This window comes from Bradyrhizobium sp. 35 (genome assembly GCF_023073215.1).
Taxonomy (GTDB): Bacteria; Pseudomonadota; Alphaproteobacteria; order Rhizobiales; family Xanthobacteraceae; genus Bradyrhizobium; species Bradyrhizobium canariense_D.
This window is the reverse complement of sequence record NZ_JADPJC010000067.1, coordinates 1-49,667: the sequence shown is the minus strand read 5'-3', so window position 1 is coordinate 49,667 and position 49,667 is coordinate 1. Positions and strand designations below refer to the sequence as shown.

Here is a 49,667-nt window from a genome sequence, read left to right as displayed (position 1 = left end):
TTTTGCTGTCCAATCCCATCCGAAACCTCCGTCCAAGCCGGAGGCTTCTTTCGCACGTTCATTCGAATTCTGAAGCAAGGGTATCGGCTTCGCGCTTACAGAAATCGGCGCCGGGCAGCTTCATCAACGTTTCGGAGCACCGGCTTGTGATTGCCGACGATCATCAACTTGAACTGCGGAGTAAACTCAAAAAAGTCCTGCCGCATAAACCGGGCGCTGATCCGGTCGCCTCCGGTCATCTGCTTGATCCGGCTTTCAGCCCAGGACCGCCCATCCTCTGTTTCGGATGCCGTAACCAGGCGAGCGCCACGAAGCATTGCCAGATCGGTAGGATGTTTGTCCGAATGACTGGCCGTGAAAGTGTCCATGGCGGCTGTAGCGCCATATTCCTGAAGGATGCCGGTCACGATGTTCAGGAAGACCGACTTGCCGTTGCCTCCAGGGCCATAAACAAAGACTAGGGCGTGCTCACGAGTGCTTCCCGTCAGGGCGTAGCCGCACCATTGCTGGAGAAATCGGATCAACTCTCCGTCACCGCCTGTCGTCTCAACTAGGAAACGAAGCCAACGCGGGCAACCCGCGGTACTAGGCGCCACCGCGGTGCACTTGGTAATGCCGTCGTCTTGGCGCGCCTCACGCAACTGCCCAGTCGTTAGATCGACTGTACCGCCCGGCGTGCCGAGCAGCCAAGGATCGGCATCCCAATACTCTATCGTTCTCGCAACGCGCGGATCAGACTTGGCGAACCGTTCGACGCCCGAAGCGAAGGATGTCTTGTTTGTAATGAAGCGTTTCCGCTCATCCAGATCCTCCGAAAGCTCCCGGGCAAGCTCCCGCGCCCATTGGAAGGCAACACCCGTCTGATCTTTCTTCCAGAAGACCCCGTTCCACCGAAACCACGCGCCGGTTGAGTGGCAGTACCGGAGGGACTCGCAATGACGCTCGACAAAGGCCGACGCGGCGTTGTCCTCGGTGACGATGTCGTTGGGCAGATAACGTTCAGAAGAAACGATTTCGGTTGGAATCATGTTCATTGATGCATCGCCTTCCAGGCGTCATTGAAGTCACTGCCGACATGCGAGCGGATCAGGTTCACCGGCCTGCCGGCGCCGAGATAGCGCTTCAGACAGGTCCGCACGTCACGGCGGCTCGTCGGATCGTTTTCCTCAAGGAGTGAAAGCTCCTTAACTGGCTTGATGATCGGGAAAGTCGCCACAGCCCCGCTCGAGCCGAGCGCCCAGATGGGCGAATGCCCAGCTGCGCGTGCTGACAGAGCTGTCTCGACACCCTCGCCAAGCGTCAACACGGTTCCGGACATTCGGTCGAGCTTGATCGCTGCCCCCCTCGCGATGCCGTACATTTTGCGATCGATCTTTTGGCCCGTGTTGCGATCCAGAAAGGTCCGATGGATGCCGCAGGGCTCGTCTGTCTCGATGTTGCGCATGAGGCACACCATGCCCGGATGCCGCGTGAATTCATCGAAATAGAGGGAGCCGTGGAAACGGATCACCCCACCGGCAACCTCGGTCGGCAATTCCAATCGGCGATATTCGCGCAGGTAGTGTTCAACAATGGTGCCGACCGGAGAGACGGACTGCCCCCATATGCGGAGGGCGTGCAGCTTCTTGCGCTCCCGATCGTGCTCGGGCCCTATGTGTGTAACCACCAGCGGCGTTCTGTTGTTCTTTCCGGGTAGCCACGCCGCGAGCCCCAGCTTGCCGCGAATGTAATCGCGACATTCGATTGCGTTGTCGCCCGCAAAGGAGTGAACGACGAAGCCGCCAGGTGCGCGTGCATTCAGCTTAATCGAAAGCGATCTGTCAGTCCTGCTGTGGCCGGGACCGGGAACGTTGCAGCTGTCGCGGCCGGTCACATCGCCGCCGAGAGCCGCCACTAGTTGGCGCGGTGAGAGGTTCATCGCATCACCTCCAGAAAAACCAGAGGTGCGATTGCTTCAGCCATAGCCGCGTTGACGGCGTAAAGCCGCATGAGGCGCGAGGCTTGCAGTTGAATCTTCAGAGCTGTATATTCCGCGGTGTCCGCCAAGACACAATTCGGAATCGGCCCGCAGCTCTGGCGGGCCTTTTCTTTTCCGGCCATGCGTTACGCAGCCACCGCAGCGGTTTTCTGCCGGCGCTCAAACGCCTCGATTTCATCGAGGTCAAAACGATTGCGGTTGTTGATCTTGAGCGGCTGCGGAAAGCCCATCTCCGGATTGTTCATCCAGCGCCAGATGGTTTGGTAGCTGCAGCCATACCGGGCCTTGATCTGCGGGCCGGTGAGATAGGTCTTAGTTGGGCGGTCCATTGGAAGTCCCTAACGCGGTTGTTAATGGGACTTCACGACTAAGCAGATGCCGGTCGTAAAAAAATATGGCTTTTACGATTTCGCCTTCATTTTAGTTCTGACGGCGTCCAGCGATATGTTGGCGAGCTCGGCTGGGGACAGTTTGGAGGCCCGCGCTTCCCGCACCATGAATGAATAAAAATCCAGGGCGCCTTTAGGGGTGTTCTTGCTCATCATGTTATTTCTGAAATTCTTAAGCTTCGTTGCTCCGATCTGGCCCCCGGCTTCCGATACTTTCAAAAGCGCGGCGTCTAGCGGCACCCCCATTTGCAGCTGGTCAGTAACGGCAACGGATGCGATGACCATGTCGAGAACTTCTTTGGGGAGCTTCTTGCCGCCGTTCTTGCCAACAACAATCTGCAGGGCTTCCAATAACGGGGTTCTTAGCTCATCAGGGGCTTCAATCTGCCTTAGAAAGGCGATCACAGCAGCAAGGCTCCGTTGGGCGCTTTCGCGCTTGTCGGTCTGATACAAGAGAGCGGCCTGGGTAAGCTGTAAAAGAAGCTCATCGATTGCGATATTCATTCTATCCCCGCAGCGCCACAACGTTGTTCGTCTGCGGGCTCAGGATAACAGCCAGCAAGCCCGCCAAAGCCTCGAATGCCGCCCTCTTCTCTTCCAAGTATTCGTACCGGTCATAGGTCTCCCGCACGCCGCCAATCACGTGGCCTAAGGCACGCTCAGCATGATCGGTCGCAACCTTGGCGCGGCTCATCAGGCTGCGGGCGGTGCGGCGGATGTCGTGCAGCCGCCACGAAGGCATGGGGTCCCGTCCTTCCCGCTTCCTGATCTCGGCAATGGCGGCCTCAAGGTCCCGCTTGGCCTTTGAGAACCCGCTAAACGGCTTCTCGCCGCCCGTGGTTGAGAAAACGAACCAACTGTTTGCCTTGATGCCCTCCGGCTTCTCGCCGATCAGCGCCTTCGCTGCCGCCGTAAGCGGGATGACGTGATCGAGCTTGGTCTTGTAGCGGTCACCGGGGATAGTCCAGATGTCACCGTCAATTTCCGATGAATGCAAGCGCGAGGATTCGTTGCGGCGCGTCGCGGTGAGGAGAAGCGATTTCACATAGGGCGCATAGCAGGACGGCTCCGCGACCCGCTCAAGGCCGGCCCACACGTCCCGGATTTCATCGTCAGCAAGCACCCGCTTCCCTGCCCGGTCCTTAGTCTTGGTTCGTGCCATGCCTTTAACGATGGGCGAGTTGAACTCGTCGTCGCGGGAGGCGTACCAGTTGAACGCTTTGCGGACATAGGCCAGCGTCCGATCCGCCATCACGGGGCCGCTCTCGTCGTCAATGTCGTCCAGCATGTTGACGATGTGAGAGCGCCTGACCTCATAGATGCTGTAGTCCCCGATATCCGGCTTCACCAGACGATCGAAGGTGCTTTCGTACTGATCAGCGCTGCGAAGATTGGGCTTGGCGTAGCGCTCGATGAACTGGTCCAGGATGTGGCTGACCGTCTTCTTGACCTTGGCTTCCTTGCGCTTCCGTTCCGTGCCGGGGTCGATACCGCGCTGCATCTTGACGGCGGCTGCGCTTGCACGCTGGCGGGCCTCCGTCACGTTGAGGGCGGGTAGATCACCCTCGGCCTCGGTCTCCGGCTTTGCGCCCTGCTCAAGCAAGGTGCCCAGCGTCAGCTTTCGGCTCTTGCCATCCGCCCGGTAGCGGTAGGCCCAGCTCTTTGCCCCGGTGGGCTGGATGACGAGGTACAGACCATTGCCATCGTGGATCTCTATCCGCTTGTCAGGATCGGCCTTTCGCTTGTGAGCAGCGGCGTCTGTCAGCTTGGGCATGAAGCACTCCGGGTAGCTCGTGGGGTAGCTGCGCCGGGGTGTTACGTTGTGTTACCCCGTAGGAGTAACAATGCTCTACTTTTGGCCGGGTAACAAGGGATTACAGCGGAAAATCCCCTGACCACGTGATGATTTGGAATGCTGTGGAGATATATAGATTTTGACTTTTAATCACGGGGTCCTGGGTTCGAGCCCCAGCGCGCTCACCAACACAATGAAGCAGTAATCCCAAACGCAACTTCGACAGAAAGCTCCATGTCGGCACTGTGTCGGCAGCTGGAATTCCGCTGCCGACGCGTCCTGCCGCCGCAAATGAGCGGCGCTTTGATGTCGGCGCTTGCCGACGAGACTCTTCCGGAAAACTGGTGTGCCCAAAGCCATTCCGCCCCAAATAGGCCGCCTCAGTTGCCGCTCTCTCAGACGGTGCCGACGTCCCGCACGCCGGGCTCCGCCTCGTCACCGGAGCCAGAGAACAAGTAAAGTAAAGCGGCGCCGGTCGTCCCCGCCTTAAGCGCGCAACCTTGATTTGCGCTCTCTCCCCGGCGACAGGCCAATCCTATATGATAACCAAAGGACCATCGGCAGGAGCCACTCCATGCTTGCCTCAATCATGTTTGGCTTGGTCATTGTCACCCTGATGATGTGGTGTGGGCGCGTGACCGCCAATTTCGCGGCACAGAGAGGCCGGTCTAGGCGCATTTGGTTCATCTGGGGAGCGCTGCTGTTTCCACTGTTTCCGGCTCAATGGTTCGTCTTGGGACTTCTGCCAAAGAAGTAAGGCCGCTTCTCAAACGTCCGCCTCTTTCATTTGCCTATCGGCCTGAGTTCCGGGCGGAACGAACGGACAGTCGAACGATTGCTCCTCTTGAGTAGGAGTTGCGTCATGCGTCATGCGCCGTCGATTGTGCCGCTGGATCGGCTCGACCGGGAGATTTACCTGGTGCTGGAAGACTTCGGCGCGCGCGCCGGCTGCTCCTGGCGCGAGACCGACGAGCAGGATACCGACATCGAGACCATCATCCGCGACCTACTCTCCGGGCAGTACGCGTATCCCGTCCGTATCGTCGCCTTCAACGCCATCGAGGGCTGGGCTCGCGATGCCACCAGCGAGATCGCAGATGAGCTTGCCGAGCGTGTCACGAGGAGCGAGATCACGCCGGCTTTGCAGGCCTTCGTCCAAGCAAATGCTTCCCGACCTTTTGCTGTACAACTGGCGCTTCCTCTACGGGGGCCGCCTGAGTTCAATCTGTGATCGTGATGTTGCGTGGGGATTGCGGTGCCAGTGCACTAAACAGGCACAGCCGTCGGAAGTTCGCGCTTCCCTTCGGCATGATTTTTTGGTACCAAATAAAATGAAACCAGCAAAAAAGATTCGTGCCAAAAAGCATCGCGGCCGCCCCGCTACTGGTCAAGGCGTCCAGATCGGCACGCGCTGGCCGGAGGCGACTGTCGCTCAGATCGACGCATGGGCGTCGGGGCAGGAAGACACTCCGGCTCGCTCTGAATCCATCCGTCGGCTGGTTGATATTGGCTTGGGCAAACCCGCCCCCGCCCTCGCGGTTACGTCTACCGCCAAGGCCTCGTCCGAGCGGGCTCGGGAAATGGCGGGTAATGCGATCGACAAGCTCAAAGACAACAAAGCGAGCCCGGATGACCAGGCCAGCCGCAAGCGGCGGCTCGTCAAGGGACCCGAGGAATTCCAGAATGTTCGACGCGACCGGCCAAATCGAAAATGAATTGACCGGCGCCCGCCTGGTCAATCTCGCCTGAAGGCAAAAAGCAGATGATCAAACCCAAACGGTCGGCCGCGCAACAAGTCGCGGACGAAGCCGATCGAAGGACCCTCAATCCGATAGGATCGAGACAGACAATAGCGGACAGCCAAGCCACTCCGGAGTTTCAGGAAAACCTCAAACGCCTGAAGTCCGAGCGGCTGGAGCGTGAGGCTAGACTGAATCCGAAGCGCAAGGTCTGATTTGAGCTTATCGACCCTTCGCCTCGCCTGGCTGGGCCGGTCAGGCGAACGGGCTGCTCGGATGGAGGGTGCAGAAGGTCATGGGAATGTTGAACCGACGGTGGATGATCTTCCTGCTGGTTTCCGTGGTGATTGTTTGCTCGATCTTCGCAGGCGCCCGGTACTATCTGAGCAAATGCCATGGCATGGATGCGTGCGCGGCCGCCGAAGCCGAGAGCCATGAGCGAGACAAGCCAACCGAGCCACAATAGTTTTCGGGTGAAAAGCCGGCTGCGGAGGCGGATGAAGCCACCGGCGAGTTCGCGAACGAATGGCAGTCGACCGCGATGACCGCCTACACCACGCCGCCGAAGTCGATGCCTTCCTTGGCGAGCGCCTCGGCTTCCTCGGCGGACGCTGTCGGCTTCGTATCGAGGTAGGGACGCTCAGTCGCCGGCATTATCGTGCGGATGTTTTGGCCGTCTGTCCGCGTGATGCGAGCAACCCAGCGCTTGGGGCCGTGCTCGACTTGCTGGATATGGTACTGCTTATAGGTAATCATGACTCACGGACGCAACTGACGCTAACGGCGGCTCCCTTTATACCCAACGGCACGCCGCCGAACAACGATTTCCTAAAGTGAGGTTAAGATCGCCGGCGTGAACCCGTTCAGCGATCATTCAGCCGCTCAGGCGTAGGCATAGTGCGATTGGGAGAAGTCCGATGATCGGTGCAGTTGTCGCAACCTTGCTGGCTCTACAGCTCGGTGAGGTTCATCAGGTTCAATACCGTGTCCCTGTGCACCCACCGCCGTGCGGCCACGGCTGGGACGTCAGCGCCCGCGACGGCATGTGCTACCCCAACGGCTACTTGCCGCCGCAAGAACAGGCCGCACGGCAGTACTATGGTGGCGGTAGAGGCTATGGCCATTATCCCGTTCCTTGCGGAAACGGTGCCGATATCGATACCCGCGACGGCCAGTGTTACCCGACCGGAACGGTTCCGCCGCAGTTTCAACAGGGCCGGCAAGGCTATTACGGCGATGATTATTACGAGCGCCGTCCGAGGCGCCGCTACTATTGAAAGACCCTCAGGGCAAACCGGCGGGCCCCTGATCATCGCTTCTTAGGATTCGCGGTGACAGTGCCGGAGAGCACTGTCACCAGCATTCCGTAGTTCCAAGTCGGGTAAAAAGCCGCGCTCACGTGAGCCCGCCAAGTGAGCGCGGACAAAGTCTCAGATCACCTGCCTGACCCTATCTTCAGCTCTCCGGGCCCGAAACTGTGGCAGGCACGCTCAACGGCGCTCCTCCAACTGAAACGGGACCTGCAGATTTCGACTGCCGAACCATCCGCTTGCGCATCGCTGCGGACAGTCCATAGCGCGCATGCGCTCTTCGAACCGAGGACGTGACGTCCGACATCATGGCATTTTGCAGCGAGTCGATCTTCGCAATCAGCGTGGACAGCTGCGAAGATACCTTCTTCACATCCACCCGTTCGTCCGTGATGCTCTGCCGCAGCGAAAGCAGCACCATCGAATCCGCCTGCAGCACAGCCGCGTTTTGTTGCAAGGCCTGATTGCTCTCCTGCAGCGAAGCCGTGTGTTGCTGCTGGGTCGACTGAATATCCTTCAAGGCCGCGACAACCGGATCCGGCTTTGGCGCTGAAGCCTCTTGGCGCGGGAGCAGATCAGCCAGGCTGCTCAGATTCAGCGATGGCAGGCCGGACGGCCATGTGTAGATCGCCGCGGCGCCGTTGATGGCCAGGGCACACACCGACAGCGCCATGACGGACGTCCGGCTGGATCGCTTGATCGGTTCCGGAGCGTCCAAACTTGCGGGTTCGCCGGCGGCGATGGCCGCAGCCAGTGCTGCAGGGTCGAGCTGTTCGACAAGGCCTTGCGTTTCGAAAGTCGCGGTCATGGCATTGACCCCAAATGAGCGAGCAACAGGAAGCCGTCGCCGGAACGTCCTCGCGACAGCTCCCTTACGCAGCACCCATCTACAACTGTCTAAAATTGTGGGCTTTTCAGCTTAATTCCACGTTAGCGGCCGCGGCCTGCTGCAGACCCCGCCACCCCCGGCCGACTACGGGGTCGTGCGAGGGTCATGACAGGCAGGCCGGTGCGCGAGCTCCTCCCGATCCCGGGAAGCCGCCCTGGTCCGAAGCGGATTTTCCGAAGTTGGCAGACGACCCCTGTTTTGCCCGACGCGTCAACCCGGCGTCTCCGCCGGATGCAGGACCGCCATGTGCCAAAAAGAAAGCGTTGCGCCAGCGGGACTTAGCTACTGTGCATGGGGTTGTTTTCGCGATTTTGGCCATCGCCTGCTCGTGCGCCGGGCCCCTGTCCCAAAAGCCGCGAGACAACCCGCTCAAAAAGTGTAGGATTCGACAAAACCGGGAGGAGCGGCATGTTTGAAATCAGCGGTTTCGACACGGCAGGAATCGTCAGCCTCAAGCGGCTGTCACTCGCCGCCGCCCTCAAGAAGGCCAAGGAGCTCATCGCCGACGGGTGCTGGGGCGTTCAGGTGATCGGTCCAGGTGGCCAGGTCTACACCTCGTTCGAGGAGCAAGCCGCGTAGTCGCCCGCCTTCGGCACCAGCCTTCGGCATCATTCGAAAAGCACCCGACCGATCGCGCGCCGCGCGCTCTGGCCGTGGCGGTGATCGACGTGAAAACCCCAGCGCCTGGTGGAGCGCTGGGGCGTTTTCAAAATATCAATCGGTCAAGCAATGAGGCCTTCGTAGCAGCGATCTCGACCATCGCTTGTGAACTGCTTCACACGGCCTTCGATCTTTCCACATCTTGACGAGGCTCAACTGCCGCGCGCCGTGCCGTTGCCAATCAACTCGTTTGGGAGCACGCTCTCTCCAGGCGCGCAGACGCCGCTCAGGGAGAAAGCCATGAAGGACACGGGCCTGGATCATCGCCACCGCGACAAGGATGGCGCGATCAGCAAGAAGCACGGCAACACGCTGGTCGGTACGTTGCGCAAGATCTACGGCAAGGGTTTTGCTGCCGGTTATCCGGATACGACTGAACTCAGCGAGGTCTTGCATCAGTTGAACGAGACATCGCTGAGCCAGTTGCGGCGCGATCACGACACCGGGCATCTCGGCCACAAGATCGACCACGTCCCGAAGTGACGGACGTCACGAGTCCCAACTTCAGGTAGTTGAATCAACTGGGCTGCCGGGCGTCTCGGCGAACTTGCCGTTTGAGCCCTCGCCGCCCGAGCGCTAGGATGAGCCTTTTACGGAGGCTCATTTGAAACAGTTCATGATCATCACCGCCATTGCACTCGCCGTGACGGCTCCCGCCCGCTCGCAGGCTCTCGTCGATCCCAACAAGGTTGCTCCCGAATATCGCGAGGCGGCCGAGAAGCGGCGGGCCGAGCAGATGCGGCAGCGCGAATGCGCGCTGAAGGCGGATCTCGAGAAGGTGCTGCCCAGGGATCGCACCGTCTATCTCAACCATTGCCTGGACACGATGGCGGCCAAGCAATAGCGCCTGATCGAGCGGCTTGGTGTCGCCGACGCGTTCAAGCTTTCTTCAGACATTTGGGATCACCTGACGATCCATTTTCATCAGTCATTGTCGATCGACCGCGCATGAGTTTCGTCCAGATTCAGTGCACGCGCTGCAAGACCGTATTCCGCGACCGCGCGGGACGGTTGCAGGACGGCTATTCCAGGCAATGTCCGAGCTGCGAGGTGGTGCTGTTCTTCGCGGAGGATTCACCGAACCCTCAGGTCAAGCAGGCCATGAAGCGCGCGCGCAAGGCTCGCAAGGAGCAGCGCGAAGCCGAAATGGCCAGAATGTCCGCGCCGCAACCGCGCGCCAATTTTTCGCGGGCCCACACCGGACGGATACAGCTCTCGTCGGAGGACGACGAGGAGGCCTAGCTCACCCGCGCTTCCGCGGAAACAGGCGGTCGCGGATATAGCGCGAGGTCGGCGTTAGGCGGATGCCGCGCGGCTTCTGCCAGACGGCGCGGTCGATCTCGTGCTTGTCGCCGATCGCGAGCCTGCCCTTGGCGCCCTTGGCGATGAAGATCGCGTCGCTCATCTTGCGGCCGGAACGCTTGTTCCTGGCCGTCACTTCCTTCCAGAGGCTGATCCGGCCGAGCTTCAGCTTGGGCAGCTCTTCCTTGATCTCCCGCCGCAGGCAGTCCTTGTCGGACTCGCGCGCGCGCTTGCGGCCGCCCGGAAACATCCACAGGCCGTCCGACCGGCGTCTGACCAACAATACCTTGCCGCGCTTGGCGGCAACCAGTTTGGAAGACTTCGCCATGTCCGCCGTAATCGAAAATAGAATCGAGCCCATGGTAACTTGTCTAGTCGGATAGACAAGTTCCGGATGGATCTTGATCACCCGGGCCAAGGCCGTCAGATCTGATTAAACCCGGCAGGCCGATCCCGCCGTTCGAGGCGCCAGATCAGCCCTCGCCCGCCGCTGTGCCCGCCCTTGCCCCCGCCTCTGCCCGGTCCTCCGTCCTGATCCAGGCCATCATCATCTCCCAGGCCACCGACAGGATGATCGGGCCGATGAACAGGCCGACGATGCCGTGGGCGAGCGTGCCACCGATCACGCCGACGAAGATGACGATGGTCGGCGTGGTCAGGCCGCGCCCCATCACCAGCGGCTTCAACATGGTGTCGAGGAAACCGACGAGGACGAGAAACACGGTGAGCAGCAGCGCGGTGGTGACGTCCTTGGCGGTCCAGATCCAGATGATCACCGGCAGCAGCACCAGGAAGGCGCCGATCTGCACGATCGAGAGCAGCAGCACAATGAAGGCGAGCAGGCCGGCGCTCGGCACCGCGGCAAGCTTGAAGCCGATGCCGGCGAGCAATGCCTGCACGATCGCGACGCCGATCACGCCTTGCGCCACGGCGCGGATGGTCGCGCCCGCGAGCCCCAGGAAATGCTCGCTCTGTTCGGGCACGATGCGAAACAGGAAACCGCGGCCGGCCGCAACCAGCCGCGGCCCGTGCGGAAACAGGAAGCCGGCCACGAACACCGAGACCAGGAACTGGAGCGTGCCGACGCCGGCATCGCCCGCGAGCGACAAGAGCGGTCCCGCCAGCGGCTGGAGATACGGCGCCACCTCGCGGAGCACTGCGCGGATGTTGTTGTAGGCCTGCTCCCAGAGGTCGAATAACCAGGGGCCAACGACCGGCCACGACTTGAGCTGCTCCGGCGCCGATTGAAGCGCGAGGTCGCCGGTGCCGAGCTGGTGCGCCAGCTCGCGCACTCCGTCCACTGCGCTGATACCGAGCCAGGTCGCAGGACCGATGACGATGCCGAGCGTGATCAGGGTCAGGATCGCCGCTGCGGTCTTGGGCCGGCCGCCGAGGATCTTGGCGACCCAGCTGAAGGCCGGGTAGAACGCGACCGCGAGCACGCCGCTCCAGGCAAGGATCGGCACGAAGGGGCGGATGATCAGCAAGGTCCAGATGATCAGCAGGCCGAGCAGGCCGACGCGGATCACGAGCTGGATGATGTCCTCGCCCGTCAGGAGCTGACGCAGACTTTTCACGGGCACGGCTTTCCTTGCGGCATTGACGCGGGTTCCGGCACTTGCGCGGCCCCGCGTTATTGCCAGCCGCGCACCCGGCGTCAAGACGCCGGGCCGGCACGAGCCGGCGATTAGGAACGCATCGGGCCATTCTGCATTCCGAGACGATGGCACGCCGCCCCAGAGAGCCCGTCGCACACGCGGGAATTCACCGCGGCATCCGCTTTTCGCTGAAGCCAAACGGCGCACCGGGCTATTGGCGCTACGCCTATGCCGTCGGCGACAGGGCCCGCACCGGGCGCGTGCAAGGCAGGCTGCCGTTGCTCGCCATCAGGCGCGTGCAGATGTGCATCGACCGGGACATGCGAAGCATCCGGACCGGCGATTGATCTTGCGGCGGCGCCGTGGGCGAGCGCCGGCAAGGTGCGCGACGTGATGCCGGCTTGGCTAACGGTGATTAACCGGATTTCGGCCGACCGGTTTACGTCGATGCAAAGGCGTGCACCTACGCTTCCATCGAGGTCCCTCAAACCACTTCGGTGCAATGGCCAATACCATCTGGACGATCGAAGAATTCACCTGCGCGGGTTGCAGCATGAACTACACGGCGACAAGGGAGGAGCACGCCGAAGCGCATTCCGGCACCTTCAAGTGCAGCATCTGCAGCGGCGTGGTGCACACATGGTCCGGCAAACATCATTTCTTCGGCTGGGAAGCGGTGAAAACCAAGCCACCCGTGTTCGGAAGGCGTTGGGCCGGAGCCGGCGGGTAGACTGCTTCCACCGGACCCAGACCAGCTACTCCCGTCAACGCCCCCTGCCCGAACTGCGGCTTCTGCTACTCTGCGGCAACGGTTAAACTCTCCGCCCCGCAACTGAAGCCGACACGCAATGACCTCACCCTTCGTTCCCCAGATCGCCCTTTACCGCACCTGGCTCGCCGAGAAGCGCGGCCTCAACTTCGACAGCTACGAGGAGATGCGGCAATGGTCGGTGCGCGATCTCGACGGGTTCTGGCACGCCATCTGGGACTATTACGATCTGCAATCGCCGACGCCGTTTGCCGCCGTGATCACCGAGCGCAAGATGCCCGGCGCGGTCTGGTTTCCCGGCGCGCAGGTCAACTATGCCCGGCAGGTGTTCCGCCACGTGGACGCGGCTGACGCCGCCGGCCTGCCCGCAATCGTCAGCTGTGGCGAGGACGGCAGGCTTTGCGAGACGAGCTGGCCGGAGCTGCGGCGCAAGGCGGCTGCGCTCGCGCTGCATCTGAAAGAAAAAGGCATCAAGCCCGGCGACCGCGTCGCCGCCTATCTGCCCAACATCCCCGAGACCATCATCGCATTCCTGGCGAGCGCCAGCATCGGCGCGATCTGGAGCCTGTGCGCGCCCGACATGGCCGCGCCCGCCGTGATCGACCGCTTCAAGCAGATCGAACCGAAAGTACTGATTGCCTGCGACGCCGTCACCTATGCCGGCCGCCAGCACGATCGCAAAGACGTCCTCGCCGAGCTGCGGCGGTCGCTGCCGACGGTCGAGCACGTCATCCTGCACAGCGAGGCCGCCGCGCCCGCAGCGGCCGACGCCCTGCTCTCCGAAATTATCGCAACAACCGGCGCGGAGATCGACGCGTTCGAGCCGGCCTGGCTGCCGTTCGATCATCCGCTCTGGATCGTCTATTCCAGCGGTACCACCGGCCTGCCGAAGCCAATCGTGCACGGCCATGGCGGTATCATCATCGTGGTGCTGGCGCTGCTCGGCCTGCACAACGATCTTGGCTGCTCCTACCACGAGAACTCGTTCGGCGAGCGCTATCACTGGTACTCTTCGACGGGCTGGATCATGTGGAACAGCCAGGTCGGCGGCCTGCTCAGCGGCACCACCTGCTGCATCTTCGACGGCAGCCCCGGCGGCGCCAGGGACAAGCCAGACTGGACCACGCTGTGGCGCTTCGTCGCGCAGTCGAAAGCGACCTTCTTCGGCGCGGGCGCCGCGTTCTTCGCCAACTGCGCCAAGGCCGAGGTCGACCTCGTCGCCGCCGGTGATCTCTCACAGCTTCGATGTCTCGGCTCGACCGGCTCTCCGCTGAGCGCCGACACCCAAGCCTGGTTCAACAACCGCTTCGCTGGCCTGTCGAAGACCAACGGCAGCAAGGCGCAGGCCGATATCTGGTGGGCCAACATCTCCGGCGGCACCGATTTCGCCGGCGCGTTCATTGGCGGCAATCGCGAACTGCCGCAGACGCCGGGCGCGATGCAGTGCCGTCTGCTGGGTGCTGCCGTGGAAGCCTTTGACGAACAGGGCCGCGCCGTCATCGGCGAGGTCGGCGAGCTCGTCTGCACCGAGCCGATGCCGTCGATGCCGCTCTATTTCTGGAACGACAAGGGCGGTGCGCGCTATCGCGCGAGCTATTTCGAGACCTATCCGGACAATTTCGACGGCACCGGCCGTGGGCCGGTGTGGCGGCATGGCGACTGGCTCAAGGTCGACCCGGACGGCTCCTGCATCATCTATGGCCGCAGCGATGCCACCATCAACCGGCATGGCCTGCGCATGGGCACGAGCGAACTCTATTCCGCGATCGAGGCCTTGCCGGAGGTGCTGGATTCCCTCGTCGTCGATCTCGAATATCTCGGCCGTGACAGCTACATGCCCCTGTTCGTGGTGCTGCGCGAAGGCGTCGCCTTCGACGGCGCGATGCAGGCGAAGATCAACAAGGCGATCGAGGCCGGCCTCTCGCGCCGATTCCTGCCCAACGAGATTTTTGCGGTCGCCGAAATTCCCCGCACGCTCTCGGGCAAGAAGCAGGAGCTGCCGATCAAGAAGCTGCTGCTCGGCCAGCCCGTCGAGAAGGTCATCAACCGGGAGGCGATGGCCAATCCCGCCTGCCTCGACTGGTATCTCGCCTTCGCACGCGACTATCTGGCGCGGAGCGAGACTTGAGGGAGATCGCCGCAATTGCGCCGATGCCGTTTGGACTCCGTTCACCGATCGCCGCTAGAGCAGGATGCATCTTCCGCAACGAACGCGCGCCATGGCCGACCTCAACGCCGTCCTCTCCAGGCTGAACGACCGTCTGCTCCGCCTCGAGGGCGAGCTGTTCGTGCTGCGCTCGCTGGCCCGCGCGACGCTGACGGCGGGCGATGACCACGCGGCGCGAATGCGCAAGCTGGTCGAGGCCGCCAAGGTCGCGCTCGACGACGAGGCCACGCGTCCCCTCGACAAGCCGACGCGCAAATATGTCGATGCGGCGGCCGCGCTGGTGGAGGAATTGCTGGTCGAGCCGACCCAGGCGCGGCCGTTGTTCACCGTCATCGACGGTGGCCGGCGCGACTGAACGTCAAACTGGCCGTCCGTCGTCCGTCGCGGCGATATCGCCCGACTTGAGCCGGCTGAGGCCGGCTTCGATGATCGCGATCTCCTCGTCGATCTGGCCGATCGGCAGGCTGAAGTCGTAGCCGGACCTGCTCTTCAGATCGACTGCAAGCCGTTGCCTGTGCATCATCAGCTCGTCGAGGCCGCGCCGGTTCTTCAGCCGGACATAGACGTCGACGATCTGCTCAATCGCGCTCGGCATGAAATAGGTCCCGGCGAAAAAGCCCGCACGGCGCACCCGCGCCGGCGCGACAATCTCGGTGTCGCGGTACGCAATACAAATCCGCGACGGATTCGTCGATACGCCAAGCTGGTTGAGATCACGTTACCGTCAGATGATTTCGTGATGGCCGAGCATGAAAAAGCCGCTGGCGATCACGCCAGCGGCCAAATCCGGGTTCGAAAACGGATGCGGGTTGAAATGTCGCCAGCCCCGGTCGGTCCACGTTCTAACGGCAAATCCTGGGTCTCTCTGTTAAAAACGAAACACAGGAACCGGCCGTCGGCACTCGCCGCACCACCGTGGCGGCGTGGCAACGCTAGTCTGTGACGCAGAAATATTTGCGCGGCAGCCTGCGGTAGGCGCTGTAGCGGTAATGCGGCCGGTACGCGTAGCCGCGATAGAGCGCCGGCGGCTCCTGGCCGTAATAGGCGCCGTGATAAAAATTGGTGACCGGCCCTTCCGCGCAGCGATAGGTGTCCCAGGTCGGGCCGATGAAGGGCGCCACCCCGACCTCGGGCGGAACCACGGGATAGGGCGGTCCGCCAGCGCGCGCCGAAGTGGTTGCAACCAAGGTCGCGAGAAGGACAAACCACGCGCTCCGCATGCGTTCCTCCGAGCCGATGCCATGCGCATGGAAGCACCGGACCGGCCGACACCGCAATCGCGGAATTCATCGCGCAGCCTCGCCCGGCGCGTTGTTGATAACCGGCGCAAACCCAGCGCGGGTGGTGACAGGACGTCCGGACGTGTTATCGGGAGATGACGCAGTTGCGAGACGGATCGGACACCCATGCGCATTACTCTTGTCGGCTCCCGCCATTTCGGCGTGACCACCCTGAACATGCTCCGGGAGCATGGTGTCTCGATCGTGCGCGTCGTGGTGGCCGACGCCGAGGATCGTCTCGCCGCAACAGCCAAGGCGGCGGGCATCGACGTCGTGGTCCAGGCCAATCCCAAACTGGTGGTGGCCTCCGAGATCGCCCCCGACACCGATCTGATCGTCACCGCGCACAGCCACGCCCGGATCGGCAAGGACGCGCTTGAGGCAGCGAAGCTGGGCGGGATCGGCTATCATCCCTCGCTGCTGCCGCGTCACCGCGGCAAGGCGGCCGTGGAATGGACCATCAAGGAAGGCGATCCGATCGCCGGCGGCACGATCTATCACCTCGCCGACCGCATGGACGCTGGCGCCATTGCGGCCCAGGAGTGGTGCTTCGTCAAGAAGGGCGAGACGGCGCGGGAACTGTGGGAGCGCGCGCTCGCCCCGCTCGGGCTCAAATTGCTGGCCGACGTGATCGACTATGCCAAGGTCCACAAGGCGCTGCCGTCCAAGACTCAAGACGAGCAGTTCGCGACTTCAGCGCCAAGTCTTTCCTGAGGCCCTTTATCCTGAGTCGATCTCCTGACGTTTACTCTTAACGTGACGGGGCATTGATTTTGCTTCAAGAATCCCAGCTTGAAACCCAAATAAACCATTGTTCCCACAGGAACAATTTTCGATTTGGCACTGCACCAAATTTCCGTCACATTTGGCCCGAATAAGGGTCAGCATATCAGACAAATTCAAGGACGGATTTTATGCGTTTTGCTCGCATTGCGGCGTTCTGTGCCGCCTCAGTTACCACCCTCGCCGCGCCCGCCTTTGCCCAGACCCCCTATGACGGCAACTGGCACGTCACCATCGTCACCAAGAGCGGCACCTGCGAGCCGACCGCGAGCTCCTTGCTGACGGTTGCCGACGGCAAGATCACCGCGCCCGGCGCTAACGTTTCCGGCACCATCGGCAGCGGGGGACTTGTGAAAGTTTCGATCAATGGTGCATATGCCAACGGTCAACTCAGCGGCAACGCCGGATCGGGGAAGTGGAATGGAGCATCTGCAGGCATACCGTGCAGCGGGCGGTGGGAAGCATCGCGCCAATAGAAAAATCGTGACGAGCGGTGTGGGCCGGCGGCTGCTGATCGCGGCCGCCGTTATGTTTGCCGCCGGAATTGCAAACTCCGAGAGCAAGGCCCAGTCCGGCCCGTTCGCCCCGCTGGCCGGCAGCTGGAGCGGCTCTGGCACGGTCACCCTGGATGACGGCTCGACCGAACGGATCCGCTGCCGGGCGAAATACGCTCCGATCGGACCGACCATGGAGTTGTCTCTGACCTGCGCCAGCGACGCCTACAAGTTCAACCTCGGCGCCAACGTCAAGGCTGAAGGCAGCGCCATCGCGGGCAGCTGGTCCGAGGCCAGCCGCAATATCAGCGGCTCCCTTTCGGGTCGCGGCGCCGGCGGAAACTATGAGCTGCTCGCCTCCACTGCCGGCTTCAACGCCAACATCTCGCTGAAGACGTCCGGTAACAAGCAGAACGTCACGATGCGCGCCGACAGCCAGTTCCGCGGCGCCAACATCTCGCTGTCGCGCTAAGCCGATACGAGTAGATTGACAATCGACCCGGCGATCTCGCCGGGTCGATTTTTTATGTGCCCGGCACGAACGCCGTGACCTCGATCTCGACCTTGGCCCGGTCATCCACGAGGCCGCCGATGTAGAGCAAGGTCGAGGGCGGGAAATTGCGCCCCAGCGTTTCCTTCCAGGCCGCGCCGATGCCGGCCCCGGCTGCCTCATATTCGCTGCGGCTGGTCAGGTACCAGGTCAGGCGGACGATATGCTCGGGGCCGGCGCCGGCCTCGCCCAGGAGCTTGATGATCCGCTTCAGCGCGGTCCCGACCTGCGCTGCCATGTCAGGCGCGTAATTGCCGGTCTCGTCGCCGCCGGTCTGCCCGGCCAGCACCACCCAGCGGCCCGGCCCCTCGACCACGACACCATGGGAAAAGCCGCGCGGTTTTTTCCACTCGGCCGGCTGCAAGATGTGCATGAGCGAAGATCTCCCGATTGTTCTCGTTGTTCACTGATGCCTTAGCACGGCGCCCTGCATCGCTGCACCGGCAGATTTGACCGTTGCAAACGGCGAGGATGTCGCCGATACCGGCCTTCCCTCAAGACCCTCGCCTCTCACACCCGCGCCGATGAACACGACACCGTCCAAAACGATGGCTGCCCTGTGGATGGCTGGCTGGCTGTCGCTGATGCTGGTCATGGCGGTCGCCGGACGCGAGACCACGCGCGAGCTGAATGTATTTCAGATCATGGAAGTGCGTTCGCTGCTAGGATTCCTTTTGCTTTCGCCGATCATCTATCGGGCCGGCGGCTTCAAAGTGCTCAGGACGTCGCGCCTGCCGCAGCACATCGGGCGCAATTTGGTGCACTATGTTGCGCAGCTCGGCTGGTTCTTCGCGCTCACGCTGATCCCGATCGGCCAAGTGGTGGCTATCGAGTTCACCATGCCAATCTGGACGGCGCTGCTCGCAGCGAGCCTCCTCTCCGAGCGCATGACGCCGTGGAAGATCGCCGCCATCGCGCTTGGCCTTTTCGGTGTGATCGTCATCGTCCGACCCGCCACCGGCGAAATCAATCCCGGTCAACTCATCGCACTAGGCGCCGCGATGGGCTTTGGCGTGTCCATGGTGCTCGTCAAATCGCTGACCCGCACCGAAAGCGCACTGTCGATCCTGTTCTGGATGCTGGTGGTGCAATCGGTCGCAGGCTTCATTCCGACGCTGTTCGTCTGGACGTGGCCCTCCGCCTATGTCTGGGCATGGGTTGGCGTGATCGGCGTCTGCGGCACGTTTTCGCACTACTGCCTCGCCAGCGCGATGCGCTATGCGGATGCGACCATCGTCGTTCCCATGGACTTCCTGCGAGTTCCATTGACCGCGACCGCTGGCTGGCTGCTGTATTCGGAGCGGCTTGACACCTGGACGGTGGTCGGCGCCGCGCTGATCCTGTTCGGCAATCTCCTGAATCTAAAGCCAGCTCCGGCAGATCCTGCTCCCGCGCGCTGAACCTCGCGCCGCCTCGCGCGACAAAACCAAGTGGCCGTGTGATTTGGATCACGTTGGAAGGGTATTCCATCGTGCACATTCTGCCACACAGCAGCGGGTTGAACGCGACGAACTGCCGTTTTGGTGGCGCCGAGGCGGGCACTTCATGTAAGTTCGTGCCAATTCGTTGCTGCCTGCAATTTCGATTCTGTTGGGGATTCCAGATGCGCACTCTCACCCTCCTCGCGTCGCTGATGTGCATGGCACTGTCGGTCAGTGCCGCGAAGGCCGACCGCCGCGTTGCTTTCGTCGTCGGCAACGGCACCTACAAGAACGTCGCACAATTGCCGAACCCGCCGATCGACGCCAAGGCGATGGCGGCAACGCTGCGCAATGTCGGCTTCGAGGTGATCGAAGGTTCGAACCTCTCGCGCGACCAGATGACGGAGAAGCTGCTGGACTTCGGCCGCAAGGCGCAGGGCTCCGACGTCGCAGTGTTCTATTATGCCGGTCACGGCATCGCGGTCGGCGGCTCCAATTATCTTCTGCCTGTCGACGCCGACATCAAGTCGGAGATGGACGTCAAGCTCGGTGCCGCCATCAACATCGATCTGACGCTCGAGCAGACCATGGGCGACGCCAAGGTCAAGCTGGTGTTCCTTGACGCCTGCCGCGACAATCCGTTTGCCGCCAAGATCAAATCGAACTCCGCGACCCGCAGCGTCAACGTGCAGAGCGGTCTTGCCGAGATGAAATCCGGCGAAGGCACGCTGATCGCGTTCGCCACCGGCCCGGGCCAGACCGCGCTCGACGGCCAAGAGGGCAACAACAGCCCGTTCACCCGTGCGCTCATCGACAACATCACCAAGCCTGGTGTCGAGATCCAGCAGGCGATGACGTCGGTCCGCGCCCAGGTCAACGAGGAGACCCACAAGGGGCAGCTGCCCTGGGGCCACACCAATTTGACCGGCGCGGTCTATCTCAACCAGGCTCCGACGACGCAGGTCGCCAATGCGGCACCGACGGCTGCTGGCAGCGTGCCAATGGCGACGGGCGGCAGCTCGGACGGTGTCGAGCTCGAATACTGGCGTTCGGTCAAGGAGAGCAATAAGTCGGAAGAGCTCAACGCTTACCTCTCCGCCTACCCGAACGGTCAGTTCAAGGCGCTTGCGCTGGCACGCCTCGCGGCCATCAAGAGCGGCCCCTCGACCGCGACGCGCACCCTCACCGCTGGCGTCGATCCCGCGACCTTCACCGAAGAGGCCACCCAGCTTACCGAGGACCAAATCGGCCTCGACAAGAACCAGCGCCGCGACGTTCAGCGTCGCCTGGGCGGGCTCGGCTTCGACAACAAACAGACAGGCGTCTTCGGCGACGAGACCCGGTCGGTGCTCAAGCGCTGGCAGGCGGCGCGCGGCTATCCCGCGTCTGGCTACCTGAACAAGCTCCAGCACAAGGCTCTGCTTTCGGAAGTCGTGGCCGGCCCGCCGACCGCGAGCGACAACAGCCAGAAGGCAGCCCGCCGGGCCGCCGCCCCCGCGGCCAGCAGCGCGCCCGCACCTGCTCCCCATCGCAGCAGCGGCGGCGATCCTGCCGGCGCAGCCTTCGTCGGCGGTGTCGTCGGCGGCATGATGGGCGGCATGTTCCGCCGCTGAGGCGAGGCCAATCGCAGATACAAAAGCCCGGCTCGCGCCGGGCTTTTTCGTTACGAATAAACCAAAGCTTTGGCGTCTACTTCCCCGCGGCCTTTCGCAGCGCCTCGTTGATGCGGTCCTGCCAGCCGGGCCCGCCGGACTGGAAATGCTCCAGCACGTCCTGGTCGATCCGCAGCGTGACCTGCTCCTTGACCCCCGGCGCCACGTTCTGCTTTGGCGGCGCCGCAGCGACCTTCGCCGTCACCTTCTTGAACGCCGCCTCGGCCTCCGTCCTGGCGTCGCCCAACGTCCGCGGCCGCCTCGGTGGTTGATCCGCCATGTCCTAGATTCCCTCAAACAGAGCCGTCGAAAGATACCGCTCGGAGAAGGACGGCACTATAGCCAGGATGGTCTTTCCCGCAGCTTCGGGTCGCTTGCCGATCTCGACGGCCGCGGCAATCGCGGCGCCCGAGGAGATGCCGCCCGGAATGCCCTCATGCCGCGCCAGTGCCCGCGAGGTCTCGATCGCCGTCGTCGAGTTGACCTTGACGATCTCGTCGATCACCGAGCGATCGAGAATGTCAGGGACGAAGCCCGCACCGATGCCCTGGATCTTGTGCGGCGTGTGCTGGCCACCCGACAGCACCGGGCTCTCCTCCGGCTCGACCGCAACCACGCGCAGCGAGGGCTTGCGCGGCTTCAGCACCTGGCCGACGCCGGTGATGGTGCCCCCGGTGCCGACGCCGGCGACGAAGAAGTCGATGTTGCCGGCGGTGTCATTCCAGATCTCCTCCGCGGTGGTGCGGCGGTGCACCTCGGGATTGGCGAGATTCTTGAACTGCTGCGGCATCACCGAATTCGGCGTCGTCTTCAACAGCTCTTCGGCCGTCGCGATCGCGCCCTTCATGCCTTGCGCGGCCGGTGTCAGCACCAGCTCCGCGCCGAGAAAGGACAGCATCTTGCGGCGTTCGATCGACATCGACTCCGGCATGACCAGCTTGAGCCTATAGCCGCGCGACGCCGCGACGAAGGCCAGCGCGATGCCGGTATTGCCGGAGGTCGGTTCGATCAGCACGGTGTCGGGCTTGACGATTCCGGCCTTCTCCATGGCGATGATCATGGCCGCGCCGATGCGATCCTTCACGCTTGCGGCGGGATTGAAATATTCAAGCTTTGCCAAAATGGTCGCGTTCACGCCATGCATGCCCGGCAGCCGGCGCAAGCGCACGATCGGCGTGTCGCCAAAAGCATCGACGATCGAGTCATAGATCCGGCCGCGGCCGGGTTGGTGCGCTGCACCCGTGGTGGACGATGCGTCCATGATGAACTCCCTGTGGCGACGATTGTGCTTCTAGACAGCCTGCGGCGACACGCAAGCGAGATTGCGTTACATGTTAAATACGCTGCATCGCAAAATCGCGTGAGCAATAATTATCAGAAAACCAACGCATTTGTGTTGCGACCTCGTCAACTGATTCTGCTTATGTTAGACTTAGGTCTCAAGCTGGGAGGTCACCACGATGTCAGCAGTCGCTGAAGTGTTGTCGACCGTCGCACCGAACCGCGCTCCGCGTTGCAGTGAGTTGCCGGCCTGTCCCGTCTGCGCCGACTCCATGATCGCCGCCGAAGGTTCTGCGTATTTGTCGGAACACGTGATCAGCTATCTCTGGACCTGCGACAATTGCGGCTACGGCTTCGTGACCAAGCACTCCGTCAAGCAGCGCCTCGTCTGCAACTGACGTTTTGCACTTGACCTAGCGCGGGGCGATGTCGCCCCTCCCCCAGTCTTCGCGCGTACGCCGATAGAACTCCTCGAACGTTCCCTGTGCGATCGCGTCCCTGATGCCCTGCATCAGGAACTGGTAATAAGCGATATTGATCTCGGACAGCAGCATCGCACCCAGCGTCTCGCCCGCCTTGACGAGATGGTGCAAATAGGCGCGCGCGTAGCTGCGCGCCGACGGCCAGGAGCTCTCTTCGTCGAGCGGACGGGGATCGTCGGCGTGGCGCGCGTTGCGCAAATTCACCTGGCCGAAGCGTGTGAAGGCAACGCCATGCCGGCCATTGCGCGTCGGCATCACGCAGTCGAACATGTCGATGCCGCGCTTGACCGCCTCGAGGATGTCGTCGGGTGTGCCGACGCCCATCAGGTAGCGCGGCCGCTCTCTCGGCAGCAGCGGCGCTGTCTCGTCGATGATCGCCAGCATCACCGCCTGCGGCTCACCGACGGCGAGGCCGCCAATGGCATAACCATGGAAACCGATCTCGATGAGGCCTTGCGCGCTGGCATGGCGAAGCTGGGGTATGTCGCCGCCCTGCACGATGCCGAACAGCATGTAGCCGTCGGGCGCGCTCTCGAAGGCGCGCTTGCTTCGCTCGGCCCAGCGCAGCGACAATTTCATCGCGCGGTCGATGTCGGCGCGCTCGGCGGGCAGTCGCACGCATTCGTCCATCTGCATAGCGATATCGGAGCCGAGCAAACGCTGCACCTCGATCGAGCGCTCCGGCGACAGCTCGACCTTGGCGCCGTCGATATGCGAACGGAAGGTCACGGCCTGCTCGCTGACCTTGCGCAGATCCGCCAGCGACATCACCTGGAAGCCGCCGGAATCCGTCAGCATCGGCCCGTTCCAGCCGGTGAATGTCTGCAAGCCGCCAAGCGCCGCGATCCGCTGGGCGCCGGGACGCAGCATCAGATGATAGGTGTTGCCGAGCACGATGTCGGCACCGGCCTCACGCACCTCGCGCCAGTGCATGCCCTTCATCGCGCCGGCGGTACCGACCGGCATGAAGGCGGGCGTGCGCACCACGCCGTGCGGCGTGGTCAGGCGCCCGGTGCGCGCGGCGCCATCGGTGGCGAGCAGTTCGAAATGATTGGGCAGACCGGTGTCAGGACGATTCATGACGGTGCTTATTGCGTGTCGGAGCAGGCCGATCAACCCGCTCGGGCGATGCCTCGGCCGGCTTATGCATCAGACTGGGACAATGGGTGCAAATATTGGGGGACACGGAATTGTGCGCCTGCGACGCTCGTTAAACAAAACGATACAGTGTAGTTTTACCTTGGGTTGGACGAGATGCCGCGGCGATGTTGCCGGCGGCGGTAGATGCGTGATCGCCAGCCACCGCAATGCCCCTCCCTTCAAGTTCGACTGACCCAGCCGGCCGTTCGCATGGCTGGACGAGGTGGACCGGCGCCCGCCTGTTCGGATTGCTGGTCCTGACGTGCAGCTTGGCGCTCGGCGCCTGCACCTCCCTGCCCCGCACGCCCTATACGGCCACCGAAGCCAGCACATCGCGCGTGCTCGATATTGATGGCCTGCGGCGCTACGCCGACGAACCCATCACGAAATTCAATTTCGAGAAGGACACCAGCACCGCGACGAAGTCCTACCTGGCGCTGTCAGGCGGCGGCGCAGATGGCGCCTACGGCGTCGGTGTGCTCAACGGCTGGACCGCGGCCAAAACCCGTCCCACCTTCTCGGTGGTCTCGGGCGTGAGCACCGGCGGCCTGATTGCGCCCTTTGCGTTTCTCGGCTCGCGATATGACGACACGTTGAAGGAGGTCTACACCAGCGGTGTCGCGGAGAGCCTCTTGAGTGATCCCAGCATCATGCGCGTGCTGTTCGGGTCCGGCCTGTTCGGCAACACGCGGCTGCGCGAGCTCGTCGCCCGCTATGTCGGCCCCGAAATCATGGCGCAAGTCGCTCGTGAAAACGCCAAGGGCCGAAGGCTGCTGGTGGTGACGACCGATCTCGACACCCAGCGCACCGCGATCTGGGACATGGGCAAGATCGCCGCGGTCGGCACGTCCGAGGCGCTCAAGCTGTTTCGCGACGTGATGGCGGCCTCCGCCAGCATCCCGCTGGTGTTTCCGCCGATCATGATCGACGCCGAAGGCGAGGGCCGCAGATTTCAGGAGATGCATGTCGACGGCGGCGTGACGGCCCCGGTGCTGACACTGCCGGAAGCCCTGCTTTTCCAGGGCAGTCGCCTGCCCGGCCCCGCGAAGCTGGACATCTACATCCTCGTCAACAAGAAGATCGAACGCAATTTCGAGCTCGTCTCCAACAGCACCATCGACGTTGCCTCCCGCAGCCTGTCGTCGATCACCCAGTCGCAGACCCGGTCGATCATCTTCTCGACCTATAATTTTGCGAAGCGCAACCGCCTGGGCTTCCATCTCTCCTATATCGCGCGCGATTATCCGGCCGCCCCCTCGGAAGGGTTCGACACCGCTTATATGCGAGCGCTGTATCAGTACGGATACGAGAAGGCGGCTTCGGGCGAGGCCTGGACTTCGACGCTTCCGTGAGCGCTCGGTGAGGAACGGGGCCGTGCCGAGACGGTTGACGATGCGGTCATTCGGCCAGATTAGCCATGACGCACTCGTTGCCGCGCGTTATAGAGCAATGATCGATGTCACGACCGCGCAGGAATCATTGGGCATGGGATTGACTGCGACCAGGACAAGACCGGCGGCGCCGCGGCGCGAGGTGCCGAAATCGCGCGGCGGCCGGCCGACGAAAAGCGCCGCGATCGAGCGCGATCAGCGGCTGATCGAGGTCGCCACCCGCCTATTCCTGGATCGCGGCTTTGACGCGACCTCGCTCGATGCGGTCGCGGAAGCCGCGCGAGTGAGCAAGCCCACCGTCTATGCCCGTTACGGCGACAAGCGCGGCCTGTTTGCAGCCGTGCTGAGACGCGAGATCGCGCGATGGCTGGCACCGCTGTCCGCGGCAGCCGAGACGCAGCTCGGCAGCGCCTCGGATATCTCGGTCGAGCAACGGCTGGTCGAGATCGGGCGCGAGATGCTGACATTCACCTGCGGACCCGATGCCGTCGCCTTCAGCCGCATGATGACGTCGCAGGCCATCAACTTTCCCGACATCGCCAAGCTCGGCAAGGAGGAAGGCTGGCTCAAGGCCGTCGCCACCACGGCACGCTTCTTCGACCATCTGGTGGCGCAAGGCGCGCTCGACGTCCACGACACCACCATCGCGGCGGAAGTGTTTCTCGACGTCGTCGTCGGTCATAACCATCGTCTGGCGACGTTTGGAACGCCGCCGGAGATGAAGGCCGCGGAAAAGCGCATGCGCGCTGCGATCAAGCTGTTCCTGGCAGGCGCGCTGGGATCAGCGGACGGCAGCCAGAGTGCCGCCAAGGGCACGCAGCGGCGGCGCCCATCGCGCTGACAATTCCGTGAGCTTACGATCTTTCCAGGAGATCTCGTGGCCGCGCCGTTGACCGAAACAAAACGATACGGTATTGTTTAATTATAGGGCGCTGCGGATCGCTTTTTCACCAGCCCCAAGAGGTCCGCACCGCTTCGATCGTCGCGGCGGTACAGCCCGTCGCGACGCTCAGCGGCCGACCGATGCCCAAGGTCGGCCGCAAATTCTTGACGATCATCCGGCATACTCGCTGGCCGAGGGTTCGAGCATGACGACGGCCAAACGACGGATCTCGGGACTGCTCGCGATCGCCCTGTCCGCACTCCTCCTCGCAGCGCCGGCGCGGGCGATCGTGAGCACGGGCACGCCGACCACCCTTCACAGCGACACAGATGGTGACGCCGAGGTCGACCGCCAAGCGGTCAGCCGCGAGATCGAGCGCTTCCGCAGCTCGTCGATCTCGATCAACCAGGCCATGGCGATTGCGGAAGCCCGCCACGTCGGTGCCACCACGGCGGATGTGAGTTTCGACGGAGCCTCAGGCGTGCCGGTCTACCGGGTGAAGACCCTGCACAACGACCGGATCTGGCGCCACACCATCAATGCCGCGACCGGCGAGCTCGTCGGCGGGGAAGCCGCCCTCCCTCTCGCCGAGCTCGACCTCGACGATCGCAGCAATCTCGCAGCGCTCGGTGCCATCAAGCACCGACTTGCGGATGCCGTCCACGTCGCCGAGCGCGCGGCCTCCGGCAAAGCCATCAGCGGCGGACTGGTGCGCGAACGCGGCCGGCTGAATTTCGCGATCGTCGTCATCAGTGGCGACAACCTCAAGGAGGTCATCCTCGAACCGCCGGGCGCCCGGACCAAATAGCGGCAGCCCCAATCCCGCCGAAAAGCCATTGACGGGGGCAGGACTCTCCCGCATAAGCTCCCGCCATGTTCGCGACCACCAAACGCACGACTAAAACCACCACGGCCTTCGGGGCCCGGGGAGGCGTGCGCGTGTAGTCGTCGACTAGAACGCAATCCACTCTACCGAAGCCCCGCCCATGATGGTCCGGGGCTTTTTTGTTGTTTAGATCGCAATTCAATGGAGGACAAAGTGAGTAACGATCCCGTCGTCGCGATTGTCGGCGTCACCGGTGCGGTGGGCGCCGAATTCATCGCCACCATGGACAAGCGCGGCTTTCGCGTCGGCAAGCTCAAGGCGCTGGCGAGCGCCCGCTCGGCCGGCAAGACGGTGTCGTTCCGTGGGCAAGACGTCATCATCGAGGAGCTGACCGAACGCGCCTTCGAGGGCGTTGACATCGCCCTGTTCTCCGCCGGCGGCAGCATCTCCAAGAAGTTCGCGCCGATCGCGGTCAAGGCCGGCGCCGTCGTCGTCGACAACTCCTCCGCCTTCCGCATGGACCCGAACGTGCCGCTGGTGATCCCCGAGATCAACGCGAACCGCATCCGCGACCACAAGGGCATCATCGCCAACCCGAACTGCGCCGCCATCACGGCGCTGGTCCCGCTGTGGCCGATCCACCAGAGCAACCGCATCAAGCGCGTGATCATCTCGACCTACCAGGCGGCCTCCGGCGCCGGCGCTGCCGCCATGGACGAGCTGGTCGAGTCCACCCGCGCCAATCTCAACGGGCAGGTTTATACGCCGAAGGTGATGCCGCATCCCTACGCTTTCAACCTCTTCAGCCACAACACCGCGATCGACCCTGACACCGGCTACAACGACGAAGAGACCAAGGTCATCAACGAAACCCGCAAGATCTTCGAGGACGACAAGATCGCGATCGGCGTCACCTGCGTGCGCGTGCCGGTGCTGCGGGCTCATTGCGAGGCCATCACCTTCGAATGCGAGAAGCCGATCAGCGAGGACCAGGTCCGCGCCATCATGGCACGAGCGCCCGGCGTCAAGGTCGTCGACGACCGTGCCAGGAACTACTTCCCGATGCCGATCGATGCCTCGGGCCAGGACGACGTCTTGGTCGGCCGCATCCGCAAGGACCTCAGCGACCCCTCCGGACATTCGATCTCGATGTTCGTGGCGGCGGACCAGCTGCTCAAGGGCGCTGCACTCAACGCGGTGCAGATCGCGGAGCTCCTGCCGCAGCGGATGATGGCGTAACGGAAGATGCGTAAGGTGGGCAAAGGCGCGCAAGCGCCGTGCCCACCACTTCGCATCAAGAAAGTTGGTCGGCAGGCTTCGCTTTGCCCACCCTACAATGGCAAACAGCGCGGTCAGGTCAACGCGGGGAGAATGTCTGTCTTAGCAAAGTGGGCTCCCTTGAAGAGCAGCGGTTGCGAACGCGCTTTCGCCAAGCGTAGACCGCACAATCGACGATGTTGAGCTGCGCCGGATGTCCCCCGACCCTTGCCGAAGCGTTGAAATGCCTCGAACGCGCCTTTCGCCATGTCTGCGTCGAACGGCACTACGACAATCCCGGCAGTCTCCAGCAATTCGTCGAAGAACTTCACGGCCGATGCTCCGAAGCGAGCAGAGAGAACGATCTTGGTTTCCAGGATTGCTACTGCTGACATCGACAGGCTGGCAGCATCCAGCATGGCTTTCCGATAGCGCTGCCCATCTGGCTCGTTGGTGACGGTCGCGACGATCGCAGACGTATCCAGCACCATCAGGACGGCAGCCCGAAACGGTCATAGCCGAGGATTTCGTCTGCAGGCCGAGAATCGAGAACGGGCAAGCCAGCGGTTCGCTCGAAGAACGACGTCAGGGCGGCCCTCCTATCGACCGCCGGCGATGCCACGCGAGACAAGCGCTCCTCGATGGCGCGTTCGAGCGCCGTCTCGATGTCTTCCCCCGTCAGGCGGGCGAGGCGCTGGGCAAGCTCATCTACTTTCGCGGAACGGATGTTCATCGGCCACTCGATCCATGCAAAACGTATGAGCAATATAGCACGAGAACGCCGCCCGCGTCACTCCCGCGCCGGAAACAGCAAACAGGCATCCCCGTACGAATAGAACCGGTAGCCGGTCGCGATCGCGTGTGCATAGGCCTGCTGCATCGCCTCCAGCCCGGAGAACGCCGACACCAGCATGAACAGTGTCGACTTCGGCAAATGGAAATTGGTCAGCAGAACATCGACGGCGCGGAAGCGATAGCCGGGGGTGATGAAGATCGACGTCTCGGCGGCGAACGGCTCAATGGTGCCGTCCTCGCTGGCTGCGCTTTCGAGCAGGCGCAACGACGTGGTGCCAACCGCGATGATACGGCCGCCGTTCTTGCGCGCAGTGTTGAGCCGCTCCGCCGTTTCGGCCGACAGCGTGCCCCACTCGGCATGCATCTTGTGGCCTTCGGTGTCGTCCACCTTCACTGGCAGGAAGGTCCCTGCCCCGACATGCAGCGTGACGCGATTGATGCCGACGCCGCGCGCGTGCATCGCCTGCTCCAGCGCCGGGGTGAAATGCAGGCCTGCTGTCGGCGCGGCAACGGCGCCTTCGTTCACAGCGAACATGGTCTGGTAGTCGGCGAGATCCTGATCATCAGGCGTGCGTTTCGAGGCGATGTAGGGCGGCAGCGGCGGGCTGCCGAGATCGGCGATGGCTTGATCCAGCGTCGGGCCGTGAAACGAAAATGACAGCGTCACCTCGCCTTCCCCGCCCTTCGCCTCGACCTCGGCGTCGAGATGGCCGAGCAGGCAGACCTTGCCCTCATTGCCGAAGCGGATGCGGTCGCCGGCGATGAGTTTCTTGGCAGGCTTCACCAACGCCTGCCAGCGCGAGCCGTCGAGGCGCTTGATCAGCGTTGCCTCGATCTTCGGCTCGGTCTCGCGGCCGATGCGACGGCCTTTTAATTGCGCCGCGATCACCTTGGTGTCGTTGACGACGAGCTGGTCGCCCGGCTTCAGCCATTGCGGCAGGTCGGTGATGATTTGGTCGCGCAGCGTGCCGCGATCGACGACCAGCATCTTCGCGGAGTCGCGCGGGCTCGCCGGGCGCAATGCGATGCGCTCGGCGGGCAGGTCGAAATCGAAGAGGTCGGTGCGCATCTCGGACTCAGGGCCGCACAGTCACTCCTCATCCTGAGGGGTGCGGAACGCGCGTCTCGACGGATGAAGGCCCCGCTGCTGCAGCTCGGCCTTCATGGTTCGAGACGGCGCTACGCGCCTCCTCACCATGAGGGTTGAACGCCTACGCCGCGTCAGCCGCCATCCGCGCCTTGACGATCTTGTCGGGGTTCTGCACGGGCTCGCCACGCTTGATCTTGTCGACGTTCTCCATGCCCTCGGTGACCTTGCCCCACACCGTGTACTGGTTGTCGAGGAAGCGGGCATCGTCGAAGCAGATGAAGAACTGGCTATCGCCGGAATCCGGGCTGGCGGCGCGCGCCATCGAGGTGGTGCCGCGCACATGCGGCTCCTTGTTGAACTCGGCCTTCAGCTTCTGGCCGGAGCCGCCGGTGCCGGTGCCCTGGGGGCAGCCGGTCTGCGCCATGAAGCCGTCGATCACGCGATGAAACACGATGCCGTCGTAGAAGCCTTCGCGCACGAGTTCCTTGATGCGCGCGACGTGGCCGGGCGCCAGATCAGGCCGCATCTCGATGGTGACGGGGCCCTGCGTGGTCTCGAGGATCAGTGTGTTTTCGGTGGCGCTCATGCTCGTCTCTCTTGGGTTGGGGGTAAAGTCCTGTCAGGTGAAGATTTGCGGTTGCGAAACTGGATCGCGAACGGACGCCCCGCAGCGGCGCCGGCCATCGCATCGGTAAATGGCATCGGCGTGCAGCGTTGCAATGCCTCCATCACCGCGACCCGGTATTGCAGCCGGTCATTGTCGGAAGCCTCCGCGGATTCATAGGTAATCCTCGGATGGCCCAGAATGTTTCCAGCCCGGTTGAAGCTCACCACGACGGTGATGTCGATCGGGCGGGCCCTGGCGGCGGGCGGCGGCTTCCAGCAGGTGCGCAAATGCCGGAAGATGTCCTGGATGGTGTTGACCTGTGCGTCCTCGGCGACCGCGCCCGGGACGCCGAGCAGCAGCACCGCGGCAACCAGCAGGAGCTTGCCACCGCAGCGCGCCATCGCCGCTCCTACTTGATGTCGGAAGCGACCTGCACCTTCACCATCTTGTCGGGGTCGGTGACGGTGCCGCCGCTCGATCCGGGAGGCGCCTTCTTCAGCTTGTCGACGACGTCCATGCCCTGCACGACCTCGCCGATCACGGTGTACTGGTTGTCGAGGCTGCCGCCGTCGGCAAACATGATGAAGAACTGCGAATTGGCGGTGTCGACGCTGTCGCCGCGCCGGGCCATGCCGACGATGCCGCGCGCAAAATGCACCTTCGAGAATTCCTGCTTCAGGTTCGGATATTTCGAGCCGCCGGTGCCATTGAAGTTCTGACCGTCGCCGGTCTGCGCCATGAAGCCATCCATGACGCGGTGGAACGGCACGTTGTTGTAAAAACCCTCGCGCGCGAGCTGCTTGATGCGCTCGGCGTGCTGGGGCGCAAGGTCCGGCCGGAGCTTGATGACGATGCGGCCCTTGGTGGAGTCGATGACGATGGCGTTGGCCTTGTCGAGGCCGGCCGGCAAGGCTTGCGCGAAGGCCGGCACCGCGAACAGAACCGCGGCAAGAACTGCGAGAATTCGGATCATGACAACTCCGGATCAGAGATGAGAAAGGAAACCCGCCGTTATCAGGCGAATTTTGCCTTGAGCTGGGCCGCAACCAGCGGCGGAACGAAGGCCGAGACATCCCCGCCCATGGCAGCGATCTGGCGCACCAAAGTGGCGGTGATCGGGCGGACCATGGGAGAGGCCGGCAGGAAGATCGTATGCACCTCGGGCGCCATGGCCTCGTTCATGCCGGCGAGCTGCATCTCGTAGTCGAGGTCGGTGCCGTCGCGCAGGCCCCGAATCATGATCGTGGCACCGTGCTTGCGCGCCGAGGTCACCGACAGATCGTCAAACGTCACGGCCTCGAGCACGCAGCCGGCCTGGGCGGCCACCGGCCCGCAGACGTCATGGAGCATCTTCAGCCGCTCCTCGGTCGAGAACAGAGGCTTCTTGCCGGGGTGCACCCCGATCGCGACAACAAGCCTGTCGCACAGCGACACGCTGTGCCGGACCACGTCCAGATGGCCGTTGGTGATGGGGTCGAAGGAACCTGGATAGAAGGCAATGCGCGGCATGGCCACGTCCTACCGCGCCCTGCCCGGCCCGGCAAGCCGGTCGAGTTCCCTGGCGGTTTTTCCGCAGAAGCGTGTCGGAATGCGCCGAATTGTTTCGTCCTGAGGGCGGCCACGACACAAAACGGAGCGCGAACGAAACCATTTCCCGCGTTCGCGAAGACGTCCGGAAACTGGCCATGGTTACTAATCCAGCCAACGAACGACGGGCCGCACACTGGGCGTAGCGGCCGCATCACAGGGGACTGTCATGATCAAGGCTCTTTCGGCGATCGCCATTTCTGCGTGTGTTGCTGCCACCCTCACGCTCCTGCCCGGCTTCGCCCCCACCGTCGAGGCGAGCGTGCCGCAGCCGCTTGCCAAGAGCGACCGGCTCGATATCCGCACCGTCGGCAAGGACTGCTCGCAGCAGGCCTGGCCGAATTTCGAAGCGTCCTGCCTCCGCCAGGCCGGCACCAAAGCCAACATCCGCGAGGCTCGCCTTGTGACTGCCAACCGTACTCCGTAGTGGGGGTCTGTCAGTTTCGCGTCAGCTAACTCTCAAGATAAACCCCAAAGATATACCCCATGGATATTTGCGACGTCCCGTCGCACACTGCCTGATGCTCGCGCCCGTCGGAATGACCCGTCGGGCGCGATCCCATCGGGGGGTCGCCATTGTCCAGTACGCCTGCAGTCGCCTCCGGCCATCAACCTGATCCACTGCCGATTGCCATGACCATGGGCGCCCTCGGGGTGGTCTATGGCGATATCGGCACCAGCCCCCTCTACGCCCTGAAGGAAGCCGCCAAGGCCGCCGCCCACGGCGGCACTTTGACGAACGATGCCGTTCTGGGCGTCGCCTCGCTGATCCTCTGGGCGCTGTTGCTGATCATCTCACTGAAATATGCGCTGTTGATTCTGCGTGCGGATAACCGCGGCGAAGGCGGCATCGTCGCGCTGCTGGCCTTGCTGCATGCCCGCAACGCTCAACCCGGTACCTGGCGCGCGCATTTGCTGGTCGTCGGCCTCGTCGGCGCCGCGCTACTGTACGGGGACGGCGCGATCACGCCGGCCATCTCCGTGCTCTCAGCCATCGAAGGTCTGAAGGTCGACGCACCCTCGCTCGCGCCGGCGGTTGTGCCCGTGACCGTCGTCATCCTGATCGGACTGTTCATGATGCAGAAGCAGGGCACCGGCTTCATCGGCCGCATCTTCGGACCGGTGATGCTGGCCTGGTTCTTCGTGCTGGCAGCGCTCGGCATCCACGGCATCGTCAAGGCGCCGGCGGTGCTGGCGGCGCTCAGCCCGCTCTATGCGTTCGACTTCCTGATCCATCAGGATTTTCATGTCTCCTTCGCGATCCTGGGGGCCGCCTTCCTCGCGGTGACCGGCGGCGAAGCCATGTACGCCGACATGGGGCATTTCGGCCGCCTGCCGATCCGGCTGGCCTGGTTCGCGATCTGCCTGCCTGCGCTCGTGCTGAACTATTTCGGCCAGGCCGCGCTGCTGATCACCGATCCCACCATGATCGAAAATCCGTTCTTCCAGCTCTGCCCTGACGCCCTGCATTATCCGCTGGTCGCGTTCTCGGCGGTCGCGACCGTGATCGCCTCGCAAGCCATCATCTCCGGCGTGTTCTCGTTGACGCAGCAGTCGATCCAGCTCGGCTTCCTGCCGCGCATGCAGATCCGTCACACCACGAGCGACGCGATCGGCCAGATCTACGTGCCGTTGGTGAACTGGCTGCTCGCCGCCGCAACGCTCGGCGCCGTGCTGAGTTTCGGCAGCTCGGAGGCGCTGGCCGGCGCCTACGGCATCGCGGTGTCGCTATTGATGGCGATCACCACGCTGCTCGCCGCCCTGGTCGCGATCCAGTGGGGCTATTCACCGTGGCTCGTGGTTGCCGTGAACGGCTTCTTCTTCGTGATCGATTTGATCTTCTTCTCGGCCAATTCGATCAAGCTGTTCGAGGGCGGCTGGTTTCCGCTGATGCTGGCGGGCTTCGTCGCCTTCCTGATGCTGACCTGGCGCAGCGGCGTGAAGCTCGTCGAAGCCGCACGCGCGAAGCTGCGCCAGCCCGAGGAGGATCTGATCGAGACCGCGGTCAACCAGTGCAGCGCCAGACTCCCCGGCACCGCCGTGTTCCTGGCCTCGGCGCCGCGCGGCGTGCCGCTGGCACTGACCCAGTTCGTCAAGCACAACCACGTGCTGCACGAGCGCATCGTCCTGGTCACCGTGCTGATCGAGGAGCTTCCTCACATCGCCGACGAAGACCGCATCGAGGTGATCGAGATCATTCCCGGCATTACCCGCGTCGTTCTGCATTACGGCTTCATGCAGAACCCGACGATTTACGAAGGGCTGACCTTCGCCTGCCGCCACGGCAAGCTGCCCGGCATCGACCTCTCCGACATCACCTATTACGTCGGCCGCGAGACAATCATCCCGCGCGAGGACGTGCCGGGCATGTGGGTCTGGCGCGAAACCGTGTTCGCCTTCCTGCAACGCAACGCCGAACGCTCCGCCGCGTTCTTCGGCGTACCTACCAAGCAGGTGGTGGAATTCGGCACGGAGCTGGAGATTTAGCTGGTCAGTGCAGTATCCGGATCGAGCACAACTCAATCCGGGACAGCCGTCCGAATGAAGAACCCGGATTTCGCTTGCGCTCCATCCGGGCTACGGGGTGACGCATCACTCCCCGTTCGACTCCCCATTCGCCCCGTTTCCGCTCTCGGCCTCTTCCGTGATGTGCTCGACCGAGACGACGTGTTCGTCCTCCGCGGTGTCGAACACGATCACGCCCTGGGTCGAGCGGCCGGCGACGCGGATGCCTTCGACCGGGCAGCGGATCAGCTGGCCCTTGTCGGTTACCAGCATGATTTGATCAGCATCCTCCACGGGGAACGACGCAACGAGGTTGCCGTTGCGGTTGTTGACGCTCATGGCGACGATGCCTTTGCCGCCGCGGCCCGTGGTGCGGTACTCGTAGGACGACGTCCGCTTGCCGTAACCGTTGACGGACACTGTCAGCACGACCTGCTCCTGCGCTGACATCTCGACGTAACGCTCCTGGGCGAGTTGGAAGCTGCCGGAGGTCTCCTCGGCCTCGGCGTCCGCCGCCGGCTCCTCGGCCGCAGCTTCGCCGGCGACCGCACGACGCATCTTCAGGTACGCCGAGCGCTCATCGGACGTCGTCTCGACGTGGCGCAGGATCGCCAGCGAGATCACCTTGTCGCCCTCGGCAAGCGCAATGCCGCGCACGCCCATCGAGGTGCGGCCGGTGAACACGCGCACGTCGGTCACGGGGAAGCGGATGCACTGGCCGCCGGCGCCGGTCAAAAGCACGTCGTCGTGCTCGGTGCAGATCTGCACGTCGACGATCGCTTCGTTGTCGTCGAGCTTCATCGCGATGATGCCGGAGCGGCGGACATCGACGAAGTCGGACAGCTTGTTGCGCCGGACGTTGCCGCCTGTCGTGGCGAACATCACGTCGAGATTGCCCCAGGTGGACTCGTCCTCCGGCAGCGGCATGATGGTGGTGATGCGCTCGCCCTGCTCCAGCGGCAGGATGTTGATCAGCGCCTTGCCGCGCGCATTCGGCGCGGCCATCGGCAGGCGCCAGACTTTGATCTTGTAGACCTGTCCGCGCGAGGAGAAGAACAGCATCGGCGTATGGGTGGACGCCACGAACAGCCGGCTGACAAAATCCTCATCGCGGGTCTGCATGCCGGCGCGGCCCTTGCCGCCGCGGCGCTGGGCCCGGTAGGCCGACAGCGGCACGCGCTTGACGTAGCCGGCGTGCGAGACGGTGACGACCATGTCCTCGCGCTGGATCAGGTCCTCGTCCTCGACCTCACCTTCCTGCTCGATGATGACGGTGCGGCGCGGGGTTGCGAACTCGGCCTTTACTTCGGCGAGCTCGGACTTGATGATGCCCAGCACGCGGTCGCGCGAGCGCAGGATGTCGAGATAGTCGGCGATCTCGCCGGCGAGCTTGTCGAGCTCCTCGCGGATTTCGTCGCGGCCGAGTGCGGTGAGGCGTTGCAGGCGCAGATCGAGAATGGCCCTCGCCTGCTCCATCGACAGCCGGATCGTGCCGTTCTCGCTGATGCGGTGGCGCGGATCGTCGATCAGCGTCAGCATGTCCTCGACGTCCCGGGCCGGCCAGTCGCGCGACATCAGGGTGTCGCGGGCGGTGGTCGGGTCGGGCGAGGTCCGGATGACGCGGATCATCTCGTCGATATTGGCGACTGCGATGGCGAGACCGACCAAAACATGGGCGCGATCTCGGGCCTTGGCGAGCAGGAACTTGGTGCGCCGCGTGACGACCCGCTCGCGAAAGTCGACGAAGATCGCCAGCAGGTCCTTCAGGTGCATGACCCGTGGACGGCCGCTGTCGAGCGCCACCATGTTGACGCCGAAGCTCGTCTGCAGCGGCGTGAACCTGTAGAGCTGATTGAGCACCACGTCCGGCACGGCGTCGCGCTTCAATTCGATGACGACGCGGTAGCCGTCGCGATCGGATTCATCGCGCAGGTCGCCGATGCCCTCGATCTTCTTTTCCTTGACCAGCTCGGCGATGCGCTCGACCATCGTCGCCTTGTTCACCTGGTAGGGAATCTCGGTGATGATGATCGCCTCGCGCTCCTTGCGGATGGTCTCGATCGCGACCTTGCCGCGCATCATGACCGAGCCGCGGCCGAGGTGATAGGCGGCGCGGATGCCCTGCCGTCCGAGGATGACGCCGCCGGTCGGGAAGTCCGGTCCCGGCACGATGTTGATGAGCTCGTCGATGGTGAGCGCGGGGTTGTCGATCAGCGCGACGCAGGCGTCGATGACCTCGCCGAGATTGTGCGGCGGGATGTTGGTCGCCATGCCGACCGCGATGCCGCCGGCGCCGTTGACGAGAAGGTTCGGGAACTTGGCTGGCAAGACCGACGGTTCGGTCTCGTTGTTGTCGTAGTTCGGCTGGAAGTCGACCGTGTCCTTGTCGATGTCGGCCAGCAGAGCCAGCGCCGCCTTCGTCAATCGGGCTTCGGTATAACGATAGGCAGCCGGGGGATCGCCGTCGACCGAGCCGAAATTGCCCTGGCCGTCGATCAGCGGCACGCGCATGGAGAAGTCCTGCGCCATCCGGACCATGGCGTCGTAGATCGACTGGTCGCCATGCGGATGATATTTACCGATGACGTCACCGACCACGCGGGCGGACTTGACGTACTTCTTGTCCGGCGTGTGCCCCTGCTCGTTCATCGAGTACAGGATGCGGCGATGCACCGGCTTCAGGCCATCGCGGGCGTCAGGCAGCGCCCGCGCCACGATCACGCTCATGGCGTAGTCGAGATAGGACTTCTTCATCTCCTCGAAGATGGAGACGGGGCGAATATCCGAGGGTTGCGCCGGCTGGTCGCCGGGCTTGTCGTCGTCGTCAGCCAAGGGGAAATCCGGTGAGGTTTTATCTGGGAATCATATAGCGCATCGAGCCTCTGATAACCACCCTCGCGGCGTTCTGGGAAGCGCTTTTTCCGCCTATTTTTCCAACAACTTAAGCCCTTGCGAGCGGTGTCTCGGACAGCACTCGCATCGGCCTTGCAAAATCGCCGCTCACGCGTGGAAAACCGCGCGGTGAGCTTGCCGCGTCGGCGCGTTTGCCAAGCCGCAATCCGAGCTCACCCCAAACATGAAGCGGGCCCGGAAATGCCGAGCCCGTCCTGTCGATTAGTGGGATGTTCTGACATGAGATGAGAAGCGCCGCCCATCCGGCCAGCGCGTCCGCATCAGGCGCCGCGTTCTTGGAGCGGAATCGCTCAGAACGGGATATCGTCGTCCATGTCGCTGTTGCGGCCACCGCCGCCGGCGGCAACAGGGCGCCGCGGCGCGCTGCTGACCGGACCGGAGGAGCCGAAATCGCCGCCCGGCTCGTCGCCGAAGCTGCCGCCTCCGCCACCGCCGCTACGACCGTCCAGCATCGTCAACGTCGAGTTGAACCCCTGGAGCACGACTTCGGTCGAGTACTTTTCGACACCGCTCTGGTCGGTCCATTTGCGGGTCTGGAGCGCACCCTCGACGTAAATCTTGGCGCCCTTCTTCAGATACTGTTCGGCGACCTTGCAGAGCCCTTCATTGAAGATCACGACGCGGTGCCACTCGGTCTTTTCCTTGCGCTCGCCAGTCGCCTTGTCGCGCCACGTCTCCGAGGTCGCGACGCTCAGATTGGCGATCGGCCGCCCGTCCTGGGTGCGGCGGATTTCAGGATCCTTGCCGAGATTTCCAACCAGAATGACCTTGTTGACGCTTCCCGCCATCTCCGCTCTCCGCTCCGAATGCCACTGAATTCAAGAAGGCCGGTCCGCTCCCGCGTTCCGCCGTGCCTGTTGAGGCGACCCTATACGCTCGCCGAACACTTGCGGACGACGATCAGGCCGTCACCCCTCCGGTTATCCCCACATATAGCATCGACCTCCGGTTCGTTCCAGATTTGTTCTTGGCGAAGACAGATCTGAAGGCGTGGGATCGATCGGCCACATGTGTTGCGGAAAGGCACACGTCGATTGGAACCTTTGTAGGTTCCCAAAAATGGAAGAAAGAACTTAACATTCAGCAAGTTATGGGTACTCGCACTGCCCCGGTCTTGTTGCATTTGGGAGACGGACTCTGCCGCTCCGTAGAGCTACGGTTGCCTCGGACTTAGTTCATATGGGCCCTCGCGCCTGATCAGCCGCTTCGGGGAAATAAGAAGCGGACGAAACCTGGGGAGACTGGCAATGAATAAGCTTCTTATTTGTGCAATCGGTGCAGTGGCGATGGGCTTGTCGGCTCCCGCAAGCGCGGCGGACATGGCCGCGCGTCCCTACACCAAAGCCCCGCCGCCGGCGGTTGCCGCCATCTACGACTGGAGCGGCTTCTACATCGGCATCAACGGCGGCGGTGGCTCCAGCCACAAGTGCTGGGACTTCGTCACGCCCGCGACCGGCGTTCTCGTCGGCGAAGGCTGTCACAATGCAACAGGGGGCACCGTCGGCGGCCAGATCGGCTATCGCTGGCAGTCCGCCAATTGGGTGTTCGGTCTGGAAGGCCAGGGCAACTGGGCTGACTTCCGGGGCGACAACGTGAGCACCCTCTTCCCTGGTACCGCTTTGGTGACGGGTGATCGCAACCGTTCCCGCATCGACGCTTTCGGTCTCATCACCGGTCAGGTCGGTTACGCCTGGAACAACGTGCTGCTTTACGTGAAGGGCGGCGCCGCCGTCGTCGGTGACAAGTACGACATCTACGCTGCTGCGGGTACGCCCGGCGCGGGCGCGCTGCTGGCTTCGGCCCGGGAGACTCGCTGGGGTGGCACGGTCGGGGCCGGTCTGGAATTCGGCTTCGCCCCGAACTGGTCGCTGGGCTTTGAGTACGACCACATCTTCCTTGGCGATCGCACGATCGGCTTCACAACGCCCGCGGGTGCGGTATTCGGCAGTGACCGGATTCGCCAGGACGTAGACATGGGCCTGGTGCGCTTGAACTATCGCTGGGGCGGTCCGGCCATCGCAAGGTACTGATCGCGCTGGACATATCGCACTTCGAAGGCCGGCCTTGCGCCGGCCTTTTGCTGTGCAGTTCTCCAATATTAATCGGTCAATAACCGTTCCGTTTTCCGACCGTTGTTGCTTTTGAGTGACACAACTTGCGGCTTCACTGGTGTAAGTACGGCATCAGTTGGGCAAGTGAGTCCGATGCCCTCCCTATCGTGGAAGGCACAATCAGAAACTGGGACTGGGATTAGTTGAAAATGAAAAAGGTTTTGTTGGCTTCGGCCTGTTTGTTCGCTCTCGCCGCCCCGGCTTCGGCCGCTGATCTCGCGGCGCGCCCCTACACCAAGGCCCCGGTGGCCATGGCTTCGGTCTACAACTGGACCGGCTTCTACCTCGGTATCGTCGGTGGCGGCGCTTGGGAAAATTCCTCGACCGACCCGAAGATGAAGGGCGGCTTCGTCGGCGGTACTGCCGGCTACAACTGGCAGACCGGCAATGTCGTGCTCGGCGTCGAGGCCGATGGTTCCTGGGCTGATGTCAGCGCGTCGGTCACCGGCCCCGTTGCCGTCCCCGGCTTCGGCCTCGTCAGCACCACCCTCAGCTCCAAAACCGATGCGATGGGAACCGTGCGCGGCCGCATCGGCTACGCCGTCAACAACGTCCTGTTTTACGGCACCGGTGGTTACGCCTGGATCGACAACAAGCTCAGCGTCAGCGCGCTCGGCGTGACCGTTTCCGACAGCAAGTGGCACTCCGGCTGGACCGTCGGTGCGGGCGTCGAAGCGTTCTTCGCTCCGCAGTGGTCGGTCAAGGGCGAGTACCTCTTTCGCAGCCTCGGCGGCGAGACCTACTTCTCGGGCGCCCTGCCCTCCGGCACGCTCGAGTTTCACACCGTGCAGGTCGGCGTGAACTATCACTTCGGGGGCCCGGTGGTCGCCAAGTACTGAGTTCAGTACTTAGCCCCAACGCCATCCGCGTTACGAAAGGCCGGCCTTGTGCCGGCCTTTTTGTTTTGTCGGGCACGTTGCCGCGCAGTTCCACCCTGCTCCTGCCAGATGCCGCCAGTGCGCCAACAATCCGTTGACGATTCGCAAGTCCCACTGGAAATCCGTCTCCGTTCTTCCTACGTTCGCTGACAACCCCATCGGCGCCGATCCCGGTTCCGGGCGAAGCGCGCCTTTTTTGTTGGCGCGATCGCGCGCCTTTGGGATTCCTTGAGGGCAACCCGGATGGATGAAGTGATCAAGGCGAAGCGCCAACAGCAGAACGTGGGATCAAACCTGCGCGCAATTACCATCCGTGGCGCGCGCGAGCACAATCTCAAGAACGTCGATGTCGAGATTCCCCGCGACAAGCTGGTGGTGTTCACGGGGCTGTCGGGCTCCGGCAAATCCTCGCTCGCGTTCGACACCATCTACGCCGAAGGCCAGCGCCGCTACGTCGAATCGCTGTCTGCCTACGCCCGCCAGTTCCTGGAGATGATGCAGAAGCCCGACGTCGACCAGATCGACGGCCTGTCGCCGGCGATCTCGATCGAGCAGAAGACGACGTCGAAGAACCCGCGCTCCACCGTCGGCACGGTGACCGAAATCTACGACTACATGCGCCTGCTGTGGGCGCGCGTCGGCGTGCCCTATTCGCCCGCCACCGGCCTGCCGATCGAGAGCCAGATCGTCTCGCAGATGGTCGATCGCGTGCTGGCGCTGCCCGAGGGCTCGCGCCTCTATCTGCTCGCGCCGGTCGTGCGCGGCCGCAAGGGCGAGTACCGCAAAGAGCTTGCCGAATGGCTCAAGAAGGGCTTTCAGCGCGTCAAGATCGACGGCGCCTTCCACGAGCTCGCCGAAGCCCCTGTTCTCGACAAGAAATTCCCGCACGACATCGACGTCGTCGTCGATCGCATCGTGGTGCGCCCCGACATCGGCCAGCGCCTCGCCGAAAGTTTCGAGACCGCGCTGAAACTTGCCGAGGGCCTCGCCGTCATCGAATTCGCGGATGCGCCGGCTGCGGCAGCACCCGCGGAAGAGAAGAAGAAGACCGCAAAGATCCACGACAAGAGCGGACCCGAGCGCATGCTGTTCTCGGAAAAGTTCGCCTGCCCGGTGTCCGGCTTCACCATCCCCGAGATCGAGCCCCGGCTGTTCTCGTTCAACAACCCCTATGGCGCCTGTCCCGCGTGCGGCGGCCTCGGCGTCGAGCAGCATGTCGACGAAGACCTCGTCATTCCCGACAAGGAGCTCGCCATTGGCAAGGGCGCGATCGCGCCCTGGGCCAAGTCTTCGTCGCCCTATTACATTCAGACGCTGACTGCGCTCGGCAAGCACTACAAGTTCACGCTGACCACCAAATGGAAGGATCTGCCCAAGAAGACGCAGAACGCGATCCTCCATGGCTCCGGCGAGGACGAGATCAAGTTCTCCTACGAGGACGGCGTCCGCTCCTACGACACCAAGAAGCCGTTCGAGGGCGTCATCACCAACATCAACCGCCGCTATCGCGAGACCGAGAGCGAGTGGGCGCGCGAGGAGCTGGCGAAGTATTTCCACGACGTACCCTGCGAGGCGTGCCACGGTTTTCGGCTCAAGCCCGAGGCGCTCTGCGTCAAGATCGGCGGCAAGCATATCGGCGACATCTCCGAGATGTCGGTGAAGGGCGCCGGCGCGTGGTTCGAGACCGTGCCGGAGGCGCTGAACACTCAGCAGAACGAGATCGCCGGCCGCATCCTCAAGGAGATCCGCGAGCGCCTTACCTTCCTGCTCGATGTCGGCCTCAACTACCTCACACTCTCCCGCTCCTCCGGCACGCTGTCCGGCGGCGAGAGCCAGCGCATCCGGCTGGCTTCGCAGATCGGCTCGGGCCTGACAGGCGTGCTCTACGTGCTCGACGAGCCCTCGATCGGCTTGCACCAGCGCGACAACGCGCGCCTGCTCGACACGCTCAAGAGACTTCGTGACCTCGGCAACACCGTGATCGTGGTCGAGCACGACGAGGACGCGATCCTGCTCGCCGACCACGTGCTCGACATCGGCCCCGGCGCCGGCATGCATGGCGGCAACATCATCGCCGAAGGCACGCCCGCCGAGATCATGCGCAACCCCAACTCGCTGACGGGCAAATATCTCACCGGCGAGCTCGAGGTCGAGGTGCCCGAGCGGCGCCCGCCGAACCATCGCCGCACCATCAAGGTGGTCAACGCGCGCGGCAATAACCTCAAGAACGTTACGGCCGAAATTCCGCTCGGCCTGTTCACCTGCGTCACCGGCGTCTCCGGCGGCGGCAAGTCGACGCTGCTGATCGACACGCTCTACAAGGCGATCGCCCGCAAGCTGAACAATGCCAGCGAAGGCGCCGCGCCGCACGACCGCATCGAGGGCCTCGAGCACATCGACAAGATCATCGACATCGACCAGTCGCCGATCGGTCGCACGCCGCGCTCCAACCCCGCGACCTATACCGGTGCCTTCACGCCGATCCGCGAATGGTTCGCCGGCCTGCCCGAGTCGAAAGCGCGCGGCTACGAGCCCGGCCGGTTCTCCTTCAACGTCAAGGGCGGCCGCTGCGAGGCCTGCCAGGGCGACGGCGTCATCAAGATCGAGATGCACTTCTTGCCCGACGTCTACGTCACCTGCGACGTCTGCAAGGGCAAGCGCTACAACCGCGAGACGCTGGAGGTCCTATTCAAGGGCAAGAGCATCGCCGACGTGCTCGACATGACCGTCGAGGAAGCGGCCGAGTTCTTCAAGGCGGTCCCACGTGTACGCGAGACGTTCCAGACGCTGCATCGCGTCGGCCTCGACTACATCCATGTCGGCCAGCAGGCCACGACGCTCTCGGGCGGCGAAGCCCAGCGCGTCAAGCTCGCAAAAGAGCTGTCAAAGCGCGCCACCGGCCGCACGCTCTACATCCTGGACGAGCCGACCACCGGGTTGCATTTCCACGACGTCAAGAAGCTGTTGGAGGTGCTGCACGAGCTGGTCGCGCAGGGCAACACGGTCGTCGTCATCGAGCACAATCTCGAAGTGATCAAGACCGCCGACTGGGTCATCGACCTCGGCCCCGAAGGCGGCGATGGCGGCGGCGAGATCGTCGCCTGGGGCCCGCCAGAGGACATCGCAAAAGCGCCGCGGAGCTATACGGGGAAGTTCCTGGCGCCGGTGCTGGCGAAGGCTCGGAAGCCGAAGCGGAGACGCGCGGCGAGCGAGGCGGCCGAGTAGGTTACGCCGCGGGAGCGGCCGACACATTGTCTGAGGGAGACTGAGTTTGCCTGCCGGACTTGTGCAAACCTATCGTGCGTTCGCCCACAATAATGCTTGGGCAAACCACCGGCTGCTCACCGCTTGCGCGGCGCTGTCTCAGGCCGACTTCGAAGCCGAGCGGACCGGCTTCTTTCCGAGCCTGCAACGCACGCTGAACCACATCCATGTCATCGACCTCTTCTATGTCGATGCACTGGAGGGCGGATGGTTGGGACCGGCAGCTTGGAAGAACGACGTGCCGCACCTTTCCCTTGCTGCGCTGAAGCCTGCGCAAGCCGCGATCGACAAGCGCTTGATCGCCATGTGCGATGCACTGACGCCCGAGATTCTCAACGGCATTGTGCGGATCAACCGCGACACGCGGGTCCAGGCCGAACGCCGCGACCGACTGCTCATGCATCTGCTCCAGCATCAAATTCATCACCGCGGACAAGCGCACGCCATGCTGTCCGAAACGAGCGTCGCGCCGCCTCAGCTTGACGAGTTCTTCGCCGAGGGAGAGGCGCCGCTCAGGGCCACCGAATTCGACCAACTCGGATGGACCGAGGAAACCGTGTGGAAAGCCTAGCGGTGTAGCTTCGTCTCCATGCCCTACTCCCTCGCCATCTTTGATCTCGACGGCACGCTGACCGACAGCTTTCCGTGGTTCCTGCGCACCATCAACGACGTCGCCGATCGCTTCGGCTTCCGCCGCGTCGCGGACGAGGATATCGAGGGGCTGCGGCATGCTTCTTCGCGGGAGATTCTGAGCCGGCTCGAGGTGCCGCTGTGGAAGCTGCCGGCGATCGCGCGGCATGCGCGGCGACTGAAGGCGGAGGCTGCAGCGGAGATTTCGCTGTTTGCGGGGGTCGAGACAATGCTGCGGACGCTGGCGGAGGGTGGCGTGCAGCTCGCGATGGTGACGTCGGACAGCGAAGCCAATGCGCGCGAGAAGCTCGGCGATTGCGCGACGCTGTTCGCCCATTTCGATTGCGCGGCCTCGCTTTTCGGCAAGCCCGCGAAGTTCCGACGGGTCATCCGCCGCGCCGGCGTGGAGCCGGGCAAGGTCATCTCGATCGGCGACGAAGTGCGCGACATCGAGGCGGCGCGGACAGTGGGAATTGCCTGCGGAGCGGTGGGCTGGGGTTATGCGGCGCCGGCGGCGCTGCGGGCGATGGCGCCGGATCACATGTTTGATCAGATGGATGAGATTGTATGGACGCTGTGCCCCGGTGCCGTAGCCCGGATGAGCGAAGCGATATCCGGGAACGCCGGTGGATGAGGAGAGCCCCGTCCCGCATGTCGCTCCGCTCACGCGGGCTACACGCCCCTACTCCGTCCTGCGCAAGAATGCCCCAAACGCGCGCGGGCCGTCGCCGGTCTTGACCTCGCCGATCAGCTTCAGCTCGACCGCATCGATGATATCGAGCGTGTTGCTTTCCCAGCAGGCGACGATAATGCGCTTGCCGTCGGCAGTCGCGGCAATGCCTTCGGGATAATCGCCGACATTGATGCGCTTGAGCGGCTTCAAGGTCACCAGATCGAACACGCTGACAGTGCCGCCATACTGATCGGTGACGAAGCCGCGGCCCTGCGCCAGCGCCACCGCATAAGGGCGCATCCCGACCTGCACGCGGCCGGTCTCAGCCCCAGTGGCGATGTCGATCACGGAGACGTCGTTGGAGCCGACATTGGCGGTGTAGGCGCGCTTGCCCTCGGCATCGATGGTGACGCCGAACGGACGGGTGCCGACCTTGATGGTCGTCGTGCGCTGGCGCGTCGCGGTGTCGACCACCGACACACTGTCGTCGTCGCGGTCGGCCGAGAGCAGCAGCTTGCCATCCGGCGTTACCGCGAGCCCCGATGGCGAGGCGCCGACCGCAATGCTGGCCGTGACGCTGCGCGAGGCCGCGTCGATCACCCGCACCGCCGCCGCATACCAGTCCGCGACATAGACGGTGCGGCCATCCGGCGCGACGGCAATGCCGAGCGGCCCGCCGCCGACCTCGATCCGCGCCGCAACCTGCCGCGTTGCTGCGTCCACCACCGTCACGGCTTTGGCATCCGGGCTCGTGACATAGGCAAAACGTCCGTCCGCGCTGACGGCGACGCCGGCCGGCTTGCCGCCGATCGGGATGGTCGCGACGCTGCGCGCCGTGGCGAGGTCCACGACCATCAGATCGTCGCTGAGCTGGTTGGTGACGAATGCCTCTTCGGCGAACACATGCGCGATGCCGGCCAGGCAAAAGCTGGCGGCGAGCGCCGCCAGGACCAGCGCCCGCACCGTCAGCTTCCGCTCTCGATCTTCTTCTTGAGTGCCTCGAGGCCCGCCTGGTACAGCCCCTTCACCGCCTTGACCGCGGCCTCGTCACTCAGCTCCGGCGGCGGCTCGTTGTTGGGAAAGCCACGATAGAACGCGCCGGCCCATTCCAGCGTCGAGCCCTTGCCGTCAGCGCTCGGCGTCACCGTCAATGTCGAGGAATAATTGGTGACCGGCAGCACCTTCACGTCCACATTGGTGATCCGGTAGGAATAGCTCATCGCGGCGGCGTCAAACTTGTAGAGCTCCTCGTCGACGGTCGCGCCTCCCGTCAGCGTCAGCTTCCGCGTCGCGCCGATCTCGTTGCCCTTCTCGCCCTCGGTCTTGGTGACAGGTGGCAGCCAGCTCATGTCCTGGAAATTGCCCATTGCGGCCCACACCTTGGCCGGGGCGGCGTTGATCTCGATGGATTCGCGCACCTTCTGACGGGTCGGCCCGTGGGCCCAGGCCGATGTCGAAACCGGGCCAAACGCCGCCGTCAAAGCCACCGCGCCCGCGGCAATCAGCACCGCGGCCAGGACCGTGCGCCGTCCAATCGTCACCCTCATCTCGTTTCCTCATACGTGTCGTTGATCATGCGCGACTTGAAGCGCGCTGGAATCATGGTAGCGCATTTTGCGGCCGCGGGGAGACCCGTTCGTGGCCGCGTTGCGGCGGGGCCCGCGCGCCCCACAACCCCTTGCCGCCCCGGCGGGCAAAACACCAATAAGCGGGTCAATCACGGCGCTTAAAAATATTTCTCTTTATCCGCATTTCGGATTATCATATAAAGAGCCAACCCGGCCGAGGGGCGGATCGCGATCGTCACGAACGCGGGATGGGACGTGGTGGACGTGGGCCACACCGGCGCGAAGGCTTCGCAGGGCGGGCAACCGTGAGCGAAAGTGTCGGGCACACGACCGGTGCAGCCTGCGTACGGCAAAATCGTGTGGTCCTGGCGCCCGGGGTCTGTGCGCCAAGTCTTGCGGTGATGCGTGCGGGCCGACCGGGCCGCAGCGTCAGCCATCCGCAAGGCGACGGGGGCAATAGTGCATCGCTCCCCGGGGAGATCACGACATAAGCCGTAAAACCACTGCGCAGGGAAGGCCGTGTGTTGGGCTTCACCTGTATGCCGCTGTGCAGCCTCTTGTAGCGCAACCTTCGCACAGTGGACCGTGGGTGCCAGCCGGCACCCGGCCTTCCCTGCGCCCTCGGCATTTTTGGGGGCTGTGATGACCGCAAAGCTCGGGCGCGATGCGCCGCGAGGAGGCGAAGATGTGTCTACGATTCAGAAGCGAGTTGGCGGAGAACAACGATGCTTCTCGCTCCCTCATTGCGAGCACAGTGAAGCAATCCAGAGTACCTCCGCGGAGAGACTCTGGATTGCTTCGTCGCAGGGCTCCTCGCGATGACGACCGAGACAGTGAGTGCCGATCACGCCGCCCGATCACTCCGCCAGCGTCGCCTCTACGAACCCGCGCGGGTCGTCACAGAACTTCCGCATCACCCGGTAATGATCGGTCTCCACCGTCGTCGGCTCCAGGCCGTATTTCCCGAGCCGGAGCAGCTGTGCGTTGGGATAGGCCATGAGCATCGGCGAATGGGTCGCCATGATGACCTGGCAGATGGGGGAATTCTCCATGCGTCGAAGCAGCTTCAGAAATTCGATCTGGCGCGCCGGCGACAACGCCGATTCAGGCGCGTCGAAGATGAAAATGCCCTGGCGCTGGCAGCGCTCCTCGAAGAAGCGCAGGAATCCTTCGCCGTGGGAATGCGACAGGAAATCGGGGCCGACCTGCCCGGCATCACGTGCGGCCTTGTCGAGATATCGCGCCACCGAGAAAAAACTCTCGGCGCGAAAAAACCAGCCATTCGTGATTTTCGGCAGCCAGCTTGCGCGCAGCGCCCTGGAGAGTTGGCCACCCATCTTCTCCCGCGCTTCGGAGTGATCGACCGGCATGTAACCCTTCCCGCCACCGGCGTCGTCGTAGCCGGCGAGCGCTGCGATCCCTTCGAGGATCGTCGACTTCCCGGTGCCATTCTCTCCGACGATGATCGTGATGGCGGCGTCGAAGTTGAGATCGAAATCATCCGGAAAGATGGGCAGGCAAAACGGATAAGCCTCGCGATCGCGAACTTGCGACGGGTCGAGCCAAACCCGTTTCAGGTAAGGCGCCGGCAGGTTGATCGTTCGGCTGCTTCTTCGACTCATGTCCGGTTTCCGATCCATTCCGTCCAATCGGGCCACTAGAACATATCCGGAACGCAACCCTCGCGAAAGCTGCATCTGAGAGACATACAGCAACAAAACCCGACACGCGTGGCGAGGGCAAACTGGAATCTGGGATTGCGGTCCGAAATCGCCTTAGAGAACGCAGCTCTGAGGCAGTCGGCAGGCATAAGGCCCGCGCCCACCTCGCGACCCCGCAATGATTGACGGACGTCCGGGACCGTAAGAGCCGCGAGGAGTGCGCGATGGTATCAACGTATTTCAGTTACAGCTACATCACGCGCAATCTCAAGCAGTCCCTGACGCGGGTCGAACAGCAACAGGACGTAGCGCGAGAGGCCGCCTATTACAAAGCCCACATCGGCAAGGTGAAGTCCGTCGACGACTTCATGAAAGACTATCGCCTTTATCGTTATGCAACGAAGGCGTATGGCCTGGAAGACATGGCCTACGCCAAGGCCTTCATGAAAAAGGTGCTGGAGAGCGACCTCTCCGACGCAAACAGCTTTATCAACAAGCTGGTCGACAAGCGTTACCGTGAGTTCGCCGCCGCGTTTTCCTTCAATGGCAGTGCCACGTCGGTGGCGCAATCGGAGAACCAGACCGACGAGATGATTGGTCTGTACACGGCGACCAGGAAAAGCCACGTCGATGCACTTGCCGGCGATTCGAATTACTACAGCGCCGAAATCGGTAACATCAGCAGTGCAGACCAGCTCCTGAACAACGACCGTCTTCGCAACTATGTCTATTCGGCGTACGGGATCGATCAAAGCAAGTGGTCGCGTGACACCATAAGCCAGGTCTTGCGCAGCGATCCATCCGATCCCAACAGCTACGTCGTCGTCCGTTAAGAAGCCGAATTGAGCGGGAGCGGACAGGCAAGCGTATGCGATAGCTGGATCAGGAAGAGGCACAAGAGTTCTCTGAGCCAGGCGAGGATACGGCGGAAGTTGTGGCCGACTGCTGAGAGCACGACGTTGGCGGCGTCGCCGGCGCGGCCTTTGAGATAGCAGCGGCCAAGGTGACCTTCGGCCTTCAGATGTCCGATGATGGGCTCGATGGCGGAGCGGCGCCGGAGCTCGCGCTTGATGGCGCCGAACACGCCGCGCTTCTGGCCCGAAATGAAGACGCGACGGGGATTTTGCGTGTCGTGGCCGCGATATCCCTTGTCGACATAGGCCCGCTCGATCGGACAGCCGGTGAGCGCCTCGGTGCGGTCGATGACGTCCCGCAGGGTATGACCGTCGTAGGGATTATCGGGCAGCGACCTGGCATGCAGTACGAACAGGCCACCGGGAGCTCGGCGATTGTTGGTGACGATGGAGGCCTTCACGCCGAACTCGTAAGGGGCTGAGGCCTTGCCTTTG

Annotated in this window: 57 protein-coding genes and 3 pseudogenes; 31 read left to right on the top strand and 29 right to left on the bottom strand. The window is 63.2% G+C overall.

The annotated features are described in order from the left end of the window. Positions 1–101: 101 nt before the first annotated feature. The 6 genes and pseudogenes from IVB36_RS14880 to IVB36_RS14855 all read right to left on the bottom strand — a co-directional run. Positions 102–1,034: pseudogene (locus IVB36_RS14880) on the bottom strand (phage/plasmid primase, P4 family); the annotation flags it as partial. Next, positions 1,031–1,918, bottom strand: coding sequence for a toprim domain-containing protein (locus IVB36_RS14875; protein ID WP_247392020.1), 888 nt, complete (start codon positions 1,916–1,918; stop codon positions 1,031–1,033). The gene IVB36_RS14875 and the pseudogene IVB36_RS14880, both read right to left, overlap by 4 nt. After that, the gene (locus tag IVB36_RS14870; RefSeq protein WP_247392019.1) at positions 1,915–2,100 is read right to left on the bottom strand and encodes a hypothetical protein; all 186 of its coding nucleotides are present in this window, start codon (positions 2,098–2,100) and stop codon (positions 1,915–1,917) included. Before IVB36_RS14870 ends, IVB36_RS14875 begins: the two co-directional genes overlap by 4 nt. Before the next feature lie 3 nt (positions 2,101–2,103). Beyond that, on the bottom strand, positions 2,104–2,307 hold the full coding sequence (locus IVB36_RS14865) for a DNA-binding protein (protein ID WP_247392013.1): 204 nt from the start codon (positions 2,305–2,307) through the stop codon (positions 2,104–2,106). Between the two features lie 72 nt (positions 2,308–2,379). Then, positions 2,380–2,871, bottom strand: a complete 492-nt coding sequence (locus IVB36_RS14860; RefSeq protein WP_247392011.1) for a hypothetical protein — start codon at positions 2,869–2,871, stop codon at positions 2,380–2,382. Position 2,872: 1 nt separating this feature from the next. Beyond that, the gene (locus tag IVB36_RS14855; RefSeq protein WP_247392010.1) at positions 2,873–4,141 is read right to left on the bottom strand and encodes a site-specific integrase; all 1,269 of its coding nucleotides are present in this window, start codon (positions 4,139–4,141) and stop codon (positions 2,873–2,875) included. Between the two features lie 883 nt (positions 4,142–5,024). On the opposite strand from IVB36_RS14855, the gene IVB36_RS14850 reads away from it, so the two are divergent. From IVB36_RS14850 to IVB36_RS14835, 4 genes are all read left to right on the top strand, one after another. Then, entirely contained in the window at positions 5,025–5,393 is a 369-nt protein-coding gene (locus tag IVB36_RS14850) for a hypothetical protein (protein WP_247370379.1), read from the top strand. A 100-nt stretch (positions 5,394–5,493) separates the two neighbouring features. Then, positions 5,494–5,877 carry a hypothetical protein gene (locus IVB36_RS14845; protein WP_085384048.1) on the top strand — a complete coding sequence of 128 codons (384 nt, stop codon included), beginning with the start codon at positions 5,494–5,496 and terminating at the stop codon, positions 5,875–5,877. A 47-nt stretch (positions 5,878–5,924) separates the two neighbouring features. Continuing rightward, complete coding sequence (locus IVB36_RS14840; protein WP_018457953.1) at positions 5,925–6,116, top strand: hypothetical protein; 192 nt, start codon at positions 5,925–5,927, stop codon at positions 6,114–6,116. A gap of 68 nt (positions 6,117–6,184) precedes the next feature. Further along, on the top strand, positions 6,185–6,367 hold the full coding sequence (locus tag IVB36_RS14835) for a hypothetical protein (protein WP_018457954.1): 183 nt from the start codon (positions 6,185–6,187) through the stop codon (positions 6,365–6,367). Positions 6,368–6,450: 83 nt separating this feature from the next. On the opposite strand, the gene IVB36_RS14830 is transcribed toward IVB36_RS14835, so the two are convergent. Further along, entirely contained in the window at positions 6,451–6,657 is a 207-nt protein-coding gene (locus IVB36_RS14830) for a hypothetical protein (protein ID WP_026233466.1), read from the bottom strand. A gap of 161 nt (positions 6,658–6,818) precedes the next feature. Here IVB36_RS14830 and IVB36_RS14825 point away from each other — a divergent pair, with 161 nt between their 5' ends. Further along, complete coding sequence (locus IVB36_RS14825) at positions 6,819–7,178, top strand: hypothetical protein (RefSeq protein WP_143273397.1); 360 nt, start codon at positions 6,819–6,821, stop codon at positions 7,176–7,178. A gap of 178 nt (positions 7,179–7,356) precedes the next feature. Here IVB36_RS14825 and IVB36_RS14820 read toward each other — a convergent pair whose 3' ends face one another. After that, positions 7,357–8,019, bottom strand: a complete 663-nt coding sequence (locus tag IVB36_RS14820) for a hypothetical protein (protein WP_085384044.1) — start codon at positions 8,017–8,019, stop codon at positions 7,357–7,359. A gap of 489 nt (positions 8,020–8,508) precedes the next feature. Between IVB36_RS14820 and IVB36_RS14815 the strand changes: the two genes are divergently transcribed. The 4 genes from IVB36_RS14815 to IVB36_RS14800 all read left to right on the top strand — a co-directional run bounded on the left by IVB36_RS14815 (position 8,509) and on the right by IVB36_RS14800 (position 10,002). After that, entirely contained in the window at positions 8,509–8,679 is a 171-nt protein-coding gene (locus IVB36_RS14815; RefSeq protein WP_018457957.1) for a hypothetical protein, read from the top strand. A gap of 321 nt (positions 8,680–9,000) precedes the next feature. Next, positions 9,001–9,243, top strand: a complete 243-nt coding sequence (locus tag IVB36_RS14810; RefSeq protein ID WP_007590794.1) for a hypothetical protein — start codon at positions 9,001–9,003, stop codon at positions 9,241–9,243. 121 nt (positions 9,244–9,364) lie between these two features. Further along, a complete protein-coding gene (locus IVB36_RS14805) occupies positions 9,365–9,604 on the top strand; it encodes a hypothetical protein (RefSeq protein ID WP_026233468.1) in 240 nt (79 codons plus the stop codon). A 104-nt stretch (positions 9,605–9,708) separates the two neighbouring features. Further along, the gene (locus tag IVB36_RS14800) at positions 9,709–10,002 is read left to right on the top strand and encodes a hypothetical protein (protein WP_018457960.1); all 294 of its coding nucleotides are present in this window, start codon (positions 9,709–9,711) and stop codon (positions 10,000–10,002) included. A gap of 1 nt (position 10,003) precedes the next feature. Here the strand turns inward: IVB36_RS14800 and IVB36_RS14795 are convergent, their stop codons facing one another. Together IVB36_RS14795 and IVB36_RS14790 are read right to left on the bottom strand one after the other, a co-directional pair. Continuing rightward, a complete protein-coding gene (locus IVB36_RS14795) occupies positions 10,004–10,390 on the bottom strand; it encodes an NUDIX hydrolase (RefSeq protein WP_026233469.1) in 387 nt (128 codons plus the stop codon). A 145-nt stretch (positions 10,391–10,535) separates the two neighbouring features. Next, positions 10,536–11,645: an AI-2E family transporter gene (locus IVB36_RS14790; protein ID WP_026233470.1), complete on the bottom strand. Its 1,110-nt coding sequence runs from the start codon at positions 11,643–11,645 to the stop codon at positions 10,536–10,538. Positions 11,646–11,785: 140 nt separating this feature from the next. Between IVB36_RS14790 and IVB36_RS14785 the strand changes: the two genes are divergently transcribed. The 4 genes from IVB36_RS14785 to IVB36_RS14770 all read left to right on the top strand — a co-directional run bounded on the left by IVB36_RS14785 (position 11,786) and on the right by IVB36_RS14770 (position 14,951). Next, complete coding sequence (locus IVB36_RS14785; RefSeq protein ID WP_018457963.1) at positions 11,786–12,007, top strand: hypothetical protein; 222 nt, start codon at positions 11,786–11,788, stop codon at positions 12,005–12,007. A 155-nt stretch (positions 12,008–12,162) separates the two neighbouring features. After that, on the top strand, positions 12,163–12,390 hold the full coding sequence (locus IVB36_RS14780) for a hypothetical protein (protein WP_018457964.1): 228 nt from the start codon (positions 12,163–12,165) through the stop codon (positions 12,388–12,390). 118 nt (positions 12,391–12,508) lie between these two features. Then, the gene (locus IVB36_RS14775; RefSeq protein WP_247392008.1) at positions 12,509–14,557 is read left to right on the top strand and encodes an acetoacetate--CoA ligase; all 2,049 of its coding nucleotides are present in this window, start codon (positions 12,509–12,511) and stop codon (positions 14,555–14,557) included. Between the two features lie 91 nt (positions 14,558–14,648). After that, positions 14,649–14,951 carry a hypothetical protein gene (locus IVB36_RS14770; RefSeq protein ID WP_026233471.1) on the top strand — a complete coding sequence of 101 codons (303 nt, stop codon included), beginning with the start codon at positions 14,649–14,651 and terminating at the stop codon, positions 14,949–14,951. 3 nt (positions 14,952–14,954) lie between these two features. On the opposite strand, the gene IVB36_RS14765 is transcribed toward IVB36_RS14770, so the two are convergent. Both IVB36_RS14765 and IVB36_RS14760 read right to left on the bottom strand, forming a co-directional pair. Then, positions 14,955–15,191 (bottom strand): hypothetical protein, encoded by a 237-nt coding sequence (locus IVB36_RS14765; protein WP_026233472.1) that lies wholly within the window; start codon positions 15,189–15,191, stop codon positions 14,955–14,957. 337 nt (positions 15,192–15,528) lie between these two features. Beyond that, positions 15,529–15,816, bottom strand: coding sequence for a hypothetical protein (locus tag IVB36_RS14760; protein WP_204511264.1), 288 nt, complete (start codon positions 15,814–15,816; stop codon positions 15,529–15,531). A 186-nt stretch (positions 15,817–16,002) separates the two neighbouring features. Here IVB36_RS14760 and IVB36_RS14755 point away from each other — a divergent pair, with 186 nt between their 5' ends. The 3 genes from IVB36_RS14755 (at position 16,003) to IVB36_RS14745 (ending at position 17,625) form a co-directional block, all read left to right on the top strand. Further along, positions 16,003–16,590, top strand: coding sequence for a formyltransferase family protein (locus IVB36_RS14755; protein ID WP_018457969.1), 588 nt, complete (start codon positions 16,003–16,005; stop codon positions 16,588–16,590). A gap of 200 nt (positions 16,591–16,790) precedes the next feature. Further along, a complete protein-coding gene (locus tag IVB36_RS14750; RefSeq protein WP_018457970.1) occupies positions 16,791–17,135 on the top strand; it encodes a hypothetical protein in 345 nt (114 codons plus the stop codon). Beyond that, complete coding sequence (locus IVB36_RS14745) at positions 17,080–17,625, top strand: hypothetical protein (protein WP_026233473.1); 546 nt, start codon at positions 17,080–17,082, stop codon at positions 17,623–17,625. The genes IVB36_RS14750 and IVB36_RS14745 overlap by 56 nt, the downstream gene beginning before the upstream one ends. Before the next feature lie 52 nt (positions 17,626–17,677). Here the strand turns inward: IVB36_RS14745 and IVB36_RS14740 are convergent, their stop codons facing one another. Next, the gene (locus tag IVB36_RS14740) at positions 17,678–18,076 is read right to left on the bottom strand and encodes a RidA family protein (RefSeq protein WP_247392007.1); all 399 of its coding nucleotides are present in this window, start codon (positions 18,074–18,076) and stop codon (positions 17,678–17,680) included. A gap of 151 nt (positions 18,077–18,227) precedes the next feature. Between IVB36_RS14740 and IVB36_RS14735 the strand changes: the two genes are divergently transcribed. Beyond that, a complete protein-coding gene (locus IVB36_RS14735; RefSeq protein ID WP_247392022.1) occupies positions 18,228–19,103 on the top strand; it encodes a DMT family transporter in 876 nt (291 codons plus the stop codon). Between the two features lie 203 nt (positions 19,104–19,306). Further along, on the top strand, positions 19,307–20,737 hold the full coding sequence (locus IVB36_RS14730) for a caspase family protein (RefSeq protein WP_018457974.1): 1,431 nt from the start codon (positions 19,307–19,309) through the stop codon (positions 20,735–20,737). A 76-nt stretch (positions 20,738–20,813) separates the two neighbouring features. Here IVB36_RS14730 and IVB36_RS14725 read toward each other — a convergent pair whose 3' ends face one another. Together IVB36_RS14725 and cysK are read right to left on the bottom strand one after the other, a co-directional pair. Further along, positions 20,814–21,056, bottom strand: coding sequence for a BrnA antitoxin family protein (locus tag IVB36_RS14725; RefSeq protein WP_007610629.1), 243 nt, complete (start codon positions 21,054–21,056; stop codon positions 20,814–20,816). A 3-nt stretch (positions 21,057–21,059) separates the two neighbouring features. Next, a complete protein-coding gene (gene cysK, locus IVB36_RS14720; RefSeq protein ID WP_247392005.1) occupies positions 21,060–22,037 on the bottom strand; it encodes a cysteine synthase A in 978 nt (325 codons plus the stop codon). Between the two features lie 199 nt (positions 22,038–22,236). Here cysK and IVB36_RS14715 point away from each other — a divergent pair, with 199 nt between their 5' ends. Beyond that, on the top strand, positions 22,237–22,455 hold the full coding sequence (locus IVB36_RS14715) for a hypothetical protein (protein WP_026233474.1): 219 nt from the start codon (positions 22,237–22,239) through the stop codon (positions 22,453–22,455). 15 nt (positions 22,456–22,470) lie between these two features. On the opposite strand, the gene tgt is transcribed toward IVB36_RS14715, so the two are convergent. Next, positions 22,471–23,619: a tRNA guanosine(34) transglycosylase Tgt gene (gene tgt, locus IVB36_RS14710; RefSeq protein WP_247370353.1), complete on the bottom strand. Its 1,149-nt coding sequence runs from the start codon at positions 23,617–23,619 to the stop codon at positions 22,471–22,473. 227 nt (positions 23,620–23,846) lie between these two features. On the opposite strand from tgt, the gene IVB36_RS14705 reads away from it, so the two are divergent. The 4 genes from IVB36_RS14705 (at position 23,847) to IVB36_RS14690 (ending at position 28,018) form a co-directional block, all read left to right on the top strand. Further along, on the top strand, positions 23,847–25,031 hold the full coding sequence (locus IVB36_RS14705) for a patatin-like phospholipase family protein (RefSeq protein ID WP_247392004.1): 1,185 nt from the start codon (positions 23,847–23,849) through the stop codon (positions 25,029–25,031). Between the two features lie 133 nt (positions 25,032–25,164). Beyond that, entirely contained in the window at positions 25,165–25,911 is a 747-nt protein-coding gene (locus tag IVB36_RS14700) for a TetR/AcrR family transcriptional regulator (protein ID WP_247392002.1), read from the top strand. A gap of 247 nt (positions 25,912–26,158) precedes the next feature. Continuing rightward, on the top strand, positions 26,159–26,761 hold the full coding sequence (locus IVB36_RS14695; protein WP_204511270.1) for a PepSY domain-containing protein: 603 nt from the start codon (positions 26,159–26,161) through the stop codon (positions 26,759–26,761). 219 nt (positions 26,762–26,980) lie between these two features. After that, complete coding sequence (locus IVB36_RS14690) at positions 26,981–28,018, top strand: aspartate-semialdehyde dehydrogenase (protein ID WP_247392000.1); 1,038 nt, start codon at positions 26,981–26,983, stop codon at positions 28,016–28,018. 113 nt (positions 28,019–28,131) lie between these two features. Here IVB36_RS14690 and IVB36_RS14685 read toward each other — a convergent pair whose 3' ends face one another. The 7 genes from IVB36_RS14685 to coaD all read right to left on the bottom strand — a co-directional run bounded on the left by IVB36_RS14685 (position 28,132) and on the right by coaD (position 32,037). Then, complete coding sequence (locus tag IVB36_RS14685; protein ID WP_085384631.1) at positions 28,132–28,527, bottom strand: type II toxin-antitoxin system VapC family toxin; 396 nt, start codon at positions 28,525–28,527, stop codon at positions 28,132–28,134. Next, complete coding sequence (locus tag IVB36_RS14680; protein WP_085353162.1) at positions 28,527–28,769, bottom strand: type II toxin-antitoxin system VapB family antitoxin; 243 nt, start codon at positions 28,767–28,769, stop codon at positions 28,527–28,529. The genes IVB36_RS14685 and IVB36_RS14680 overlap by 1 nt, the downstream gene beginning before the upstream one ends. A gap of 57 nt (positions 28,770–28,826) precedes the next feature. Next, a complete protein-coding gene (queA, locus tag IVB36_RS14675; RefSeq protein WP_247370340.1) occupies positions 28,827–29,900 on the bottom strand; it encodes a tRNA preQ1(34) S-adenosylmethionine ribosyltransferase-isomerase QueA in 1,074 nt (357 codons plus the stop codon). A 142-nt stretch (positions 29,901–30,042) separates the two neighbouring features. Next, a complete protein-coding gene (locus IVB36_RS14670) occupies positions 30,043–30,507 on the bottom strand; it encodes a peptidylprolyl isomerase (protein WP_018457987.1) in 465 nt (154 codons plus the stop codon). After that, positions 30,504–30,929 (bottom strand): hypothetical protein, encoded by a 426-nt coding sequence (locus tag IVB36_RS14665; RefSeq protein WP_247370334.1) that lies wholly within the window; start codon positions 30,927–30,929, stop codon positions 30,504–30,506. The genes IVB36_RS14670 and IVB36_RS14665 overlap by 4 nt, the downstream gene beginning before the upstream one ends. A gap of 8 nt (positions 30,930–30,937) precedes the next feature. Continuing rightward, a complete protein-coding gene (locus IVB36_RS14660; protein WP_018457989.1) occupies positions 30,938–31,501 on the bottom strand; it encodes a peptidylprolyl isomerase in 564 nt (187 codons plus the stop codon). Positions 31,502–31,542: 41 nt separating this feature from the next. Next, on the bottom strand, positions 31,543–32,037 hold the full coding sequence (coaD, locus tag IVB36_RS14655) for a pantetheine-phosphate adenylyltransferase (protein WP_018457990.1): 495 nt from the start codon (positions 32,035–32,037) through the stop codon (positions 31,543–31,545). A 247-nt stretch (positions 32,038–32,284) separates the two neighbouring features. On the opposite strand from coaD, the gene IVB36_RS14650 reads away from it, so the two are divergent. Then, positions 32,285–32,542, top strand: a complete 258-nt coding sequence (locus tag IVB36_RS14650; RefSeq protein ID WP_018457991.1) for a hypothetical protein — start codon at positions 32,285–32,287, stop codon at positions 32,540–32,542. Positions 32,543–32,748: 206 nt separating this feature from the next. Further along, positions 32,749–34,602, top strand: coding sequence for a KUP/HAK/KT family potassium transporter (locus IVB36_RS14645; protein ID WP_085353166.1), 1,854 nt, complete (start codon positions 32,749–32,751; stop codon positions 34,600–34,602). Positions 34,603–34,707: 105 nt separating this feature from the next. On the opposite strand, the gene gyrA is transcribed toward IVB36_RS14645, so the two are convergent. Together gyrA and IVB36_RS14635 are read right to left on the bottom strand one after the other, a co-directional pair. Beyond that, the gene (gene gyrA, locus IVB36_RS14640; RefSeq protein WP_085353167.1) at positions 34,708–37,452 is read right to left on the bottom strand and encodes a DNA gyrase subunit A; all 2,745 of its coding nucleotides are present in this window, start codon (positions 37,450–37,452) and stop codon (positions 34,708–34,710) included. A 371-nt stretch (positions 37,453–37,823) separates the two neighbouring features. Beyond that, a complete protein-coding gene (locus IVB36_RS14635; protein ID WP_007590726.1) occupies positions 37,824–38,321 on the bottom strand; it encodes a single-stranded DNA-binding protein in 498 nt (165 codons plus the stop codon). Positions 38,322–38,780: 459 nt separating this feature from the next. Between IVB36_RS14635 and IVB36_RS14630 the strand changes: the two genes are divergently transcribed. The 5 genes from IVB36_RS14630 to IVB36_RS14610 all read left to right on the top strand — a co-directional run bounded on the left by IVB36_RS14630 (position 38,781) and on the right by IVB36_RS14610 (position 45,050). Beyond that, complete coding sequence (locus IVB36_RS14630) at positions 38,781–39,563, top strand: outer membrane beta-barrel protein (RefSeq protein ID WP_026233477.1); 783 nt, start codon at positions 38,781–38,783, stop codon at positions 39,561–39,563. Positions 39,564–39,793: 230 nt separating this feature from the next. Beyond that, the gene (locus tag IVB36_RS14625) at positions 39,794–40,483 is read left to right on the top strand and encodes an outer membrane protein (protein WP_018457996.1); all 690 of its coding nucleotides are present in this window, start codon (positions 39,794–39,796) and stop codon (positions 40,481–40,483) included. Positions 40,484–40,765: 282 nt separating this feature from the next. Beyond that, complete coding sequence (gene uvrA / locus IVB36_RS14620) at positions 40,766–43,747, top strand: excinuclease ABC subunit UvrA (protein WP_018457997.1); 2,982 nt, start codon at positions 40,766–40,768, stop codon at positions 43,745–43,747. Positions 43,748–43,793: 46 nt separating this feature from the next. Beyond that, entirely contained in the window at positions 43,794–44,357 is a 564-nt protein-coding gene (locus tag IVB36_RS14615) for a DinB family protein (RefSeq protein ID WP_247391999.1), read from the top strand. An 18-nt stretch (positions 44,358–44,375) separates the two neighbouring features. After that, positions 44,376–45,050, top strand: coding sequence for an HAD-IA family hydrolase (locus IVB36_RS14610; RefSeq protein ID WP_247370329.1), 675 nt, complete (start codon positions 44,376–44,378; stop codon positions 45,048–45,050). 48 nt (positions 45,051–45,098) lie between these two features. Here the strand turns inward: IVB36_RS14610 and IVB36_RS14605 are convergent, their stop codons facing one another. The 3 genes from IVB36_RS14605 to IVB36_RS14595 form a co-directional block, all read right to left on the bottom strand. Further along, the gene (locus tag IVB36_RS14605; RefSeq protein ID WP_247370327.1) at positions 45,099–46,052 is read right to left on the bottom strand and encodes a cytochrome D1 domain-containing protein; all 954 of its coding nucleotides are present in this window, start codon (positions 46,050–46,052) and stop codon (positions 45,099–45,101) included. A 2-nt stretch (positions 46,053–46,054) separates the two neighbouring features. After that, positions 46,055–46,636, bottom strand: coding sequence for an SRPBCC family protein (locus IVB36_RS14600; RefSeq protein ID WP_018458001.1), 582 nt, complete (start codon positions 46,634–46,636; stop codon positions 46,055–46,057). An 878-nt stretch (positions 46,637–47,514) separates the two neighbouring features. Next, positions 47,515–48,279, bottom strand: coding sequence for an AAA family ATPase (locus IVB36_RS14595; RefSeq protein ID WP_247391997.1), 765 nt, complete (start codon positions 48,277–48,279; stop codon positions 47,515–47,517). Between the two features lie 263 nt (positions 48,280–48,542). On the opposite strand from IVB36_RS14595, the pseudogene IVB36_RS14590 reads away from it, so the two are divergent. After that, a pseudogene (locus tag IVB36_RS14590) lies at positions 48,543–49,139 on the top strand (DUF1217 domain-containing protein); the annotation flags it as partial. A gap of 8 nt (positions 49,140–49,147) precedes the next feature. Here the strand turns inward: IVB36_RS14590 and IVB36_RS14585 are convergent. After that, a pseudogene (locus tag IVB36_RS14585) lies at positions 49,148–49,667 on the bottom strand (IS5/IS1182 family transposase); the annotation flags it as partial.

Excerpts from the sequence above, each read along its gene's own strand:
- IVB36_RS14875 (WP_247392020.1), bottom strand. The coding sequence starts at position 1,918 with ATGAACCTCTCACCGCGCCAACTAGTGGCGGCTCTCGGCGGCGATGTG.
- IVB36_RS14870 (WP_247392019.1), bottom strand. The coding sequence starts at position 2,100 with ATGGCCGGAAAAGAAAAGGCCCGCCAGAGCTGCGGGCCGATTCCGAAT.
- IVB36_RS14865 (WP_247392013.1), bottom strand. The coding sequence starts at position 2,307 with ATGGACCGCCCAACTAAGACCTATCTCACCGGCCCGCAGATCAAGGCC.
- IVB36_RS14860 (WP_247392011.1), bottom strand. The coding sequence starts at position 2,871 with ATGAATATCGCAATCGATGAGCTTCTTTTACAGCTTACCCAGGCCGCT.
- IVB36_RS14855 (WP_247392010.1), bottom strand. The coding sequence starts at position 4,141 with ATGCCCAAGCTGACAGACGCCGCTGCTCACAAGCGAAAGGCCGATCCT.
- IVB36_RS14850 (WP_247370379.1), top strand. The coding sequence starts at position 5,025 with ATGCGTCATGCGCCGTCGATTGTGCCGCTGGATCGGCTCGACCGGGAG.
- IVB36_RS14845 (WP_085384048.1), top strand. The coding sequence starts at position 5,494 with ATGAAACCAGCAAAAAAGATTCGTGCCAAAAAGCATCGCGGCCGCCCC.
- IVB36_RS14840 (WP_018457953.1), top strand. The coding sequence starts at position 5,925 with ATGATCAAACCCAAACGGTCGGCCGCGCAACAAGTCGCGGACGAAGCC.
- IVB36_RS14830 (WP_026233466.1), bottom strand. The coding sequence starts at position 6,657 with ATGATTACCTATAAGCAGTACCATATCCAGCAAGTCGAGCACGGCCCC.
- IVB36_RS14825 (WP_143273397.1), top strand. The coding sequence starts at position 6,819 with ATGATCGGTGCAGTTGTCGCAACCTTGCTGGCTCTACAGCTCGGTGAG.
- IVB36_RS14820 (WP_085384044.1), bottom strand. The coding sequence starts at position 8,019 with ATGACCGCGACTTTCGAAACGCAAGGCCTTGTCGAACAGCTCGACCCT.
- IVB36_RS14815 (WP_018457957.1), top strand. The coding sequence starts at position 8,509 with ATGTTTGAAATCAGCGGTTTCGACACGGCAGGAATCGTCAGCCTCAAG.
- IVB36_RS14810 (WP_007590794.1), top strand. The coding sequence starts at position 9,001 with ATGAAGGACACGGGCCTGGATCATCGCCACCGCGACAAGGATGGCGCG.
- IVB36_RS14800 (WP_018457960.1), top strand. The coding sequence starts at position 9,709 with ATGAGTTTCGTCCAGATTCAGTGCACGCGCTGCAAGACCGTATTCCGC.
- IVB36_RS14795 (WP_026233469.1), bottom strand. The coding sequence starts at position 10,390 with ATGGCGAAGTCTTCCAAACTGGTTGCCGCCAAGCGCGGCAAGGTATTG.
- IVB36_RS14785 (WP_018457963.1), top strand. The coding sequence starts at position 11,786 with ATGGCACGCCGCCCCAGAGAGCCCGTCGCACACGCGGGAATTCACCGC.
- IVB36_RS14780 (WP_018457964.1), top strand. The coding sequence starts at position 12,163 with ATGGCCAATACCATCTGGACGATCGAAGAATTCACCTGCGCGGGTTGC.
- IVB36_RS14775 (WP_247392008.1), top strand. The coding sequence starts at position 12,509 with ATGACCTCACCCTTCGTTCCCCAGATCGCCCTTTACCGCACCTGGCTC.
- IVB36_RS14770 (WP_026233471.1), top strand. The coding sequence starts at position 14,649 with ATGGCCGACCTCAACGCCGTCCTCTCCAGGCTGAACGACCGTCTGCTC.
- IVB36_RS14765 (WP_026233472.1), bottom strand. The coding sequence starts at position 15,191 with ATGCCGAGCGCGATTGAGCAGATCGTCGACGTCTATGTCCGGCTGAAG.
- IVB36_RS14760 (WP_204511264.1), bottom strand. The coding sequence starts at position 15,816 with ATGCGGAGCGCGTGGTTTGTCCTTCTCGCGACCTTGGTTGCAACCACT.
- IVB36_RS14755 (WP_018457969.1), top strand. The coding sequence starts at position 16,003 with ATGCGCATTACTCTTGTCGGCTCCCGCCATTTCGGCGTGACCACCCTG.
- IVB36_RS14750 (WP_018457970.1), top strand. The coding sequence starts at position 16,791 with ATGCGTTTTGCTCGCATTGCGGCGTTCTGTGCCGCCTCAGTTACCACC.
- IVB36_RS14745 (WP_026233473.1), top strand. The coding sequence starts at position 17,080 with ATGGAGCATCTGCAGGCATACCGTGCAGCGGGCGGTGGGAAGCATCGC.
- IVB36_RS14740 (WP_247392007.1), bottom strand. The coding sequence starts at position 18,076 with ATGCACATCTTGCAGCCGGCCGAGTGGAAAAAACCGCGCGGCTTTTCC.
- IVB36_RS14735 (WP_247392022.1), top strand. The coding sequence starts at position 18,228 with ATGAACACGACACCGTCCAAAACGATGGCTGCCCTGTGGATGGCTGGC.
- IVB36_RS14730 (WP_018457974.1), top strand. The coding sequence starts at position 19,307 with ATGCGCACTCTCACCCTCCTCGCGTCGCTGATGTGCATGGCACTGTCG.
- IVB36_RS14725 (WP_007610629.1), bottom strand. The coding sequence starts at position 21,056 with ATGGCGGATCAACCACCGAGGCGGCCGCGGACGTTGGGCGACGCCAGG.
- cysK (WP_247392005.1), bottom strand. The coding sequence starts at position 22,037 with ATGGACGCATCGTCCACCACGGGTGCAGCGCACCAACCCGGCCGCGGC.
- IVB36_RS14715 (WP_026233474.1), top strand. The coding sequence starts at position 22,237 with ATGTCAGCAGTCGCTGAAGTGTTGTCGACCGTCGCACCGAACCGCGCT.
- tgt (WP_247370353.1), bottom strand. The coding sequence starts at position 23,619 with ATGAATCGTCCTGACACCGGTCTGCCCAATCATTTCGAACTGCTCGCC.
- IVB36_RS14705 (WP_247392004.1), top strand. The coding sequence starts at position 23,847 with ATGCCCCTCCCTTCAAGTTCGACTGACCCAGCCGGCCGTTCGCATGGC.
- IVB36_RS14700 (WP_247392002.1), top strand. The coding sequence starts at position 25,165 with ATGGGATTGACTGCGACCAGGACAAGACCGGCGGCGCCGCGGCGCGAG.
- IVB36_RS14695 (WP_204511270.1), top strand. The coding sequence starts at position 26,159 with ATGACGACGGCCAAACGACGGATCTCGGGACTGCTCGCGATCGCCCTG.
- IVB36_RS14690 (WP_247392000.1), top strand. The coding sequence starts at position 26,981 with ATGGAGGACAAAGTGAGTAACGATCCCGTCGTCGCGATTGTCGGCGTC.
- IVB36_RS14685 (WP_085384631.1), bottom strand. The coding sequence starts at position 28,527 with ATGGTGCTGGATACGTCTGCGATCGTCGCGACCGTCACCAACGAGCCA.
- IVB36_RS14680 (WP_085353162.1), bottom strand. The coding sequence starts at position 28,769 with ATGAACATCCGTTCCGCGAAAGTAGATGAGCTTGCCCAGCGCCTCGCC.
- queA (WP_247370340.1), bottom strand. The coding sequence starts at position 29,900 with ATGCGCACCGACCTCTTCGATTTCGACCTGCCCGCCGAGCGCATCGCA.
- IVB36_RS14670 (WP_018457987.1), bottom strand. The coding sequence starts at position 30,507 with ATGAGCGCCACCGAAAACACACTGATCCTCGAGACCACGCAGGGCCCC.
- IVB36_RS14665 (WP_247370334.1), bottom strand. The coding sequence starts at position 30,929 with ATGGCGCGCTGCGGTGGCAAGCTCCTGCTGGTTGCCGCGGTGCTGCTG.
- IVB36_RS14660 (WP_018457989.1), bottom strand. The coding sequence starts at position 31,501 with ATGATCCGAATTCTCGCAGTTCTTGCCGCGGTTCTGTTCGCGGTGCCG.
- coaD (WP_018457990.1), bottom strand. The coding sequence starts at position 32,037 with ATGCCGCGCATTGCCTTCTATCCAGGTTCCTTCGACCCCATCACCAAC.
- IVB36_RS14650 (WP_018457991.1), top strand. The coding sequence starts at position 32,285 with ATGATCAAGGCTCTTTCGGCGATCGCCATTTCTGCGTGTGTTGCTGCC.
- IVB36_RS14645 (WP_085353166.1), top strand. The coding sequence starts at position 32,749 with ATGACCATGGGCGCCCTCGGGGTGGTCTATGGCGATATCGGCACCAGC.
- IVB36_RS14635 (WP_007590726.1), bottom strand. The coding sequence starts at position 38,321 with ATGGCGGGAAGCGTCAACAAGGTCATTCTGGTTGGAAATCTCGGCAAG.
- IVB36_RS14630 (WP_026233477.1), top strand. The coding sequence starts at position 38,781 with ATGAATAAGCTTCTTATTTGTGCAATCGGTGCAGTGGCGATGGGCTTG.
- IVB36_RS14625 (WP_018457996.1), top strand. The coding sequence starts at position 39,794 with ATGAAAAAGGTTTTGTTGGCTTCGGCCTGTTTGTTCGCTCTCGCCGCC.
- uvrA (WP_018457997.1), top strand. The coding sequence starts at position 40,766 with ATGGATGAAGTGATCAAGGCGAAGCGCCAACAGCAGAACGTGGGATCA.
- IVB36_RS14610 (WP_247370329.1), top strand. The coding sequence starts at position 44,376 with ATGCCCTACTCCCTCGCCATCTTTGATCTCGACGGCACGCTGACCGAC.
- IVB36_RS14600 (WP_018458001.1), bottom strand. The coding sequence starts at position 46,636 with ATGAGGGTGACGATTGGACGGCGCACGGTCCTGGCCGCGGTGCTGATT.
- IVB36_RS14595 (WP_247391997.1), bottom strand. The coding sequence starts at position 48,279 with ATGAGTCGAAGAAGCAGCCGAACGATCAACCTGCCGGCGCCTTACCTG.